Source organism: Paenibacillus sp. cl141a (assembly GCF_900109305.1).
GTDB lineage: Bacteria > Bacillota > Bacilli > Paenibacillales > Paenibacillaceae > Paenibacillus_AQ > Paenibacillus_AQ lautus_A.
In genome coordinates this window covers 1-57,671 of the sequence record NZ_FNZO01000011.1, presented here as the reverse complement: position 1 = coordinate 57,671, position 57,671 = coordinate 1, and the positions used below count along the sequence as shown (strand labels likewise).

The following is a 57,671-nucleotide window of genomic DNA, read 5'->3' as shown; positions in this document are numbered from 1 at the left end:
GATTGACGCAGGAAGAGGAGCCCGATTTTTCGCATCTCGCTGAGACCGGGTTCGGCATTCATGGTTACCGTTCCCATCACTACTACGAATACGGTTCGAAATCCAGGTTAACGGAATACGACAAGAAAAAGCTGGTCGCCGTGTATTACGGCATGATCAGCATGATGGATAAATATATTGGCAAAATACTCGATAGACTGGACGAACTGGGACTGTCGGAGGATACGATCGTTGTTTTCACCACCGATCACGGACATTTCTTCGGCCAGCACGGCCTTCAAGCCAAGGGCGGGTTCCATTACGAGGATTTGATCAAGCTTCCGTTCATTGTGCGTTATCCGGGACGGGTGCCCGCCGGGAAAAGGTCGAATGCGATGCAGTCTCTGGTCGATCTGGCCCCGACCTTCCTATCCTTCTGCGGCATACCGGTCCCGCACGCGATGACGGGCATCGACCAAAAGGACGTGTGGCTCGGGGCCGCCGATACCGCAAGGCAGCACGCCATCTGCGAATTCCGGCATGAGCCTTCAACGATTCATCAAAAAACGTACATCGAGCAGCGTTATAAAATCACCGTTTATTACAATCAAACCTATGGCGAACTGTTTGACCTTGAAGCAGATCCCGGAGAACTGCGCAATTTGTGGGACGAACCGGGATATGAGCAGCTGAAGGCGGAGCTGCTGCTTAAATACATCTGGGCCGAGCTTGGCAAGGAGCCGATGCCGATGCCGAGAATCCATCACGCCTAATGGAAAAGCTAAACGCGTACATGAGCCGGGCGAAGGAACGATTCATGCTGCTAGTCCGGCTATTCTGGACCTTCTTTCGCATCGGGCCTTCCACCTTCGGAGGCGGATACGCGATGCTGCCCATGATTGAGCGCGAAGTGGTGAGCAAGCAAAAATGGGTGAACGAGGAGGACATCGGCGAGCTGATCTCGCTTGCCGGTTCCGCTCCCGGCGGCGTCGGCGTGAATGCCGCCGCCATGATCGGCCACCGCCAAGCCGGCATAGCCGGGGCGGTTTCGGCCGTGCTGGGCGTGACATGTCCCACATTTATCATCGTGCTCCTGTTCAGCACGGCTGTGGTGTTTTTCCGGGATCAGCCCAAGGTTGAAGCGGCTTTAAAGGGGATGCACGGCGCCATCATCGCGCTGATCGCGGTGGCTGCTTACCGGATGGCCAAATATGCCGTCTTTGATGCCACCACAACGATCACCGCCCTTGCCACCGTATCCGTGATGCTGTTCACCGGCGTCCATCCCCTCTATCTGATTGCGCTCAGCCTGCTCGGCGGCATGGCCGTCATCCAGATCAAAATACGGCTGGGACTTCGAGCGGATACCGAGAAGAAGGCTGCGGCCGACAGCTGCCCGGAATTGGAATATTACATTTGAGCGAAACGAATCGGGGCGAAGGAAATGTATTGGGACTTGTTCATGATATTCATTGGTGTAGGCCTTGTGTCTTTTGGCGGCGGATATGCGGTGATCCCCGTCATTCAGAAGGAGATCACGGAAAAAGGGCTGCTGACCGCAGCGGAATTCCAGCAGACCGTGGCGCTGGCCGGCATGGCGCCCGGGTCGATCGCCACCAATGCCGCCACGCTGATCGGCTATCAGACCGCCGGCTATGCCGGGGCCGTCGTCTCGACCGCCGGCATCATCCTGCCGTCGCTGGTCGTCATCGTGATGCTCTCTGCCTTCTTCTACCGCATGCGGGGGAATCCATGGGTGAAATCTTCGTTATACGGGTTGCGTCCGGTTACGACCGGACTCATCGTCTATGCGGCCATTCATTTTGGTTATCCCGATGAGGGCGACAGGGTCTTAAGCGGACTCATTCCCACGCTGCTGATTTGCGGAGCTTGCTTATTTCTCCTGCTCAAATACAAACTCCACCCGTTGCTGATTCTCCTTGTAGCTGGGGCTGCCGGCATCGTTTTATTCTAACGCTTGACGGTGAGGCGGGAAGCTTCAGATGGCTCCAACAGCATCCCGGTATGGTTCTCTTGTACATTGTGCGCACGGGTCCCTCCCTGCGGGCCTGGTGCGTGCTGGGGCATGCTTGGATGGCTGGCTGCGGGTGTATGAGTGATTCGGCAGAGATGGCTTTCCCAAAGAAACGAATAACAAGCCGGAACCTTCATATGGTCCGGCTTGTTCTTTGTCCGGTACAGGCTAGAGTTCTCCCCGAGCCATGTTCTGCCGGTGCGATTCGGTCAGCCGAGCAAAGTACCGAATGGCAAAATCCCGGAACAGCACCGCCGTCTGCATGAGATATCGGTCCTTGGGCCAAGACAAGGAAATCGAGCGCTTGCACCAGCCTTCTTCGAGCTTCAGCTGGACGACATCAGGCCCGGTTGATCCGCCCCATGTCACGACCGGCAGGAAGGCGACGCCCTGACCCGCTCGAATGAGACCGCGAACGGTGGCGGGGTCGTCGCTCTCGAATCGGATGCGGGGGGTAAAGCCGGCAAGACGGCAGAACGCATCGGTCGTTTCACGCAGCGATTTGCCCGGAGGCAGCGTAATGAAGCTCTCCTCCTTAAGTTCCCGCAAGCTAACCCGATCTCGATCCGCAAGCGGATGGTCAGCGGGTACCGCAACCACGATCTCCTCTTCGAGCAAGCACACCGAGGTCGTTCCCTTCGGCGGCTCTGCGCCATCGGACAGGCATAAATCGAAGCTCGGCATCCCTACGGACGACAAAACATGCTGCTGCAATTGGAACTCGGCATTCGGGCATTCTTTGCGAAAATCAGCCAATAGATCCGGCAGCAAATGCGAGGAGACGCGCACATCGAGCGTGATGGCGGCGGAGGTGCCGCCGCTGGCATCCTGCAGCTGCAGCTTTCCGTCCTCCAGCGCCTGCAGCGCAATATCCACTTGATGGAGAAACAGCTTGCCATGCTCGTTCAGACGTATGGATTTGCGTTCCCGCTCGAACAGCTTGGTTCCCAGCTCGGTTTCTAGCGATGCGATCATTTTGCTTAATGCAGGCTGCGATATATGAAGGCTATGGGCTGCTTTCGTCATGTGCTGCATTCGGGCAGCAGTCTGAAAATATTTTAATTGCAACAGTTCCATCTCATTCCAACTTTCTTTGATACATAACTCATTAGTTATCATTTATATAAACTAATATATATTAGGGCTCATCATAGAAACAAGATATAATAATCTCATCTTGTAAGGATAGGAGACGGTCAACTTGATCGTACAGACATTATCAGGCACAGTGGAAGGCGACGATTCAAACGGCGTGAATGTATTCCGGGGCATCCCCTATGCTGCCCCGCCTGTGGGCAATCGCAGATTCAAGCCTCCGGCCTCTCCGCTCGCTTGGACGGGCGTAAGGCCGTGCAAGCAATTCGGCCCGATCGCGCCCCAGCAGCATCAGCCGAACGGGAACGTGCCCGGGCTTGCACAGTCCGAGGATTGCCTAAACTTAAATGTGTGGACAACGGGCGTCAGTGAGAAATTAAAACCGGTCATGGTTTATATCCATGGCGGCGGGTTCGTGTCGGGGAACGGAGCGGAGTGCGATGGATCCCGTTACGCAGCAGAGGATGGGATCGTCTACGTATCGATCAATTACCGGCTGGGCGCGTTAGGTTTTTTGTATTTGGGAGACCTGCTCGGCAACGGGTATGAAACCTCCGGAAACCATGGCATGCTTGATATCGCGGCCGCCCTCCGATGGGTTCGGTTGAATATCGCCGCTTTTGGCGGCGACCCGTCGCGGGTAACCGTCATCGGCAATTCTGCCGGGGCCAAATGTACCGCCACCCTCTACGTGATGGAAGCGGCACAGGGCTTATTTCACCGGGCCATTGCCCAAAGCGGCGCAACGCAGTCGATACGGGATTGGCAAACCGCCAATGTCACGACTCTAAGGCTGCTTGAAGAGTTGGGGTTACCGCAAGCACAGGCGCATCAACTGCTTGAACTTCCTGCGGAGAGAATCATCGAAGCGCAGTCGGCAATCGGTTCCGATACCTCGCGCAGCCTGCATATGTTCGGCCCGGTTGCCGACGGCCATGTCATTCCGTTGGATCCACTGGCGAGTTTAGCCGGGAACGCCGGCCTCCCGCCGCTGCTGATCGGCACAAATGAGAATGAAGCGGCTATTTTTATCCATAACGATCCGGCGCTTCAGTCCCCGGCTTTCGAGACGCTCGAACGATTCTTCGGAGAGACTGCCGCTGTGGCATGGAATGCTTATGCTTGTTATGAGCAATCGATGGCATCGGGTGAAGCGTGGAGCAAAGCATTAACCGAACACCTCTATATGATCGGAGCGATGCAGTTTGCAGAAGCCGTGGCATCGTCAGGAACTCCTGTATGGATGTATCGGCTCCAAGGCGGCGGCTCGCTCGGCGCGATACACGGTTATGAAGGCAGTCTCATCGGCGCAGCATTCAACCGAAATGTGATGCCCGCTGAGTGTCACTCCAATGAGGATCCCTATTCCGTAACCGCCGAGAGCTTTGCGCTGGCACGCGCCATGCGGGAAGCATGGGTCGCATTCGTACACAGCGGAGATCCGAATATTCGTGCATTGCCGGATTGGCCCGTCTATGGGAGCGGGCACCCCACCATGGTGCTGGACCAACACAGCTGCGTTCGAGAGGACCTGCCGGTTCCGGCCGGAATCGGCGTGCCCCATCAGGTTTGGAGGATGGCTTGATGTTGTTGATCGAGATCGCCCTCGTTATGGTGCTGCTCGGACTACTCCTCGGGTTCGTGGGCGCAGGCGGATCGGGTTTTATTATTTCCATCCTGACGGTCGTATTCGGTTATCCCATCCATACCGCGCTGGGTACCGCACTGGCAGCGATGTTCTTCTCGTCGCTTTCCGGTTCGGTCAGTCATTATCGTGAAGGGAATATGGTGCTGAGAACGGGTGTCGTCGTCGGCTTAGCCGGTGCGGCAGGGGCGTGGGTCAGCTCAGGCTGGTCCTCGCTGATTCCCGAGGATCAACTGGGCTATATGACATCCGGGATGCTCTTCGCCTCCGGACTGGCCTTATGGTTCAGGATGTTGTACGTCTCACGGCGGTCCAAGTCTTCCGAGGTCTCGGCTCCACCGGTTGTGCAGGGTTTCCGATACTGGCTGCAGGCGCTGCTCATCGGACTGATCACCGGTGCCTTATCGGGTTTGTTCGGAATCGGCTCCACCCCGTTCATCCAGATCGGGCTCATGCTTGTCCTCGGCATGTCGATGCGCTTTGCTGCCGGCACGACCATGCTGGTCATCATGCCGATTGCGCTAGCAGGAGGCGCCGGATACTTCTCGATCGGATACCTGGATGTTCAACTGCTCGCCGCCGTAGTGGTCGGGACGATGTCCGGCTCGTACGTCGGAGCAAAATTTACGAAGCGCGTACCCGTTGTCTGGCTGAAAACCTGCATGGTCCTTACCCCGATGATCGGCGCTGCCATATTGTTGCTGTAAGGGCTGTTCGAACAGCTTCTAGTTCTTTAATGAAATACAGAAACAACAAAAAACCTTCCAATGATCGTCATTCGATCATTGGAAGGTTTTCGCTTTTTGAAGGGTAGAATCGAGTCATAAATCGCAATGATGGCTTTATCTATTTACGAACAACGGTATAGCCTTTATCCTCAAGCAGTTTCACGATGCCATGCTCACCCAGATAGTGGGCTGCGCCAACCACGATGAAGTACTCTTCTTTTTTGCCGTTCTTCAGGTATCCGTCGATTTTCTCGGCCATTCCGATGTTTCGGTCAATCAGCATCGCTTTGTTGTATTCCTCATCAACGGCCATGCTGTTGGTGAACTCCAGCAGCGCCTCATCATTACCCGTCTTCCACATCTCAGCCAATTGCTCCACACCGTCATCCAGCACGTCGAAATTATCCAAGACGATGTTGAGATTCTTTTCTTGCAGCTCTTTGGAGAAGCCATTAAACATGCCGAGCTGCAGTTCATAGGATTCTAACTCGATTACCGGAATTTTGCGCTCGATCGCTTTCTGGACGAAATACAGATCAATTCCAGCAGCGGCTTCGTATCCAGCCTTTACTGCTTTCAAGCTGCTGATCGTGGTTTCCACTACCCAAGGCTTGAATGCATCCAAGGCATTCGGCTTCATGCCGCTCTCCGTCAGGATTTTGCCTATCTTGGCGTACGTCTCGGTGGACACATGATCCTTGAGCGTTGTTCCATCCTTATACATGCCCATATCCATGATCAGCTGCTGCTGCGCTTCATCAGCTGCTTTGCTGACATCAACCTCGACACCGAGATAATCTGCTTCGGCAAAGGCTTCCTCAAATTCCGGACGCAGCGGGTAGAAGCTGTCATCCGCGATATGCATGGAGCCCACCAGATACACAGTATTCCCATTGCTCTCTACTTCCCACATAAACCCGCGGCCGCCGGTCTGTGCGGTTTCCGTCGTCTTGGAAACCAGCAGAACGGTACGGGTTGCTGCATTCCATTTGACCTCATAGCCGGCTGCGTCCCCGACAACCCGAATGGGCGCATAGGTTACGCCATTAATTCGTTTCAGTTTGCCTGTTAAGGTAATGGTCTTACCGTCCACCACCGCAGTAATGGTGTCATCTGCAGCTCCCGTCAGCTTCACGTCCAAAGCCTGGAGCGTGCTTCTAAGCGGAACAAGCGTCGTGCCTTTTTCGATAACCGGTGTGCCAAGCGAATATTCGACAACTTGGTTATTCACCTTCACAGCCGGCTGCTGCGGCGCTGCCATGGCAGGCACTGACGTCGCGAGCAATCCCGCCGAAATCGTGAGAGACAAGAGCATGCGTTTCCAATTTTTCATGTATGTAAACTCCTTTATGTTGGTGTGGTCTTATGCGGCAAAGAATAACCGTGCTGTACTCTGCTTATTTTATGGGGTTATGTCCGCCATACCGATGTCGGTATGGCGCTCCCCTTAACTCTACTTTTTGTTCCAGCAGCCCAAACACTACTTCCACTGCTTTACATCTTATAAGCCTTCATTGCTTTTCTGAGCTCTTTGAACGTAGGGCGTTTACCGTACATCAGGACGCCGGTGCGATAGATTTTCGCAGCCAGCCAGCCGAAGACGAGAATGGCCGCGATCAGGATCGCCAGCGAGAGAAGAATCTCCCATACGGTAATGTCGCCTAGTCCGATCCGTACCAGAATCGTGGTCGGCGAGATGAACGGAATGTACGAGGACACCTTCATCAACATCGAGTTTGGAGCGCTCAGGCTAAAAATCGCGATATAGAACGCCACCAGCGACAGCATCGTAATCGGCATGACCGCCTGCCCTAAATCTTCGGTACGGCTGACGATCGAACCAATGGCCGCATAAAGCATCGCATACAAGAAATAGCCAAGGATGTAGAAGATTAAACCGAACACCAGCAGCATCGGGTCGATCGCGCTCAGGTCGAGATTCATGTCCTTCAATGTATCCAGGTTGTGCGGAAGCATCAGGTTCACGGCGGCCACGATGCCGAATGCGGCGATCTGCGACAAACCCAGCAGGAACATGCCGATGACCTTGCCAAACATTTGGCTCAGCGGAGATACGCTTGTAATCAAGATCTCCATAATGCGGGAGCTCTTCTCTGTCGTCACTTCGGAGGCAATCATGTTCCCCGTACCCATCAAGGTGAAGAAGAACAGGATAATCAGAGCGTACACCACAATGTAGTTAATAACCTCGGAAGCCCCTTCCTTCTCATCCGAAGCCCCGTCTGCATTGCCTGATGGATTCGTGCTAATGCTGCGGGCGTCAATCTGAACCGGCGTATTCAGTTCATTGATTTGGGCATCGGACAAATTGAGTCCTTCTACGATGCTTCGCGTCTTCGCCACCTGCAGCGCTGCTTGCAGATTGGATTGCAGTTCCGGGCTCATGGCCTCGTCTTCGGAGCTGTAGACCACGGTTGGGAATGTACTGCCTTCTTGCGCTTCAAATTTCAAATAGCCTTCGATTACGCCATCTTTGATGTCTTGATTCAGGGCAGCTTCATCTGCCGCTTCGTATTTGACGAATTCGTAGGAATTGGCCGGTAAGCTGCTCCAAGTGGTCTCCAATTGTTCGGCTAGCGTTTGTTCTTGTCCATATACCAGTCCGATGCGGGTGGTCTCGTCGGATCCAGCCTTATCCCCCGTAAACATTTGGATCAGAAAAGGAAGATTGATCCCGATCGTAATAATGAGTGCAAATATCAAGGTTGAAACGAGAAACGACTTCGTTCTTACTTTATTCATGAACGTAAATCGGATAACGGTCCACATATTATTCATTGGATTCACCTACCGCCTTTATGAAGATTTGATTGAGTGTCGGCTCCTTCACTTCAAACCGATGGATCGTGCTTTGCGACATGGCTGTATTCAAAATGTTCTGCGCTGCATCAACCTGACTGATCCGGATGGAGTAACCGTCCTCTGTCCGCTCCACCGCCGTTACGCCAGGAAGGGCTTCAAGCCCCCGAACTTCACCGGACGTACCGAGCACCACCTCTTCACGAGGATACTTGGATTTGATATCTTTCAAATTCCCTTTTACCACCGTATTGGAGCGATGGAGAATCGTAATGTTTTTGCACAGTTCCTCAACATGTTCCATCCGGTGGGTGGAGAACAGAATGCTCGTTCCCTTGTCTCGGAGTTCTTTTACCGTTGATTTCAGAAGTTCGACGTTAACCGGATCCAGTCCGCTGAAGGCTTCGTCGAGAATGAGAATTTGCGGGTCATGGACAACCGCTGCGATAAAGCCCATTTTTTGCTGATTGCCCTTGGACAGCTCTTCAATCTTCTTGTCGTAATAGTCGGGAACTTCAAACCGTTCCAGCCAGTATTTCAGACTCTTATCTGCGTCTTTCGCGGACATGCCCCGAAGCTGCGCCAAATAGGAAATTTGCTCACTGACCTTCACTTTCGGGTATAACCCGCGCTCTTCCGGCAAGTACCCCATAATGTGGCGAAGTTCCTTGTTGTACGGCTTTCCGTTGTACAGGATCGTTCCGTCGTCCGGGTAGATCAGCCCAAGCACCATCCGCATGGTGGTAGTTTTGCCGGCGCCGTTTGCCCCGAGCAGCCCGTAGATTTCACCTTCCTCAACCTGAAGCGAAATCCGGTTTACTGCCGTTTTGTCCGCATAAATTTTAACTACATTGTCTAATTGCAATCGTTGCATCTCCTAAAAACCCCTCTCTATCCTAGTTCTGCACATTGGCAGGCATGTTTCCGTCAATCCATAATCGAAGCACTTCATCCAGCTCCAAGGAACGGGTCTGAATAAACGAGATGCCTGCAGACTGCAGGATCTTCTCCACTTCCAAGCATTCCGTCGTTATAAAAGATATCGTGTTCGCTGTCTCTTGCTTGAAGCTCAGAATACCCGGAAGCTCCTTTACAATGGAGGCATCTCCCCGAATCCAGCATTCCCTCCAGTTGTCCAGCAGCGAATCCTTCTCCACCATGCCGAGCATCTTCCCGTGATGGATGAGAATGACATAGTCGGCCAGACGCCGGATTTCATCCACTACATGGGTGGAGAGCACGATGGTTGTATCCATGGATTTCATTACTTTGTGCAGCTGATCGATCATCAGCTTCCAAGCGAATGGATCCAGGCCCGAGGAAGGTTCATCCAGCAGCAGAAACCTGGGCCTTGGCGCCAGCGCAGCGGCAATCTCAAACTTGCGGCGTTCCCCCTTGGACATTTTGCGCAGTTTGACGCCACGCGGGACATCGAACTTGGATAGAAGCTCATCGAAAAAATAACCGTCCCAATCGTCATACCAGGATGCGCGAAAGCTGGCCGCTTCATCCACCGTCATATGCTGTTCTTCTATGCTTAGCTGTTCAGGAACGAAGCCCATTTGTTTACGGATCGAGATCGGAAGCTCTCCCCGGTAAGACTCGCCGAACCAGGTGATTTCGCCTTCGTCCGGAAACACGGTCTGCATCATCATGTTCAGCAGCGTGCTTTTTCCCGAGCCGTTAGGTCCCACCAGGGCAATGATATATCCTTGTGGAATCGATAATTGGATCGGGCCGATGGTTTTCGTTCTTCGCCGTTTAATAACATTACGAAATTCAATAACATGCGGTTCCATGGAATGTTAGCGACCTCCTTTGGCGTCATATTTTTCACGGACAACTTCCATGAACATCTCTTTCATCTCATCTTCATTGAATTGAACGGCAAGCCCTTTATCCACAGCATCCCTTAATGCCTCAATGACCGCATTGCGTTTATATTGTTCCCGGGCCTGGTCGCCGACGCCGGCAACAAAGGTTCCCGTGCCTTGCCTCGTTCGCAGCAGCCCTTCATTCTCAAGATCCTGATACACCCTGCGCACCGTAATAACGCTACACTTCAGATCTCCGGCAAATTCCCTAATGGATGGCAATAACGTTCCCTCCTCGATTTGACCGCTAATAATGAGCGAGCGCAGCTGTGTTTCAATCTGGTGATATAAAGGCTCTGCGCTATTTTCATTGATCTGTATCAGAAGTCGCACCTTTTACCACCTCGCTTTTCTTTTGTACATAAGCCCGTGCCATTGCACGCCATACGGATTCATCTTTAGGTCCTTCATGATAAATCCCTGGTCTGCTGCCGCGTGTAGGTTAACTTGCTCATTAGCAGCATGGACGCCAATCCCGCAATCAACGAACCCCACATCACCGGAGATAACAGCCCCCATTTCATGGCGGCGTTCGCTGAGAATTCGAATATGCTGTAACCCAACAGGCTCAGTACAGCGACCGATCCCGCAATGAACAGATTCAAAAGAACGGTATTCCTTAGATACACCTTGCCGCTGCTCATACTTTCCCAGTAAATATAAGGACCCGTTAATAAAAATCCAGCCCCGACCCATGTCAGCATAAAGGCGATATAACTTGAAATATCCATCACGCTTCTTAGATGATTCCCTATAGCGTAGATGATTCCGTAAAACACGATGCTGTTGATGGCAAAAGCGATCAGGGAATTAATGATCCGGCTAACAAAAATAGCGGAAGCCGGCACCGGTATGCTCCGGTAGAAGTACAGCATTCGGGTGTATGAATCCTCGTTCAAATATTTGAAAGACTTTCTGTTAAATAAAAATCCTACAAAAGGAGCAAAAAGCACCATGATAAAATCGACAAAAGGGTTATTGTATTCGTCTAGATGTTCGAACTGAACGTTTATGACGACGCTCGTGGCAAATCCCATGTACAGCATGAACAGTATCGTCCATATGATTTGGAGCTTATCACTTGCGAAGTCTTTCTTCACGATCTTCATCGCATTATGGAAAACCTGTTGCAATGCATCTCACCCTTTCATTCCTTCATATATTCATTTCGTTTTATCATCGCAGTCTGAGTTACACTGTGCTTAGTGTGATTACTGTGCTCACTGTGTATATCTTTATACACAGTATATAGTGTGTATATAAACAGTGTCAATAGAATTTGTAAAATTTTATGATGATCCTGGTTTCAACAGCGACCGGAACGGGGTCACTCCCCCACCCCGCCCTCACACTCTCTAATCAGCCGTCAGAAGTTTTCTATCGGGTGTCACCATCCCTTGCCGGCGGTTAATTCAAGAGCTTCCCTGCTCAAGGGGAGTGTAGCCGTGGAGGAGACCTGGCGTTCGCCTTTGAAACCGGGAAACCACCCTTTCATCTCATCCTAAGTTTCCTGGTTTCTACAGCGACCGGAACGGGGTCACTCCCCCACCCCCGCCCTCACACTCTCTAATCAGCCGTCAGAAGTTTTCTATCGGGTGTCACCATCCCTTGCCGGCGGTTAATTCAAGAGCTTCCCTGCTCAAGGGGAGTGTAGCCGTGGAGGAGACCTGGCGTTCGCCTTTGAAACCGGGAAACCACCCTTTCATCTCATCCTAAGTTTCCTGGTTTCAACAGCGACCGGAACGGATACACTCCCCATCTGCCCACAGCGCCAAAACAAAAAACACCCGCCAGATTCCTCTGACGGGTGTTCTCCCCACGCTTACATTCCAAATATGACTTTCCATACAGGCTGGGTATGCCCGCCCGGGTATAACAGGTACAACAAGGTATACACGGCTACGCCGGTGATGGCCGTAAAGAACCAGATGATCGACGTAACCTTGCCCCACTTGCGGTGCTTGGAGAACTTCTCCTTGAAGCCGAGGACCAGCGTCGTGATCCCGAACACAGCGGCTACGGTAGCCAGTATAATGTGGAAGATCAGGAATACCTGGTAATACGGCTTCAGGTCATCAGGTCCGCCCCATGACGTGTTGCCGATGAATACGGTGCGCGAGGAATAGATGATAAAGAAGATGACGGCTGCGATGGCCGCCCAAATCATCACTTTCTTGTGGGCCTCGCGCTTCCCTTTAATGATAAGTCCCCAGCCAATCGCCACCAGCACGGCGCTGATGACGATGAACGTTGTACTGACCGTGGGAAATATAAAAAACCAATCCATATGGATCCCCCTTCAATAATCCTGTTACGCCTGGTTGAGTTTGCCTGGAGGAATCTCGCCAGGCAAAGGATCGTCTTCCTGATTTTCTCGTTTGTACCAGTGAAAGAACACATAGGCCAGCATCGAAGCAAAAATGATTTCCTGGAAAAACTTCATGATGATCCCGCCCACTCGCTGGTCAATCGCGGGCTCCAGGTAGCCGAAGAACTCCGGCCCGCCGAACTGGCTGAGCAACGCGGTGGTATCGCCGGCAACGCAATAGCCCATCGCCTTCGCCCATACCACTGGATCGCTATAAGTTGCGTACATCGGTTCGCTTGAGAAAATAATGAGCCCGCATGCCGGTGTCAGCAAGACCATGTTGAGAAAGATGTATCCCATCTTCATAAGCCCTGACGAATTGTCCTTCTCCGGAATCGGTTTAATGATGGCCCACCACATCAGCAGCGAGGAGATAAACAGGATCAGGTAATACAGACGGTGCACCCAGAAGTTTAACATGACAAAGTCATGGATGACCGGGATGTGGTAAAACGAAAACAAGCCGTTAAACAGAACCGCGGCAACAATCGGACGCGCAAGGAAACCGAGCTTCTTAAACGGATTGGCCTTGTCGAAGGCGCGCCACATCCAAACAGGAATACCCAGAATCAAGAGCGGCACTGCCATTAGATAGGACATGGCCATACTGACCATATGAAACGAGAACATTGTATGCCCAAGCAGTTCAATAGGTCCACCTTGTGCGAGATAGAACGTTAGCATACCGCCTACAAACAGTGTTTTCCTTCCTGCGGAAACCGGAGCACTCCCTTCAAAACGACTGCTTAGCGGCCCGGTCAACAGGAAGTAGCCTGCCGTAACGAGCAGCATAAATGCCAGGAACAAGGGACTCCATTTATCTGCAAAACTAAAATATTCTAAGCCCAGCATGCAAAAACCTCCCCTAAACGGGTTAAATTCTGTCGAAATTGTGACACCTTCCTACGACTTAAAAAAAGAGGGGGCTGAAGTAGCCCACCTCTTTTTCATTTTACCACCAAACCCAGAACAGTGCCATGACAATACAGGTACTAGCTACGAAGAAGCCGCCAATCATGAACAGGATTGGCATCAGATGCCCTTTGTCCTTCAAGTGCATCCAGTAACCCATTTGCACGAACACCTGCAACACAGCCATAACCAGCAAAAGGATGATCGTAAATGCTGTGTTGATGCCACCGGCTGCGACAGCCGCAAAAGCAATCGCAGTCAGGACGATGGAGAAAATAAAGACGACAATGTGTTTCTCAGGACCTTCCACACGATGGCGGTGTTTCACTGTAGGCCCCTCATTGGATTGTTGATTCGCAGTCATTCCTTAGCCCACCTTTCCAAGAAGGTATACGACCGAGAAGATGAACACCCATACAACGTCGATAAAGTGCCAGTACATAGCAGACACATAAACCTTAGGTGCTGTAACCACGGTTAACCCTTTTCTGTACAGCTGAGCAATCAACAGGCTGATCCACACGACCCCGAAAGCAACGTGGGCGCCGTGGAAGCCAACCAGCGTATAGAATGCAGACGAGAATGCACTCGTCTTCATGTTAAACGATTCATGCACAACATATTCATAGAATTCATAAATCTCAAGGCCAAGGAATCCAAGACCCAGGACAACGGTCACGATCAGCCACAGCTTCAGCTTCTCGATATTATGACGGTGCAGCGCCTGAATGGCGAACACGCTGGTCAAGGAACTGACAAGCAATATCAGCGTTGCTGCTGCCGTGATCGGCAGTGAGAACAGCTCAGCAGCAGTTGGACCTTCGTTGTTCTGGCCGCGAAGCGCCAGGAACGTTGCAAACAACGTACCGAAGAGCACGGCCTCTCCACCGAGGAAGAGCCAGAAACCAAGAACCTTATTACGGCCTTCGAGTGTTGCCTTCTCGGGCTCGTGAGGAAGTTCGCCGTTTACATGTTCAGCGTGACTCATGCTTTACCCTCCCCTTCCAGTTCTTCAACTTCGATGTGATATCCATGATCATCGTACAGGGAACGAGCGATCATTGCCGCGAACGTAATCAGAAGACCAACAATCAGAACGATATATTTATTGAAGATTAAGCTCATGAACGAATTCGAGAAGTCTTCCGTGCTAAACATGAAACCAAGACCCGCGATAAACAGACCCAGTGACATCACAAACGGAAGGATGCTTGGCGAAGGCATATGAATCGGACCAACCGGCTCGGATGGTGTCATTTCTTTATTGCCTGCCATCTTCTCTTTCCAGAAAGCGTCAATGCCGCGAACGAGCGGAATTTGCTTAAAGTTGTACTCTGGCGGCGGAGAAGGAATGCTCCACTCGAGCGTGCGTCCATCTTCCCAAGGATCCGCTGCAACGCCAACCGGTTTTCTTGTAGTGACGACAATGTTAGCCAAGAAGAGCAATACGCCGATTCCCATCAAGATTGCACCGATGGTACTGATGAAGTTAAGCTCGTCGAAATTCTGGTTCGGCAAGTACGAGACAATCCGCCGCTGCATACCTAGCAATCCAAGGAAATGCTGTACGAAGAATGTCATGTGGAAGCCGATGGCAAACAACCAGAACGTCCATTTGCCCAACGTTTCGTTCAGCATACGGCCGAACATTTTTGGCCACCAGTAGTGAAGGCCGGCGAACAGACCGAATACCAGACCGCCAACGATAACGTAATGGAAGTGAGCTACAACGAAGTACGTGTCATGGAACTGGAAGTCTGCAGGAGCAGATGCCAGCATGACGCCGGTAACCCCACCCATGACGAACGTTGGTACGAAACCGATCGCAAACAGGTTCGCGCTGGTGAAGCGGATTTGGCCGCCCCACATCGTGAAGAGCCAGTTAAAGATTTTGATACCGGTAGGAACGGCGATCAGCATCGTTGCGATGGAGAAGAGCGCATTCGCTACAGGTCCAAGACCTGTCGTAAACATATGGTGAGCCCAAACCATGAAGCCCAAGAAGGCGATCAGGATGGTTGCAAATACCATGGAGCTGTATCCGAACAAACGTTTACGGGAGAATGTAGGGATAACTTCCGAGATAATACCGAACGCCGGCAAAATCAGAATGTAAACTTCAGGGTGACCGAAAATCCAGAAAATATGCTGCCACAATACAGGGCTTCCGCCTGCCGCAACATCAAAGAAATTGGCACCGAGCAAACGGTCAAAGCTGAGCAATACGAGACCTACCGTAATGGCAGGGAATGCGAACAGAATCATGGCCGAAGTGATGAACGCCGTCCATGTAAACATCGGCATTCTCATGAAGGACATGCCAGGCGCACGCATCGTAATGATGGTAGCCAGGAAGTTGATACCACCGATCAACGTACCGAGACCTGCAATCTGAAGTCCTATCGTGTAAAAGTCTACGCCGTGCGTGGACGAATAGTCGTTGGTGGAGAGCGGCGTATAGGACGTCCAGCCCGCATCAGGCGCGCCGCCCATAATCCAGCTCAGGTTAAGCAAAAGTCCACCGAACAAGAACGTCCAAAATCCGAGCGAGTTCAGAAACGGAAACGCGACGTCGCGTGCGCCGATCTGAAGCGGGATGACCGCGTTCATCAAGGCGAAGATAACTGGCATAACGCCAAGGAAGATCATCGTCGTTCCGTGCATTGTAATCAATTCGTTAAATACTTGAGCCGATACCAGATCGTTCATCGGCTTGATCAGCTGCAAGCGAATCAGAATCGCTTCGATACCGCCTATCCCGAAAAAGAAACCACCCGCGATCAGGTATAATATACCGATTTTCTTGTGGTCGACGGTTGTCAGCCAATCCATGATCCCCGTGTAGCGTTTAACGCTATGGCTAGAAGCATGAGCGTGAGCCAAGGTTTGTACCCCCTTTTAAAGTTCTTGCTGTATTAATAATCCAACTTATAATTGGCCAAGTAATCGGCAATCTGCTCGATTTCTTCGTCACTGAAGCCGAGATCCTTCGGATTAGGCATCGTGTTGCCAGGTTTTACAGCCTGAGGCTCCATCAGCCATTCCACCAGGTTGTCTTTCGTCGGCTTAGTGCCTGGTTTGCCGCTTATGTCGTTCAGCAAGATACTCGCAATCGTCTCACGGGATCCAATGCCGGTCAGGTTAGGACCCATCGCTCCGCCTTGGTCGCCCACTGCGTGGCAGGAAAGACAGTTGGTCTTGAATTTCTCGGCGAGTGCCGCATCCGCAGGAAGCACCGCTGGCTCTTTGAATGCCGCTACCCATTTGTCAAATGCCGCATCGTCAACCGCTTTCACCCGGAATTCCATGAAACCGTGAGAAGGACCGCACAACTCCGCGCATTTACCAATGTATGTATCCGCTTTGTCAGCAACCAGAGTCATGTAGTTAACGCTGCCTTCCGTGTTTGTATCCATCTTGCCGCCGAGCGATGGTACCCAGAAGGAGTGAAGCACATCATTCGTTTTTAATTGGAACGCAATTTTCTTGCCTACGGGAACAACCAGCTCTTGAGCCGTTCTTACGCCGTAGTCTGGATAATTGAACTCCCACCAGAACTGGTGAGAAGTAACTTCCACCTTAACTGCATCCGGATTGTTCCAGTCGTTCTCTCCGTAAGCAAATACCTTTTGAATAGTAGGAACTGCAAGCACGAGCACCAAGAGCAGCGGAATCGCCGTCCAAATGATCTCAAGCTTATGGTTACCTTCCACTTGCTCAGGAATTTCATCTTGTCCCTTTTTTCTACGGAATTTAACAAGCACGTATGCGGCAATTCCAAATACCACAACCATTACGACGATCATAATCGAAATGGAGAGCTTAATTAAATCCAGTTGACCTTGTGCTACCGGACCTTGTGGTCTTAAGACCGACAAATCCTCTCGGCCGCAGCCGGATAACACCAAAGCAAACATGGCCATCAAAGGAAGAAGACGCTTTACAGCCTGCCACCGTTTCATCATTGATCTACCCCACTTTTCCGATTTTCGTAGACTACCATCCGGCGCAAACAGCGGTAATCTACCTGCACAATCACGGATGAAGTAATCCTGTCAATTAAAGCAATCACTTATTAAATATAAGTTCATGGGTTGCTTTTGTCAATCATTCACAGGGAGTTCACAAATTGTTCGAAAAGTCGTCAAAGTCGCGCCATTACTGATTTTGCAATCGCTTTCAAAGCGAACCTTCCACCCCGCGACCCCTCATTCGACATTCTTCACATCCCGTCAACGACAGCCTTCATAGCTATATATACAGTCATTTACGCCTTTTTGAATCTGTATGCAGCCCTTCCCCCTTTCAACCCGGACAAACATGATGAAGGAGGTGTTCCTCGAAAGCCGCAACCGGCCCTGCAAAGAATGCCTCCTATTATTATGGTATATTTTTCGGCATCTTAATCCGTCAGAATAACAGCATCTCCACGCGTAATGGCAATCGTATGCTCATACTGGACGCCCACCGATCCATCCGCGCTGGAGATGGTCCAGCCGTCATCCCCCCAGAACACCGCGCCCGAAGGGCCCAGGGTAAATACCGGTTCGATGGTAATGACCATGCCTGCTTTGAGTTTGAGGCCCCTTCCGGGATTTCCATAGTTGGGTACATCGGGCGGCTCGTGGATGGCGCGGCCGATACCATGACCGACAAGCGGTTTGACGATCCCATAGCCTTCTCTCTCGGCGACCCGCTCGATCGCATGGCCGACGTCGCCCAAGGTTGCGCCATGCCGCGCGGCCTCGATTCCTTTAAACAGAGCTTCGTGCGTATGCTTCATAAGCTGCCTTACTTCCGGGGAAACCTGACCCACCGCATAAGTCCAGCCGGAGTCGGCCAGCCATCCGTTCTTATTGACCACCATATCAATGGTGACTACATCCCCGGCTTGCAGCGGCCGCTGGTCAGGAAATCCATGGCACACCACCTCGTTGACCGATGCACAAGTCGCGTAAGGAAAACCTTTGTAGCCTTTTTGCTCCGGGAAGGCCCCGTTCTTCTCCAGAAACTTCTCGACCCTGGCATCGATCTCGCTCGTCGTGATCCCCGGTTTGATGACTTTCGCTATTTCACGGTGACAGGCGGCCAATATGCGCCCGGCCTCGCGGATATGTCCGATCTCTTCCTTCCGTCTAAGCTGTATCCTCACATCTGCCCACTCCCTTATATCCTTATCGGATCGATTGCTAACAATATATGTAGGGACCGATGCAAAATGCCCCGAGAAGCAGACTTTCCGCGTAACACGAAGACACCATGATTGGAAAACGGCTAAACGCAAAAAAACCGTTTTCGGGACATTTGTCCCAAAAACGGTTTAACCATAGGCGCTAAAATGGTTCATGTCATTAGTCGTTAACAAGGTGAAGATGCGATGCGTGTCTGTGATATTTCTATAGACCAGGTGCTGTTACAGGTTACGAAACGGAGGAATTCAGCTTGCCAAGTTCATGCTCAACAACAAGAGTAAGCTCTTCTTCGTAGCCCCCCATAATATGGTACTTCCGGACATACTCCTTTACAAATTTTTTCGGATCTTTAGGCCGGAAAATTCGTGTCATTTCCCGCAGACTTTCCTTAACCTCATTGTGACCTTTCGTTGCCATGATGGATCCCTCCCAAAACGTGTGGAATAAATTACTCCGTTTAAAGAGAATGCCGAAAAGATCTACCTCATTAAGTTGAAGCCATATTGCAGTTCTTACGGTGACCATTAGGTTGATATTCAGCAACTTACCAATGCACCTGACACTATACATACCCTAACAGCATGCAACTGAATCATTAATATATTATATCATATTCCTCTGTTTGTTTCATCTTTCCCAAAAATTGTTTTTCTGTACTATGTTTTTCGTAACGTCATCGGTCGCGCACAGAATTGGTTAAGATACTTTTAAACGATCCTGCCGGCTGCAAGCGGAGAATGCCGTGACCGGAATCAAAGATTTGAGAAGATGAGATACAAGGAGGCCGTTATATCATGGTGAAGTCACAGACTATCCTGCATTCCCCCGTTGCCTCAAGCCCGCCCATTCCCGTCGCGGAGCCTGAAGACGTTGGCCTTCGGCGCGACGCGCTCGATCAGGTCGACCTGATCATACAGAAGCAATATCCGAAAATGCGGAGCTTTCTCCTCCTTCATGCCGGCAAACTTATCTACGAACGCTATTACGGCGGCCACGGCATATCCTCGCTGAATGATTTAAGGTCGGCCACCAAGAGCTTTACGTCTGCGCTTTGCGGCATCGCCCTCTCACGAGGCGAGCTGCCTGACCTGAAAGCCTCCGTGACCGATATCTTTCAGCGATATGTTCCCCAGCAAGCCCATCCGTTATTGCGTAGCGTCTCCTTTCATCATCTGCTGACGATGACCTCGGGCTTTGCGTGGCAAACCGGTAAAAAGCTTGGGGAACCGCTCATCCACCGTTTCCACCGCAACCGGAAATGGACGAGTTTCGCCCTATCCCTCCCTGTCATCGAACAGGAAATGGGCCGATTCCAATACCGGAGCACCGATTCCCACCTGCTCTCCGTTGCGATTAGCGAGGCCACGGGAATGGACGCCTATGCCTATGCCCGGAAATATCTATTCGAGCCGCTCGGCATTCGCCATGCCGCCTGGTCCCCGAGCCCCGAGGGCCACAGCATGGGTCATATAGGTCTGTATCTTACCTCCCGCGACATGGCCAAATTCGGTCAATGCTGCCTGGACGGGGGACTGTGGCAAGGCAAGCCCGTTATTCCTGAAACCTGGCTTAAGCAAGCGCTCACTCCGCAAGCGAAAGGCTATCCCGCATTCGGCGATTACGGGTTCCAATGGTGGACCGGCATTCAGAACGGATCGGTTTATGCGCTCGCCCACGGCCATGGAGGACAGCAAATCTACCTTTTTCCCCAGTTGGATGCGGTTGTCGTATTTACGGCCGACAGCAAGGTCAGCCGCTGGAAGAACCCGCGGGTACTGCTGGAACGCCATATCCTCGATACCCTGAAATCCGCCGCGGCTTCCGCCGAATAGCTGGCAATTCGCAAACCTCGTTCTCCCTCCGCAGGGAGCCTTTGTGCCTTTTCCAAGCCCATTCACTGGCTAACATGCAAATTTCGGCGGATAGTCCCCCCTCTTTCTGGTTACTTTATGCCATATGAATCATTTCTTAAAATCAAGCTGAGAGGAGCATGCAACATGTCCGGTAAAGACAAGGATCTTCACCCGATTTCGAGAGAAGGGGTAGACGTGGACGGAACGTACACGAATGAATGGGGACGGGAGGAATACCTGAAGCGAGGAGAGGAATTCCCGTTCGATCCGCAGATGGGCTCCACGGAGTGGCGGCTGGCGGAGTATGATTTCGACAACCATCATCAAGGCAGAACAGACGAGCGTCTGGTTCCGAAAGAAAAAGGTCCGGATAAACAGGTGAATGCCGAATCTCCGCTCCGCCATGACGTGGAAGTAGACTAGAGCCCTTGCATACGGCAGCGAAGAGATGATTCATCAGACCTGCTAATAAAAGGGTGATTTGATATGCGAAAATCGAAGCGGCTTCTGCTGTGGCTGATCCCGATCGCCGTCGCGGCAGCCTTATGGCTCATAGCTAATGTCGTGGAACCGGAGTATGCCTATGTACCGCCTGCGCATAAATTGGAAAATTCCAATTCCACGCAAATCCAAGCCCGGCAAACCGATGTCATTCGCCAGTATGACCTGTGGGGCAAGACGCTTACGGTCCCGGGAACCGCTTTGCAGGATCAGCACCCCCGTTTGACAGCCTCCAATGGCGCAGTTGAGGTAACGAAAGAGCTGCTTGCCCTGGGGCGCCGCACGTTGTATGAGGAATCCTTTGGCAATGAGGTGTTCTTGACCGATATTTTGGGGATCGTCGACGGTCCGATGAAGCTCAAAAACGTTGCTAAGGCCCTTGCCGAGCTGAAAGGACGGGGAACCACCAATTTGCGCGTCGAGCTTGATCAGGATGTGACCATCGGCGGCAAAACCTTCCGCAAGGGGGATAAAATCGATACCGGCTTTGACGTAGCCAAAGGAGCCTATTCCCCCATTGGCGTAACGTTCAAATATGCCGAAGGCAAAACCCGCATCGGCGTTAGCTGCATGGCCTGCCATGCCACCGTGAACCGTGATACGGGAATGGTCGTGGAGGGCGCGCCCAATTCCGATCTGAACCTCGGTTTAATGCTGGCGTTGGCCCCGAATAGCGCAGCGTATTTCACCCACACGGACGTTGCGAACCTCGTGGATTATGTCAAGAACGGGCAGCGTACCATCATAAATTCCAAAGGGCAAGCCGAAGCCCTCCCGGATCCCGCCCTGCTGGAAAAAGCCGTTGACGACAATCTGATCAAATGGGCGCCCGGCAATTTCGATACTACCGTCGATAAGGTCAGCGACGTGACCCAAATTCCCGATATGTTTACAAAGGGCGACCATCCGTACAGCTGGAGCGGCTTCGCTATCGCGGGTCCCTTCAAAGGACTCAGCACCTTCAGCAACAACGTTCACGCTCAAAATACGGATACATTAAGCCAAACCGAGGTCAGCGAGCCGCTAATGGGGATCGACAAAGAAATTTATATGGGCACCATCCTGCAAAATGCGGCCCATCGCAAGTTTCGCTATGATCCAAGCAGCGGGCTGAAGCCGACCGAATTCTTCGACCGCCTGGACCCGAATCCCGGAACCCCCGGCGTTAATGAGGTTATCAAGATTCCGAACTTCCCCAAGGTTTCGGCCATAGCGCCGAACGGGCTGTATATCAGCTCGCCGGGTTTTAAGGCCGGAGAGCAGGTCAATGCCATGTCCGCATATCAGAATACCGTCCGTCCGCCTGAAACCGATAAGGCTGAAACCTCCGATGCCAAGACCCTCAGCCTCGGAGCGGAAGTTTTCAAAAAAGCGCAGTGCATCACTTGCCACGCAGGCGACTATTTTACCAACAACCGCATTCTGCGTGCGGCAGAAATCGGCACCGAGCCTGCAAGGGCGAAGGCCTTCCATTTTACGCAGAACGCTTTTGGCGAGGCGGAGTTCTACCCGCCCGACACGGCTGTCCCGATTCCTCCGGACGCCAAGACGACTAAAGTGCCGCTGGATGATATAGACCCGGAACAGATCGAGCTGGGCTTCGGCCATAAATCGGGCGGCGGTTATAAGGTCAAAGGATTGATCGGCCTCCGCTGGTCTGCACCGTATCTGCACGACGGGGGCGTCGCGGTCGGGCCGGAGCTGTCGCAAGCCGGAGTGCCGGCAACGCTTATGAAGGGCATTCACCCGGATCCCTACAACAGCCTGAAAGCCCTGATCGACCGCAAGCTGAGGCTGCAGGTCATTGAGGCGAACCGCAAGGATTCTAGACTTAGAGATACCCACGTCACCGGTCAGGGGCATGAGTATTGGGTGGACGAAAGCAGCGGATTCACGCAGAAGCAGCAGGATGCGCTAGTCAAATATCTGCTCCAATTGAAAATGAAATAAGTCCGGGATATAACCATCATACTTTGTCCCATCGGCTCATAAGGTAAGGTATAAAGCTTGCCCTACCCCAGAACCGGTCTAAGACAAGGAGTTGATGAGTTGTCCCCTTTCAAATCGTCCACAGGACTTCCCGAGAATTTGGCCGCGACGCTGTGCTATCTTCTTCCCATGGTCGGAGGAATTCTGTTTCTTTCATTAGAAAAGAGAAGCCGATATGTCATATTCCATGCGCTGCAGTCCTTGCTGGCCTTCGGCCTCCTGGCCGTCGCCCACCTGCTGTCAAGCGCGGTGCCCATCATCGGCCTTCTGGCCTCCGCCCTACTGGCACTGGTCGGCGTGCTGATGTGGCTGGTGCTTATGTTTAACGCCATTCAGGGAAAATGGTTCAAGCTGCCATGGATCGGCAATTTTGCGGAGAAACAAATGCAGCGCATCTAAAGCTATGTGATGCAAAAAAACGGCTCCTCCCTTGATTGGGAAGAGCCGTTTTTTGGGCTTTAGCCCAAGACCGAACAGGATCAAAAAAAGCAGCCGGAACTGGACCGGCTGCTTTCGAAGATTATTTTAAGCTGCGTGCCCTTCTGCCGTCTCACCTTGCTCTGTTCGGGTCGGCTTTGTTTTGAAGCCGTTGAAGATCAGATTCAGCACAATCGCGGTCAAGCTGCCGGCCACGATGCCGTTATCGGCAAGAATGCGCAGGTTGTCGGGCAGGCTGGCGAACAGGCCCGGGACGGTTGTGACGCCAAGACCCATGCCGACGGAACACGCAATAATGAACAAGTTCTCATGACGGTTAAGGTCTACTTGATCCCCTAACATCCGAATGCCGGAAGAAACCACCATGCCGAACAGGGCAACCATCGCCCCGCCCAGAACCGATGTCGGCACAAGCTGCGTCATGGCGGCAATCTTCGGCACGAATCCGATCAATACAAGCAAACCGCCTGCCACTACGATGACGTCGCGCGTTTTCACACGGCTCATCTGAATCAAGCCAACGTTTTGGGAGTACGTGGTATACGGGAACGAGTTGAAAATACCGCCTACCACAATCGCAAGACCCTCCGCGCGGTAACCTCTGGACAAGTCCTTGGAGGTGATATCGCGATCCACGATTTTGCCAAGCGCCATAAATACGCCCGTCGATTCGGCAACGCTGACGATCGCTACCAGAATCATCGTCATGATCGGAACGATTTTAAACTCCGGCGTACCAAAAAAGAAAGGTTGCGGCGCGCGGAACCAGCCGGCTTCGCGCAATGGGGTGAGATCGACACCGCCGTATAACGCGGCAACCAGGGTGCCGAGAATGAGACCCATAAGAACGGAAATCGAACGCAAGAAGCCTTTGGCAAAACGATTCATGATGATAATGAAGGCAAGAACGCCGAAGCCAAGGGAAATGTTCAGCGCGCTGCCGAAATCCTCGCTGCCTTGGCCGCCCCCAAGGTCGTTCAAAGCTACGGGGATCAACGTCAGACCGATAATCGTAACAACAGAGCCTGTAACGACAGGCGGGAATACCTTAATCAGCTTACCGAATAAACCGGAGAACAGAATGACAAATAAACCGGAAGCGATAATCGCTCCATATATAGCCGACATGCCATGCTGCTGTCCGATAATGATCATCGGACCTACGGCCTGGAACGCGCAGCCGAGCATGACCGGAAGGCCGATACCGAAGTACTTGTTCCCGAATACCTGCAGCAAAGTAGCGACCCCGCATGCCAGCAGGTCGATGGCGATGAGATACGTCAGCTGCTCCGTCGTTAAACCGAGCTGCCCGCCAACGATAAGCGGTACGATGATTGCCCCTGCGTACATTGCCAATACATGCTGCAAACCCAGCGAAAAGGTTTTGCCCGGACTCCGATTTTTATCGAAAATCGGTTCTTGCACCGCTTGTTTCTGTTGTTCCATGGCTTCTTGATTCCCCCCATTAATTTGTTAGCTTTCGTTCTATGCGAATGTCACAACGCCGTCTTCAAGTGATGCAATCCGTACGAGGGATTCTACCCGGTAGCCCGCTTCGGCCAGCAGGCGTCCTCCCGGTTGAAACGCCTTTTCAATGACGATCCCGATGCCCACCACTTCGGCACCCGCCTGCTCGACGATTCGGGCAAGCCCGAATGCCGCCTCGCCGTTGGCAAGGAAGTCATCCACGATCAGCACCTTGTCGCCCGGCTTGATGAATTTCTTAGCGACCGTAATTTCGTTGGTCTCCTGCTTCGTGAAGGAGTACACCTTCTCAACGAATATATCCTCACGGAGCGTCAGCGATTTCTGCTTCCGTGCAAAGATGAGAGGCACTTCCATCTCAAGCGCGGTCATGATGCCCGGTGCGATGCCGGAGGATTCGATGGTCAATACGCGAGTCACGTTCGCTTCCTTGAACAATCGCGTAAATTCCTTTCCCACCTCTTTCATCAACACCGGATCCATCTGGTGATTCAGGAACGAATCCACCTTCAGTACCTGTCCGCTTAATACAATGCCTTCCTCTTTCACTTTGTTCTGCAGTAATTGCATGATGCTCCCCCTTAAATTTGTTGTCCGCATTCCAAGCAAAAAAGCCCACTTCCTCCCTTCACCGAATCGCCGGGAAAGAAACAAGTGGGCATAAGCAGCAAAAACGCACCGTTAGCCGTCCGATCAAACGGAATTGACCTGGCTTGTCCGCTGCTGCTATAACCCGTAGTCCAATCATTTCCGGTGATCGGGTAGAGACATGCAGGCCGATTCCTGCACCTATACGAGAAAATGTATGATATCCGAATTCCTTAGAATGCTTACGCATAAATGTTATATTTCCGAATGAATGAAGTATAACGCATTCCCTATGAAAAAATAAAGTGAAAATTTACGGAAATAATAAACTACTGGTCAATTAAAGAAAAAAAGGCTGCCTCATACGATTAATGGGACAGCCTTCCCTTGCATCAACTTGTAGGCATCACTTCAATTATCCATTCCAGGGGATCACCGATGGGCACCGACATATCACTGTTTATATCAACCAGCTGGATACGGAGCGTATAAGTCCCGACGTGAGATTGCTGCCAGCGGAACAGGATATCGCTCCCATTCCCTCCCAGATCCATATCCCCAGCCGTTAAACCTGCATTCACTCGGTATACCCCTTCACGATCCGGAGTTGCGATCTCATATCCCTCCGTCGGAACCGTTCCCGGCTTATGCGGCTTCAATCGGAATTCGAGTACGCCCAGACTTACCGGCTGACCATGGTCATCAAGTATCGTCAATTCATAGCCAACCCGGGTATCCTCGCTCAGTCCGTACGCTTTGGAATAAACCCCCCAATACATATCAAGGGCTGCCGAAAACGGCCCTTCGCCAATGAATTCGAACTGCGAGAAGGGGCACGAAAGGATCGGTCACAGGAGGCTCCGTCGTAGGAGGCTCAGTCACTGGGGGCCCGGTCACAGGCGGGCCGGTTACAGGCGGTGATACGCTGCCTCCATCAAAAAAGCCACCTCAACGGTAGCTTTCTCCGACAATTTCATCTATTGAAACGTAACATGGATCTGCACGATCTCGGAACGGGAGCCCAGCCGAATCGGCGGTCCCCAGAAGCCGTAGCCCGAGGACACGATGGAATGCATCCGGCCTTTTTGCAGATATCCCCAATCGTTCTCGAACAGGGCCCTCGTAATCAAATGCGCCGGGAATACCTGACCGCGGTGCGTATGCCCCGACACGATCAGGTCAATGCCCTGCTGCTGTGCTTCGTCCAGCGCATTCGGCTGATGATCGAGCAGAAAGACCGGCTTGGATAAATCGGCCCCTTCCATGATCGCGGACAAATCGGCGCGGTCCTGATCCTGTTTATCCCGCCTGCCTACCAGCGTCAAGCCCTCCACCGTCAGTTTCTCGTCATACAGCACGGTCATGCCGCTGTCCTCGAGAGCCGATATCAGCTCCGTGATCTCCCCTTCAAATCGGTCATGATTGCCAAGCGAAGCATATACGCCATAGGTTGCCTGGATACCGGTCAAAATCCGATCTATCCCCTGGCTTAAATAAGCATCCAGATCATCATCAATAATATCACCCGGAAACAGCACCAGATCCGGCTTCAAGCTGTTGATCTCCTTCACCATGCGCTCAGCGTGCGCCTTGCCCGACAGGACGCCGAAATGCATATCGGACGCCATGACGATATTCAGCTTCTCCATGGTACCCGCATCCTTGTCCACCTGAATATCGTAAGCACGCACGGCTGGACTATAAGCGTTAAAGGAGCCGAAACCGATCGCGATCACCATCAGCACCAGCACGACGGATACCGCCGCTTTCTCCAGCCCATCTCTTCGCAATGCCGTCATCCTCAGCAGCCATAACACGATGTGCATCAACGGGAGAAGGATAATCAGCACATAAAAAATAGCCATCCAATACGATCCTATGATATTCAGCACGGTTGGATTACCGAAAAACCGTCCTGATATAAACGATGTCGATACCACGGTCAGCACGACTATGTATACCCATTTGAGCGCCATGGACGGCCCCGGCCTCAACCAGCTCCATACGCTTCGGCCAATATAATAAACCAGTAAGCCGTAAATCAAAAGCGCCACGATTCCTGCAATAATAAACATCGCCATCCCCTTCCGTACATCCATTATAGCAAGCGGATTTTACAAATCCCAGCGGACATTGGCGGAAGGCGGAGGGCTTATGATCTTCGCATGGTTCTAAATAGCATCAAGAAGCCGTTACAAACCCGTGCGTTGTTTCGGCAGCAGCTCGTTCAGCAGCACCTTCAAATTACGGTCTTCCGTATATCGCTCCTGCCCCATATCCAATTCATTCACGCGTATATACGTATAACTTTCCGCGCCGTTCTCCGGTTTAAAGAGAAGTTCATCATGCGGGTCAGGCACCACCCGGTACTCCATTTCATGAAACATATCGAGCAGCTGCTCACCTGTAGGAGTTTCTCCCTTATCAACAAAAATCAATCCCCGCAGCTTCTTGGGGCCTTCTTTATGTCCGACTGTAAAATGAACGATGCATTCCATGCTCATCCATCTCCCTTCTTGGTTGTTATGTTATCGGTTCACATCCGTCTCATTCATGTTCTCCTGCCATCTCGGCCTTCATTCACGCCGGTTGCCGGTCTTAAGCAAATAAACGCCAAGATGAATCCCGGCGTTCCTAATCATTATGTCTATTCCATTCTACGATGAAACATGATGCTTAACTGTGACAAAAGTCACTTCCAGAAAGGCAATGATCTAAAACGTGCCCCTAGGCCGTATTACGATTGGAGTCCCCGTTCACTTCTTCTTCGGGATCGCCTTCATGTCCCGCCAGCGGGCGGGTTATCGATGACGCAGCCAGATCTTCCTGGTCTTCCTGGTCTTCCTGCGCTTCAGCCTCCGGCTCCGCATTAAGATACTCGCTTTGAATCAGGCCAAAATGTTCTCCGTAACGCGCTTCCAGCTGCTCGCCCATGTCCTGTTCCAACTGAAACAATACCATCTCCTGGGTAAAATGATGCAAGAGCAGCTCTGCCATGACCGGATGCTCCGTGATGACCGCCCCCGTATCATAGTCCCCGCCGCGCATCCCTAAGATGCACCATTGCCGATCGACGACAAACGAGAACTTCCGGCCGCCGGCCCTGCGCTCCGCAAGGTCGCTCCACCCGGGCCACGCCAAAGTTCTTGAAAGTCCCTGATCCGGACCGTCGCAAGCCCACAGCACCTTTACCCCTCTGGCCTCCGCTTCCGCCAGCGGCTCACGGAGCAGCGACGCTTCCTCGCGCCAGACGTCAACGACGATCTCCCGTTTCGCCCGCTTCAGTTCCCGTACAAGCACATCAAGCACCGCCTGATCCCCCTCCATGCTAAGGAAGGGAGCGGCCGTGCCGCTGCTCCGCGGCAGGCTCTTCTCCACAAAAGCGAGGGATGCCTCCACGCGCCCAGATATCATTCGCGTCAATTCCTCCGGCTTCAGCGAACGGTAACGGACAGGTTCCCCGTCCATTCGCTCAAGCGCTCCCTGCCGCTCCAGACGCTGCATGGCCGCATAGACGTTGGAACGCGAAGCGCCCAAACGTTTAGCTACCTCATACCCGCCTGCAGGCCCGTGCTCGGCAAGGTCCACCATAATCTTCGACTCAATTTCCGTAAATCCCAAATTGCGCAAATGATGCAGCAATTGTTCCATAATATTAGTCCTCCCATAGATGCTCGAACGCTTGCTCTATCATTCACACTGTTCATTGTTTACCGCGCAAGGGCATGATCGTCCGAATCCCTATCTCTTAAATCTGTTCAGCTCCGCAGCGCGGACACCATTTCGAGCCTTTCGGCAGGTCGACGCTGCAAATTTGGCACTTCACCATATCGCGGGTCGCTTCATCGTCTCCGACGTAGTCCTGACTTTGATTATTTTCCTGCCAGAAACGAATGCGGCGGTCCAGCTCCAGCTGTCTCTCCCGCTCGCGCTCGAGCTCTTCCCAATGACGGCGCTCCCTCTCCTGTTCTTCCTGCTCGAGGCGCAGCCGTTCAGGATCAACCTCCGGTTCGGACGACCGCTCGATGATCTCCTCGCGCTGGCGTTCCGGTTCAGGATCGTACAGGTCGGGCTCGTACGGATCCGGATTCGGACGATAATCATAGGTCTGGATATCGTCCTGTTCCTCCTGGACTTCTTCAGCCGCCGCATATTCGCGTTTATCGAACATGCTCTTGCGCTCGGGCTCCCGCTGCTCTTCCGGCGCTGACTCCTCAGGGTCCATCAAATTGGCAAGCTTATTTCCGCAGTACGGGCAGAAATTCGCATCCAGCGCGACCACGCGGCCGCATTCGCAGACCCGTTCATTCTTGAGCACCGCGATGCGGTTCCGTATCGCTTCGATTTGCTCCTGCAATCCATCGCAGGTTTGCGCGAGCTCGACCATTTCCTTTTCCGCAATCGTCATATCCTGCTGGCGGTAGCCCTCATAGAAAACTTTACCCATCTGCAAGTAGTACGAGTTCTTCTGCTGTTCGATTTCGGAAATTTGGCTGTTGAGCTTATTCACTTCGACCACGTGCTGCGCCTTTTCCGTTGCGCGGTTAGCTCCATCCTTGAGCTTTTGTAAAATCTTCATTTATGAATCCTCCTCTGTCTCTTATCCCGATTCACCGGCGGTCTGCCGGCACATTGTCATATCTCTTCATCAAGGTTATAAACGATTTATAGCCAGCCATAAACCGGCTGCCCCATGTTTCTTTGCAGTTCGCAGATTTGCTCATGTGTCATGATAGGATCCTCATCATCCAGTATACTGCCGTCATGGTGATTCTATCATACCAAATTCCTTGCCCCATGTGAAAAAGGAAGCCCCTTCCAACTTCGCTTCTGATTCATCCGGGCCCCGAACGTGTATATGATTAGAAAAATGCACAGTAAGGGGAGGCGGCCGGCTTAAACCCCGTGTCTATTCCGAGCAGCCTTGAGCTGCCGAAGTCTGGAGGGATTTATCATGACAAACGATAAAAAGACGTATTATGTTTCAGTCAATCACAACCTGATCCAGGATGTACCGAACGATACGAACGAATATGTCGTATATATGGATGATGAAGAGGTCTCGAAGCTGAGGGGGCTGCTCCATGAGGTCAGCAGCAGCGATCGCTATGCGTTTAAACGGACATTCGTCCCATATAAATCGGCAGATCATGACGATGCCGTCGAGGAATACGATGAACGGACAATTAACCTCTACACCTTTCTCCATGAACATGGGGATGAACGCACCCGCAAAACCATCGAGGATATGAACATCATCGGCAAGCTGAACGATACCGGCTACGATGATCCCGGTTATGAAGACTCGCCACTGAATAAGTAATCCGAATGCTTCAGTCCATATACAAAGGAATCCCGGAGCGGCTCGCTCCGGGATTCCTTTGTATAACTAGAACATCGCCCGGTCTTGCGCAGGTCCTGTTCTACTTTATAGATTCGCAAGCCGCGGTACAAGGATAAAAAGTCCCGTTTATCCTACGACTATTAGCACAGCTTACAGTTTAATGTTCGCTTCGTCGAAATACTCCTCCATCGTCAGGCCGCTGTCAGCGATATCCGGCGCCAAATCCTTTCCTACGTAACGAATATGCCAAGGCTCGTATACATAGCCGGTAATATCCTCGGCCCCTTCCGGATAACGAATGATAAAGCCGAATTCCGGCGCGCGGCTCGCCAGCCACTGCCCCTCCTCCGTATGGCCGAACGTTTCCTCCAGCGCATTGCCTGCGCTTGGGCTGGATACGTCGATGGTCAGGCCGGTTTGATGCTCGCTCGTACCCGGCACAGCGCTTACGCGGTTAGCCTCGGCTTCCCCCTTGGTACGAACATTGTTCTCATATATGGTTTTTTGACGGGCATAAGAACGGTATCCCGATACGGCCCGGAGCTCGATGCCGTCCGCTTTGGCCGCATCGAACAATTCCTCGAGCGCATTCGCCGCTTCTTGTCTCAGGTGCCGTTTCTCGTGCGGCTCGTCAAAAGAAAACGGAACATCCGGCTCCACAAGATCACTCGGCTCATAACCGTCCGGCAAGCTGCGCTGCTTGTTCACGACGACCGTCACGGCCTCCGCATTGGTCACGACCTGCTTGCCGCCGCTCTCCTGGATGGTGGCCTGTAGCGCATTCTCGCTGCGCTTTGCCATGACCGGATCCGCCGGCTGATTCTCAGCACCCGTCTCCCCATTCTCCGAGCCGCCTTCAGGAAGCGTGCTGCCTTCCTGGCCCTCGGCCGGCGACTGCAATTCCTGCCCCTGTTCCTTGCCGGAGCCGGCATCGTCGGATTGGCATCCCGCCAGAATGGCCCCTGCTAACAGCAGGGATGACAGCATTACGCTTGTAAACCGGATTCCTCTTCCCGAAAATGCATTCATCTCTGCTACTTCCTTTCCTACAGCTTGTCCTGCCCCCATTGTACCTTATTCGGAATAAGCAGGACAAACCAGCCGCTGACGAATCATGACGGATTTACTCCGGTTATGTCAGGTATTCGGCAGCTTGCCTCGATTTACGGCGCCGCTCTTACCGAATTCCATACCATTCTGCAATGGACTTCCAAGCTATGGCGAAGGCGGCTCCAAGCTGCGGCGCTTCTGGTCCGCTTGCTTGGCCGCCCCGCGAGCGATCAGGGCAAGCGCTTTGGACGCGCCGCGAACGCCCGGCAGCAAGCCTGTCCAGTCGCCGGCCGGGCCGAGCTGATCGGCCGGAGGCGGCGGTGACAGCTGCACCGCCAGCTCGCTAAGCTGCGGACCGGGCCGGTGCAAGCGGCCCTCGGCCGCCGCTTCGGCCACCCATTCGCCCGGAGAAGGACCGGACGGTCCCTTCTCCTTTGCGCGGGCGGCCGACTCCGCGGCAGAGCCGCCTGCCGGCGGCGGGGCTGCTTTGGCCCAGGCGTCGAAGACGCCGGCCAGCAGCGCTTCCCGCGGCAGCCCCAGCAGCGTCAGCTGCTGGAGCGGCTCTGCCGCCAGGCGCCGGGCTGCGGCAGCCAGCAAGGCTGCGGCATGTGCGCAAGCCGCTCGGCCGCAGGTGCAGCGCGCTTCGGCGGCAAGCTCGCCCCGCAGGGGGGATGGCGCCAGTTCATCCAGCCAAGGGGCGCCCTCACCTGCAAGCAGGCGGTACAACGCCTGCGGGTCTTCCTCCAGATACGCCAGAACTGCCTCGCGGGCGGCAGGATCCAGTTTCTCCACCTGAACGCTGACCTCATAAGTCTCCGGCGATTCGATGTCTCCATCCGCTTTTCCCTTCAACCATCCCGGTTCGATCTCGAGCCTGAGCCCTTCGGCTAATCCCGCAGTTTCCATAGCCCGCACCTCCTTACATTCCATTCGCGTACCAGTACGCCCGATAGGCATGATGCCATCCGTCGACCGGCATTTTCGGTTACATCCAATCCTGCTCCTGAAGTTCGATCAACTGGCGGAGCTCGCCGTCCGACATCTCCGTCAGCCAGGTTTCGCCCGACCCGACCACCTGCTCGGACAACGCCTTCTTCTGTTCGATCAGCTCGTCGATTCTCTCCTCCAGCGTTCCCTGGGAAATCAGTTTGTGGACCTGAACGTTGCGGTTCTGCCCGATCCGGAATACGCGGTCCGTCGCCTGATTCTCGACCGCCGGGTTCCACCATCGGTCATAATGGAGCACATGGTTCGCACGGGTCAAATTCAGGCCTACGCCCCCGGCTTTCAACGACAGGACAAAGAACTCCGTCCCCTCGCCTGCCTGGAACGCCCGTACCATCTCATCCCGTTCGCGTTTTTGCACCCCTCCATGAAGGAAATACGGCTGTTTTCCGTATTTGCGTCCAAGCATGCTTACCAACAGCTCGCCCATGCCCACATACTGGGTAAAGATCAGCGCCGATTCCCCCACATCCGCGATGCTGTCCAGAATTTCGAGCATGCGCTCCATCTTGCCGGAGGACTCGGGACGCACAGCGCGTCCATCGTCGCGTCGAAGCAGCTGCGGATGATCGCATATTTGCTTCAGCTTGGTGAGGGATGAAAGGACAAGCCCCTTCCGGGCCATGCCCGTCCGGCTCTCGATCTGTCCCATCATCTCGTCGACGACGGCTTGATACATCGCGCCTTGAACCTCGGTCAGCGGACAATACGATTTCAGTTCCAGCTTCTCCGGCAGATCCTTGCGGATGTCCGGATCGCTCTTGAGTCTGCGCAGCATGAATGGAGAAACCAGCTTGTGCAGCTCCCGGAATCTCTCCTGTTGCCCTTCCCCCGGCGCATAGCGCTGACGGAAGCTGTTAAACGATCCGAGATATCCCGGATTGAGAAAATGGAAGATCGACCACAGCTCCGCCAGACGGTTCTCCACTGGCGTCCCCGTCATCGCAATGCGGTGCGGCGCGGATAATTTCATGACGCTCTGCGCCTGCTTCGTACGATAATTTTTAATATACTGGGCTTCGTCGAGCACCACGCTCGACCACTGGATCGCGGATAAGTCCCCCCCGTCTCTTCCCGCCAAGTGATACGTCGTCAGCACGATATCATGATCGGCCGCCTCCTGCAGGAAATCGTCTCCGCGCAGACGGCGGACGCCATGGTGCACATGCAAGGTCAGATCCGGCGCAAATCGCTGGATCTCCCGCTGCCAGTTGCCCAGAAGCGAGGTCGGGCAAATGATCAGCACCGGGCCTCCCGCAGCTTCGGTATTGAGGCGCTCCAGCAGGCAAGTGATGACCTGCACCGTTTTTCCAAGCCCCATATCGTCGGCAAGGCAAACGCCAAAGCCCAAATCGCACATCACGCTTAGCCACTGATATCCCCGTTCCTGATACGGCCTCAACTCTCCGTGAAGCGAGGACGGGATCGGGCGGGACGGCAGCTTGCGCACCGTTTCCCCGTCCAGCAGGGAGGACAGCAGGCCCGTTGTCTCCACTTCTTCGATGAAGAGCCCCTTCCACAGGCGCTCTCCATCCATTTCGGCGCTTAGGTGCATCCATTCAGCCAGCTTCATCTCGCCCTTCTCGTGGCGTTTCATGAAGCGCAGCACCTGATTGATCTCCTTCAAATCCACCTCAACCCATTCCCCGCGGAACTGGACGTAAGGTAGATTCTGTTCAGCCAAAAATTTCAATTCCTCGCGCGTCAGGGTATGGCCGCCCATCGCTGCGGATATTTGGAAGCTGACCAGATGCTCCATTCCGAGCACCGGCGTCGACTGTGCTTCGCCTGACGATCTTGCATCCGGCATCATTTTGAGCGATAAGCCGACGCGGCGGCGTCCTTCCCTGCTCCAACGGGACGGCATTTGAACCGTAACGCCGCTCGCCGTTAATCTCGGAACCGATTCCTTCATGAACGTCGACAACCGCTCCAGCGGCAGGGTGACGCTCTCTGGAGCGCGCCCGTACAAGCCTTCCGCCAGCTCGGGCGCCAGCGCCGCGGCTTCTCCCAGCCTCATGAGCAGCTGCAGCTGGATCCCAGCATACATCCGTCCGCGCAGCAGCTGATCGGATTCCGGACTTCCCCATACGCTCCGGACCGGCATTAATAAGCCTTCATCCTCCTGGCTTCGCGCCCAGAAGGTTACCTTCCAGTCCTTCCGGCTCTCTTCCAGCGGCGGTTCGAGCCGCAGCCCAAGGGCAAGGGTTCCGTTCTCAGGAGGCTGATCCTCCCCGCCGGCGTAAGGGAACATGGTCCCCCCGACCCGTTCTACGGCTTCCTCCAGCTCGCCCACTTCCTCCGCCGTTCCTTGAATGGGAATATCCCGACTGACCGTCAACAGACTGTTCCACCACAGCTCGGTAAGCGGGGATTGTCCCCGCCGGTAGTTCGCCAGATAGGCCCTCAGCTTGTCCTCCGATTCGCGGACGGCAGCCCTGGCTTGACTGTCGATCACGCCGCACAGGAAAGAATACAGCACGATCGCCCCCGCTTCCTCCCGCGTGGAAGGATCGGTTCCGGCAAGCGCTGCAGGGGTCCCGATGGCAATAGGAGGCATATTCGCGGCCAGCTGCAGAAAACGCGCCGTATCCTCGGTATTCAACTGCGGTTTCCATACCGCTTTTATCGTGTGCATCGACGTTTTGCGCCTTCCGGCTGAAGGCACCTCCGCCGTCCCTGGTGCAAACTTCCCCTGCAATAACAGCTCCAATGCGAATCTGCTCGCTTGCACCCAATATTCCATTTCCTCGCCGACGGCCAAACCCTGAGCTTGGGTATGCTCGGGATCCAGCGAGACCAGCATGGAGAATGCGTCTCCCGGTGTCAGCGCAAGCCCTTCCATCGTCCGTCCGCCAAGCGTCTTCCGTTCCGGACGCCGCGCGCTTTTCGATCCGAGGACTTTGGCCGGATATCGGAGCTCGGCAAGCCGGAGGGAAGCGTTAGCGAAGGGACGGGTTCCATCCGGTTTGCGAAAGGTTCGGACCACTCTGCTCCATGCATCTACTCGTGGCTCCGAAACCTCACCGGAAAAACAAAAGAATACGTCACCTAACCATACGCCATAGAGCGGTTGATTCATCGTTGTCTCCCGTCTTTTCCTGCTTTATAGATATTATTACCATCTTATACGATAGCAACCTAATTTCAAAACGATACGGATTATGGCCATCGCCAAAATAACGTCAACCTTTATCATACCATGTATTTACTATTTCGTTATGATCTATGTATTGCATAGCGAATTCTTCTATATATAGAGTAATGAAAAATCCCTGTTCTTATGCAGTCTCCCGTTCATTCTTGCCGCCCAAAATTTCGAAGCCTGCATTTTTATGCGACCCTTCCGCTGATCCGGCGTATGTAGATCATACATTAAGAGTTCGGGAGGGTCTTGCATTTATGAGTTTTGTAGGCTTTGGTATTTTCGGGATTGCGGCTTTATTGCTGGTATTGTTCTTCTTCCTTCTTCACATTGCCGTCTGCGTATGGGGTTATAACGATGCCCGGCGGAAAGGGCGCAGTCCCGAGTTCGCGATTCTTGTTGTGCTGGGTTTATTGTTCTTCCCTGTAGTGGGTCTTATTATTTACCTGCTGATCCGCAATAATTATTAGCCTCCACAACAAAAAGACGGCGCAGGTTCATCCTGCACCGTCTTTTTTTGACGTCCATAATCATTTGGTTTGCACTCGTGAAGACCTCGCGATTACTTCGCCTTTAAGCTGTCCCATGATTTCTGAATGCCTTCGAACAATTGGGTTTTGTCCACGTTGCCAGCTACATACCCTTGCATCTGGCTGCCGAATTCATTCATGCCGCCATCAGGGAATTTGTTGAATTCCCAGCTGAGCGCTTTGTTCTCTTGGCTGTATTTCATGACATCGTTCCCCAGATCGCCAAGCGTCTCGCTGTTCGCCTCGATGCTGGTCAGCGCCGGGATGAATTTGAACTCTTCCGTAATGTAGCGTTTACCGGTCTCGGAAGTGACGAGCCAGTTCAGGAATTCCTTGGCTTCGTCCTTCACCTTCGATTTGTTGTTCACGACCCAGTTGTTCGGCACGCCGACCGGAAGCTTGTCGTTCTCTTCAGCGTTGTCATTGATCGGCATCGGCAGTAGGCCGATGTTCAGATCCGGGTTGATGCCGTCGATCTGCACCTGCGTCCAGTTTCCGTTCTGGGTCATGGCCGCTTCACCGCTGGCAAAGGTCGTGATTTCCGTGTTGTAATCGGTCGTCAGCGGGTTCTTCTGGCCGTATTGGACGGTGAGGTCGAACAGTCGCATCCATTCATCGAACTTCGCGTTGCCTACCAGCTTCTCCGTGCCTTCATTCATTCCTTTGACGAATGCAGCGGGATCTTCCTGATGGGCGAACGGAATGTTCAGCAAGTGGTTGGCCAAAATCCAGGTTTCCTGGTATCCGTTCACGAATGACGTAATCCCAGCCGCTTGCAGTTTTTTGGCAGCTTCTTCGAGCTCTGTGAGCGTCTTAGGAAGTTCGGTGATTCCCGCTTGCTCAAACAAGTCTTTGTTATAGATGAATCCGTAACCCTCGATGGTCATCGGTTGTCCGTACAGTTTACCGTCTTTTGTCATCGGTTCTTTGGCAACGTCAACAACGTCCTTCACCCATGGCTGGTCCGAGAGATCCTCGACATTCTCAAACCACGTCTCGAGATCGCGGTATCCGCCGACGTTGAAAATGTCGGGCTCATCGCCGGAAGCGAACTTCGCCTTCAGCGCCGCACCGTAATCGGAGCCGCCGCCAACCGTTTGAATATCCAGCTTGATGCCGGGATGCTCTTTTTCGTACTCGGCCTTCAGTTTGTTCAAAGCCTCGGCGATTTCGACTTTAAATTGAAAAATCTTAATCGTTTTCGTGCCGCCCTCGGCACCGCCTTCAGCGCCTTGGCCCTCCTCATTGTTGCCGCCGCAAGCTGCAAGCAGCGTGGAGAAAGCCAATACCATGACCAGGAGCAGCTTACCGTATTTCTTCATTGTAAAACCTCCCTTTTCTTCTATAACATCGTGTCCAGCATTCGTTGATAGCGTTTACTTTTTCAGTATAATCAACCTATTTTCGTTAAATCAGGCATTATATTGATCTTTGAGGGGGAAGGAATTGACCGTTTGCGGATTAACCCTTCACCGCTCCTTGCGTAATGCCCTCAATGATGTACTTCTGCATGGCCAGGAAGAACAGAATGACCGGCATGATCCCCAGCACCAGCGCCGGGAGGGCCAAGTCCCACTGCTTGGTATACTGCCCAAAAAAGGCAAAAGTAGCAATTGGAATCGTCCGAAGCTCGGCAGACTGCAGAATCAGGGATGGCAGCAGGTAGTCATTCCATATCCACAAGGTGTTCAGGATGATCACCGTCACGAACATCGGCTTCATCAGCGGGAAAACCACCCGGAAGAATACGCCGTACCCGCTGGAACCATCCACGGTTGCGGCTTCCTCGATCTCCATCGGGATCGATTTCACGAAGCCATGGAACAGGAATACGCTCAGCGGAACCCCGAAGCCCAGGTAACAGATAATCAGTCCGTACAAGCTGTTGTTAATGCCGAGCGTTGCCGTCACTTTCACGAGCGGAATCATGATCGATTGGAACGGAATGACCATCGCTGCCACAAACAGCGCAAACATGATCTGGTTAAAACGTGTGTTGCGGCGAACCATCTGGTAAGCGGTCATGGCGCTTAACATCGCCAGCAGCAGGTTGCTCGCCACCGTAACGACCAGCGAATTCCAGAACGCCTGCGGGAAGTTGGTAATGTCCCACGCCCGTGAATAATTGCTCCATTCGAACGTGGTCGGAAGCCCCGCCGAATCGGTTAACAGCTCGCCGAAGGTTTTGACGGAGTTCACGAACAGGAAGTAGAACGGGACCAGGAAGAGCAATGCCACGATGACCATGATGATCTCGGTGGCCATGGTGTTCAGCCGGTATTTTCTTGTGGTCTCCATTAGGCTTCAACCTCCTTGCTCTTCGTGAATCGGACTTGCAAGCTTGTGATGATGGCAACCACGATGAAGAATATGACCGCCTTCGCCGTTCCGAGTCCGAGGCGGTTATTCGTATAGGCCTCGTTGTAAATATTCATGGCTACCGACTCGGTCGAGCCGAACGGGCCGCCTTTGGTCAGGGATAGGTTCAGGTCGAACATTTTGAATGACCAGGAGATCGCCAGGAACAAACATACCGTAACCGCCGGCATGACAAGCGGGATGATGATGGACCGCAGTACCTGCCCTCTGCTCGCCCCGTCGATTTCGGCAGCTTCCAGAATATCCTTTGGCACATTGTTAAGCGAGGAGATATAGATGACCATCAGGTATCCGGCCGTCTGCCATACGAAAACGATTACAATTGCCCAAAAGGCAGTTCCCTTTGTGCCGAGCCAAGGCAGGTTAAAGAATCCGAGGTTCGTGGCATTGCCGATCGCCGCAAACCCTTTGACAAAGATAAACTGCCAGATGAAACCGAGCAGCAGGCCGCCGATGACGTTTGGCATGAAGAAGATCGTCCGCAGCACGTTTCGTGTCTTCAGCGGCTTCGTCAGAAAGTACGCCAGAATAAATCCTAGAAGATTCGTAAGGATGACGCCAAGCACCGTAAACCGGGTCGTAAACCAGAAAGCATCCCGGAATTTATCATCGTTGGTAAAGATGGTAACAAAATTATCAAAGCCGACAAAGTCGATTTTGCTTGACACGCCATTCCAGTTCGTGAAGGAATAATAAAGACCCAGGAGGAACGGAATGATCATGATGAGGATGAAAAATATGGTGGAGGGTCCCACGAAAAGAAACTGCTGCAGCAGTGCCGAAGATTTTTTTCGATTCATCCCTTGATCTCTCCTTTTCGTTAAGTTGTTGTATGATGTACAGCTATTATGCGGTAACCTGTAAACAATAAACACGGAGAATCATGAACCGTTAGGTGTAAAATATTGACCATGCGCGCTTATGCCCATTCGATAATTCCGAGGTGATCCTTCATGAAATATCGCAGCATCCAGACCCGGCTGATCACGTTCATGCTCGCCGTCACGACCATTCCGCTCCTGCTCTCGTTAATCATCACGTTTACGCATACGCGCGAGTCCGTGAAGGAGCAGACGGTGAACGAAAATGTGCGGCTGATCTATCAAGGAGCGACCAATCTGATGAACTATCTGCGCGGCATCGACCGCGCGTCGCTGTCCGTTTATTCGGATCCCCATTTTTTGCGCAACCTTGCCCTGGATCCCGATAACCACCGGGTCGTAGCCGAGCTGTATGCCACCTTACAGGCCATCCAAACGGGCACGCAGGACGTTCACCAGATTTATCTGCACAATCAATTGACGGGACAATCCACCCAGATATCCAGCAATCTGCCAAGAAGGGAATTCCGGCAGGCTCCGTACCGCAAAATAGAAGAGTTCGGCAAAGGCAATACAGCCATCGAGCCCGTTCATCAGGTGCATAGTTACGGGTTCCCTCCGCGGCCAGCGGACATCCTGGATTTTGAAGTGATCACCTTCTACCGATCCATCACCAACGTGCCTGCGCCGGACCAATATGCCCTCATGGCCATTGACGTGAAACTCGACAGTATCTTGGCCATATGCGATCAGCTGTATGCTAAAGGGGAAGAGGCGCTATACTTGATTGATAGCAGCGGCAGCATCATATACGGTCCGGATCCGCAGCAGAGAGGCCAGGCACTGGACGATCCTGAGCTAATGGGCGCAATCGCTCAAACGAATAACGGTTATTATGACGGCGAGGATGCGATGATTGTCTATGAGAAGCTCGATTTGCCTTACGCACCCTGGACGCTCGTCAAGCAAATTCCGCACCAAACGCTGTACAAACATTCGACGGAATTAACGAGCATTAACGCGATTATTGCGATATTAGCGCTATTCATTGTTATATTCGGCACATTATGGATATCGATTCGAATCACAAAACCCATTAAACAGCTCACAACCTATATGAATCAGGTGAAAACCGGGCGGCTCGACGTGAATATTGACGTGACAAGCCCGGATGAGATCGGGATTCTGTCCCGACGCTTCCGAACGATGATGGATACCATCAACAACCTGATCCTGCGCGAGTACCGGCTGGAAATCGCTAATAAAACCAACCAGCTGAAGGCGCTCCAAGCCCAGATCGATCCGCATTTTCTGTACAATACGCTCCAGTCCATCGGCACGTTGGCTCTGCAGCACAAGGTGCCGCGGATCTATTCCCTGCTCTCCTCGCTGGCGAATATGATGCGCTACAATATGCGCAACAGCGAGGGCAAAGTGACGCTTCAGGATGAGATCAACCATGTGCGGCTGTACCTTGAGCTGCAGAAACAGCGGTTCCGCGATCAGCTGGAAATCATCTGGGATGTGGATCCGGAGAGCCTCACGACCCCGGTTCCGAAGATGATCCTGCAGCCGGTCGTTGAGAATTATTTCAAGCATGGCATGAACACGCACGCCGGCGTCGGCCGCATCTCCATATCCACCCGCATCGCGGAGGATGGCCGCTTAATCGTTGTCATTGAGAATAACGGGGCTTCCATCGAGGCGGCGGAGCTTGCCTCGATCCGCGGCAAACTTGAGACGGCCTTTCATCACCCTGACCGAAACGATGCCGGCGAAGATTCTATCGGGCTGTTGAATGTATACATGCGTTTGAACCTGTACTCCAACAATCATGCTGAATTAACCATAGAGAATGCAGAGCCCCACGGCGTCAAGGTTACGCTCGATATCCAACCACGGGAGAGTGAACAGTAGAATGAGAGTATTGATCGTAGATGACGAACAGCACGTTCGGGAAGCTATAGGGCTTCTGGCAGACTGGGAACGGCATGGCATAACGGAGATCGACCAAGCCGCCGACGGCGAGGAAGCGGTACGGCTTATCGAGGAGAAGAAGCCGCAGATTGTCGTGACCGACATGCGGATGCCCCGCAAAAACGGACTTGAGCTGCTGACCTGGCTGCATGCCACGAAACCGGATATTAAAGTGCTTGTCATCAGCGGATACGATGATTTTGAATATGTGCGCCATACCATCCGTTCGGGAGGCATCGATTATATTCTCAAGCCCGTGGATCCGGACAGCTTGAACGAGGCGCTGGCCAAAGCGGTTGAAACCTGGCGGCTTGAGGAAGAGAAACGGCGGCATATGACCAATCAGACTATTGAAATGAATCAGATGACCCCATACTACATGGACCGCCTGCTCTCGGATCTTGTGAACGGCTACGGAAGCCGGGAAAGCGTCGTCTCTCAATTGCGGAACCGGATGACGCTGCCCGAAACCGGCATGGCTTGCAACGTTGCCGTGCTCCGCGACGATCAATTCGACGAAGCTTTGCTGTCCAAATTCCGCAATAGGCGGCATCTGCTGTCCTTCACCCTCATCAACATTTGCAATGAGCTGTTGAAGGATCGCGGAGTAGCCTTCCGGCATATCGACAAGCCCGGAGAAATCATCCTGCTCTGTTGGAATCCACGTCTTCCCTTTAACGACCTGCTGGATCGAATCAATGACGGGTTCTTCTCCACCCTTCGCAGGCGGAGCCATTTCGGCGCCGCCGAAGCGGGCGCTTTTCCCCAAGATCTGCCCAAGGCTTATTCGACTGCAGTCCAAGCGCTGTGCAGCCGTAATCTATTGACCGGCAAGTGCCACATCCATCGGGAGCGCGCCGTCGAAAGCGAGGGCTCGCGCACCCTGCGGCTCTCCTCCTACGAGGAGGAATTCAAGCTGGCCGCGCTCAGCGGGAGCAAGGAGCGCATCGAGGCGGCCACGGAAGAGTGGCTGCAGGAGGTTCGCGAGAGGGATCTTGTGTCTCCCGAGCATCTGATGAGGTGGAATTCGGAATGGGACTGGATCCAGTATCATTGGACGGAAAATGAAGTGAAAAGCACACAGGAGCCCGTCGAGGACGCTGAAATTTCACAGGACCTTCCCTCCGCGCTCCCTTACAGCGAGGATGGCATGATTTGCTGGGACCGCTGGCGCGAACAGATCAGCGGAAGGCTCTATGCGGCATCCCGGGTCCTTACCCAGATCCATTCGAAGGACAGTCACATTATTCATGACATAGCCCATTACTTGGAGCAGCACTATCATGATGAGATTTCGCTGCAGCAGATCGCAGGCAAGTTCTTTCTTAGCAGGGAATACATTTCCCGTAAATTCAAGCAGGAATTCGGCGTGACGTTATCGGATTTTCTCGGGCGGATTCGAATCGAGAAAGCCAAAACGCTGCTGCTCAATCCCCAAATTCGGATCGCCCAGATCGCAGAGATGGTCGGTTACCAGGACGAGAAATATTTTAGCAAAGTGTTCAAGAAGATGGAGGGTTTCACGCCGAACGAATACCGCAAGAAGCATATGAATTAAGGAGGCTATGAACCCCCTTCTTTTAGCTGCTGGCTCGATATCCATACTTTTGGGTATATTCTGTATAGTCCAGACTATTTAGGAGGAGATTGTATGTACCGCACGAACCCGTACCGCTGGTGGAATCTGCTGTTCTTCCTCGGGGTTATCACCGTGAACGTGTTATCGGGCATGCTGCCGCTGGGCGGCAGAACGACCGGGGAGATATCGGATATGTATTATACGGCGATCACTCCCGCAGGATATGCCTTTACCATATGGTCCGTTATCTATGTGCTGCTGCTCTTTTTTGCCATCTACCAGCTGCGCCGCGACTCCGGAAACCGGGATTCCGTCAAATCCATCGGTCCATGGTTTATTCTCAGCTGCGTATTCAATATGGCCTGGCTTGTACTATGGCACTATTTGTTTATTGAATGGTCTGTCGTTGTGATGTTATTACTGCTGCTGACCCTATGGGTTCTATATGTGCGCACGCATGCGATAGACTATCCGTCGCCCGGCGAGAGATTCTGCCTGAAGCTACCGTTCAGCCTATATATCGGCTGGGTGTGCCCTGCCTTTATCGTCAATGTCGGGATCGTGTTCCAGAAGAATGGCTGGAGCCTCTTCGGGCTACGCGAGTCCGCTTTGGGTATCGCCCTGCTCTGCGTAGGCGCTTTACTCGCCATCCTGATCGGACTGCGATACCGGGACGGCATCGTACCGCTGGTCTTCACCTGGGCTTACATCGCCATCGCCGCCGAGCATCGGGAGACCGATAGTATCTTAATGACCGGCTTCGTGCTATCGATCGTCTTGTTTGTATTTGCCATATGGCTCTTCTTCACGCGCAATCGGAGACGATCCCGGTATTAATGCGTGGATTCATCGGCTCGTTCTTCAGAATCTTCATCAAAAGGAATTTGAACAAGCAAAAGGAGCTTTGCCGACGCAGGCAAAGCTCCTTTACGTTCATATTGTTTATTTCTTAACGGCTATAACCTCGATTTCTACCAATCCGTCCTTCGGCAGACGAGCAACCTCCACGGCACTGCGCGCAGGATACGGCTCGGAGAAGAAACTGCCGTACACTTCGTTCACTGCCGCGAAATCGTTCATATCCTTCAGGAATACCGTGGTTTTAACCACTTGTTCCAGGCTTGTCCCGGCAGCTTCAAGGATTGCCTTGACATTGCTGAGCGAAAGCTTCGCCTGTTCCTGGACCCCTTCACCGAATTCTCCTGTTGCCGGATTCAATCCCAGCTGGCCTGAAGTATATACGAATCCGTTGATTTCTACAGCTTGGCTGTATGGTCCGATGGCTCCCGGGGCTTTGTCGGTCGATATGATATGTTTACTCATGATATATCACCCTTTCTATGTATTCCTATCTGTGTACATTGTAATCCGCCGCGGGTTCTCTGGCAAATTTAATCAGCGGCCTCGCCTAGAACATGCATCACTTCATTGGTGTATATATGATGGCCTTTCATATCCGTTAGACCGATGTTTACCATGGACCTCGCGACCTTCTGCGCCGGAATGGCCCGGTATGGGGCAAGCTTCGGACCCCTGAATGCAAAGTCGAGGGAAGTCATCAGAATCGAAGCCGCCCGCTCCCCAAACCGCCGTTCGGGCCTCTCCCCCAGCAATAACGACGGTCTGAACAGATGCAGTCCCCGGAAACCGATTCCGGCCAATCGTTCTTCCACTTCTCCCTTGGTGCGAAGATAGAAATTACGAACCTTCGGATTGGCGCCTACGGAGCTGACCGCCATAAATTGCCTCACTCCGTACTGCTTGGCCAGCTCTGCGGTCTTAATGACATAGTCCACATCCACCTTACGGAACTGCTGCTGGGACCCCGCTTTCCTAATCGTGGTCCCCAGACAGCAATACACGCTATGGACGCCGGAAAAAGCGTCCCCGTATCGATCCAGCCGATCCCACTCCACCAAGATGGGCAGCAGCTTGGGATGCGTGACCTCCGGGAGTCTTCGCACCAGCACGCGCACTTCATCAAGCTCCCCACGGCTCAGCAGCTCATCGGTTACCGAATGCCCTACAAGCCCCGTGGCCCCGACTACGAGTGCAACCTTTCCCAACGAAACCCCTCCTTTTCGTTCATCATATGAAATATCCATGACATGAAAGACATCAGCTGCCGGCCGTTCTTCTAAGCGGAACGAAGCACTCTCCGCCCCACCGTTAAAGCAATCAGCACCATCAACACGCCCACCGCGGTTTGAAAGCCATATCGGGATACCCAGTCGGGCGCTTGTGCAATCCCTTTGAATATGAGACCGCCCAGCATGGGACCGAGAAAAGAGGCAAACCCCGTAATGGAGGAGTATACGGCAATGAACATCGGCCGTTCGCTTTTCGGCGTATCTCCGATCATGAAGTTAAAGGCAAGCTGGTTAAAGCCGCCCACGCCGGCACCAAGCAGCATATGCGATAACAGCAGCACCGGAATCACGGGCAGGACGGACAGCAAGCCCCATGCCAAGCACGACCCCGCAATCAGCGGCAATGTCCAATAGAGCAAGGTTCTGTTGCTGAAACGCGCATTCAAATTCCCCCATACGTAGAAACCGATCATCATGATCACGGTCTGCGCAACGGTCATGATGGATACGATCGAATACGAAATATGCAGAACGTCCAGCATGGCGTACGAGTAGAGCGGAACAATCAAGGTCTGCAGAAAGAGCCAGCCGGCCAGAAACAGCGTGGATTTGATGAATGTGGTATCCGACAGCGGCTTGCGGATCATCGCCCTAAACTGACGCTCGCTCGAATGCTCGAAGGGAGGATCAGGATACAAAAAGAACATGGATAAGTTCGCAGCGATGGCAATCCAAGAAATCATAAACAGAATCAGGAAGCCCTCGCCGCCGGGGTAACGGTCCAGGATGATCCCGCCAACAAACAGGGTTAGGGCTCCGAGCGCATTCAGGATGGTATTGCGTATGCCGAAATATCGTCCCCGCACTTTGGCCGGCACCATGTCGCTAATCAGCGAGGTCCATAGCATGCCGGATACGGTATTGGCAATAAAGGCACCCATATAAAGGATCATAAACACCGGAACCCACCATCGTTCCGGGAAAATAAACGGGATCAAGCCCGTAGCCCCCCACAACATGCGGTGCATAAAGGTAAACACAATCATTGCTTTCTTGCGGTACTGCAAGCGCTGGATCAGGTACGCAACCAGAATCTGAAGCACGTTGAACAGCGTGGTGACGGCCAGAACAAAACCAACCTCACTGGATTCCGCACCTAAGTACAATAAGTACCCTGTCAAAAAGGGACCGCCCAGCAGCGTCTGCAAAATGATCGCCGGAACCCCTTCCCATGTGGCCGTCATCAAATGTTTGCGTTGATGCGAAACCTGTTTGCGCGGCTTGTGAATAACCTGGACAGCCTTGATGTTGATACACTCCTTCGATGTCTTCAAATGGGCTGATCAAACTTCCTTTTGACCTCATTCTACACCGCATCGGACCCAAGTCAATATGACTTTTGAAATATAAAACTCACATGAATTTCTCATTGCATAATAGCTGGACAGCCAGGCTTAAAAAGCCAAAAAAAGAGCGCAAATCAGGCTCGATTTGCGCTCTTTCTCCATGCGGTTATGAAACCGGCCAGCGGTTTCCATTCCCTGCCGAGCCAGCCGGAGGACTCGGAAGATTCCTCCGCCATGAGGCCCGGAGCAGGTTCTGCCGCCTGCTGACTGTCCGTGACAGGGAGAATCTCCTCGTTCGTCATCTCATAGTATCCCAAATGATAGTATCCCAAATGATAGGTGCTGACCATGTCTCCGTGTAAGGTAAACACCTTGCCGTCACGAATATCGATCACCTTGCCGGTCACAACACGGGATTCCAACATGATTCGTACTGCCTCCCTTATCGTCTTGTGGACTAGTCGCGGTATCTTGCACTCCAATCCGTATATTCGCGCTCTGCCGCATCCTTCGTATGTCCGTAGCGTTCCTGCAGCTTGCCAACCAATTTATCTTTTTCGCCGTCGATCACATTAAGATCGTCATCCGTCAATTTGCCCCATTGCTTCTTCGCTTCACCCTTCATCTGCTTCCATTTCCCTTTAAATACGTTGCTATCCATAGATATCAGCTCCTCTTAGCGTAATGGATGATGAATTGTATCATTGCCTGTACTTGTGTATACCCGTCAGGAGTTTCTCTGAATCCTGCTAAACGATGACAACGGGGCGTTCCGCTCTCGAACCATACCTCAAGTGCGGCATGCAAAAAGCTGCCGCCATGGACTTCAATCATCCGTGGCAGCAGCTTGGTTTGTACAGAAATATCCACTTTCATAGCCTAATAAGAGAGATTAAACTTCCCGATCATCCTTTCAGTTTGATGACGGCTCCCTCCCTTTCCCTCTCCTTATCCTTCTCCTCCTCTTTATCCTCGCCAACCAGCTCTCTGGCGGAGGCTTTGAATTCGGACAATGTGCGGCCCACCGCCCGGCCGAGCTCGGGCAGCTTGGAAGGGCCGAACAGAATGAGCACGACAATCAAGATCATCATCAATCCGACGAAACCGACATTTTGGAACATAGAACCCAACTCCTTTAATATGTGATGGTAACGGTTCATGTCGAAAGCCAGCGGCTATTCGATCCGCCGCTTCGCGAAACGAGGACAACTTACTTTTTCTTATCCTTATTCGGGTATACGGCTACGGCCTCAATCTCAATCAACCAATCGGCATTCACAAGACCGGCTACCCCCACGGTGGAACGCGCAGGCTTAACCGGATTCTCCTTCGTATTAAAGAATTGGGCGTATGCGTCAAACCAGCCGGTATAATCAAAGGTCCCGTTCTTCGCTGCATCCGGGGTCAGGTACACTCTCAAATAGACGACATCCTTCATCGTCAATCCCTGCTCCTTCAGCTGCTTCTCGATTTCCTTCAGGATGCCGATCCCCTGGGTTTTCGTATCGCCGTAACGTTCATAAACCGTTTTGCCGTCTTTGTTCAACAATGGCGGAACCGTCCCGCTCGTATAGAGATAGGAGGAACCCTCCGGCACGACTACCCCGCTGGAGATCGAGGATGTAGGACTGCCGTAAAATTTGGGGGCCGGCAAAGCTTTGGCCGGCTTCTTATGGGCAGAAGCACCGTCGGCATATGCGGTTACGCTTACGGCACTGAACAGCATGGCGAGTGCCAGGAACGTCTTCAGTTTATTTTTCATGGGTTATGGACTCCCTTCTCCATTATGCTTTCATGACGCGTTGATGGATATCGGTTACGACCTCGCGCGCGGACTCGATGGCGCCTGCCTGCCAGGCCGTAATGTAGCTGATATGCTCCCCTGCCAGGTAAATGCGGTTATCCGGCTTGCAGAGGGTCGGATAGTAGGTTTTCCTATCATTGGCGGAATAGGATACCCAGCCTCCCTCCTGGTATTGGGTCTTCTTCCAGTCGATCGAGAAGGAGGCCTCGAACTCCTTCGGATACTGGGGATGGATTTTGGCCCCCTGCGTCAATGCCAGTTTCTCGCGCTCGGCATACGACATGCCGCCGAGTTTATCGGCGATGCCCCCGTACGCATAATAGCCGAGCAGGATCCCCTTCTTTCCGAAATAGTCTGTCGGCGGATAGTAGATTTGCGTAATGTCCATATTCGTCAAGCTGCTGCCGCCGTACAGATACTCGTCTTCTTCCCAGAAACGGCGCTTGAACTGCAAACCGATTTTACCTGCGGAGGCGTAGCCCACGCTGCCGATGGCTTTGGACATCTCCGGCGAGAAGTCGGCCGGGATCTTCTTCAATACCGTCAGCGGTATGGTGCAGATGCAGTAATCGCCGCGGACTTCCTGGTCTCTGCCGGAATGGCCGTCCGCATACACAATCCGCACGCCGGAGGAGGACTGGCGAATTTCCTTCACCTCGGCTCGGTACTTGATCCGGCTGCCTACCCGTTTCTCGAATGCCTTGACGATGGCGTCCATGCCGCCTACGGGATGAAACATCATCATCTGCTGGTCATAACCGTATTCGTTGCTAAAATATTTTCCGAAGCCGGAATTGATGATGGCCTTCAAATCGAACGGATCGCGGAGCACGCCGGCATCCAGGCGGCTTCCCGGTTCATCCTTATACCCGCCGCGCTCCGATCCCTTGTAGAACAGGTCCGGATTCAGATCTCCTTCGGCCTTCAGATAATCCACCAGCTTCAGCTTCTCTTCCGCCGTCAGCGGCAGATCCAGCGCATTTTGATTAACGGCTTTGGCCAGCATCTCGGCCACGTAACCGCGTACGTCGGCTTTGGCTGCACGCTTGGGGACGCGCTGTCCGGACAAAGCCCCCACGTTCTCGTTGTAGTAATAGCCGCTCTCGTTCACGTTGTTGAAGGGCTCGATGGCTACGCCAAACTTCTTGCAATAATCCAGCGTGACGTGAAACTGGGGAATCCGCATCGGGCCTGCATTGAAATACAGTCCGTTATCAAAACGGGAAGTCTGACGGCCGGATCCGATCTCCGACACGGAGGTTCCTTTGCGGATCGTCCAATTACGCCCGCCGGCAAAGCTTTTTGCCTCCAATATCGTGCAGTCGTAACCTGCCAGACCAAGCTCATACGCTGCCGTCAGGCCCGCGATCCCTGCGCCGAGAATAACGATCTTCTTGCCGCCCCGGCCGCTGAGATGCAGGTCATTTTTTCCGGGTGGAGTATATTCCGCAGCTTTCAACGTTTCCGGCGTAAGGAGCCCCATCGTACCCATCAAGCTGAAGACGGCGACAGATCCGCCTACCTTGCCAACGGTCGTCAGAAATTGTCTTCGGGTCATCTCTTTTGGTTGTTCTTTAGTAGCCACCTTCGTTCACTCCTTCGCTAGTTTGGGATTGGATTGGATTCATGAGCCGATCTTAGCAGAGAAAACAAGGTTTGACTTAAAATATGCAAGGATTTCTAACACTGTTTTTTTATTTTTGAAAAACGATTGCTTTTTCACCTTCTTTTTCATAAAATCATGTCATAAATCCTTCCAAAAGGAATGGATTCACCCAAATTATTACCGTTTTATCTTCTTTGGTTTTAATCCCAAGCCATTAACAAAAGCTCAGGGTTAACAATACTTACATAGGAGGTAAAGAGCATGGAGAGTAAGGTGATGAGTATTGGGGTTGTTTGCGAACTGACCGGATTGACGGAAAGGCAAATCCGGTATTACGAGGAACGCAAGCTCATATTTCCGGAGCGTACGAAGGGAGGGAACCGAAGATATTCTTTTGAGGATGTGAAGAGCATTCAGGAAATCCATCAAAAAATGCAGGAGGGATTTAATACGTTTGAACTGAAGGAATTGAATAAATCGAAAAAGCAGCGCTGCACGCCCATCTTCCGATGATGACCAAAGGAGTGACGAAGTCTATGGAGTTCAAAAATACCATGACGCTGCTTGAGCACATCGCCGAACTTAGAAAGCGAATCCTTCTGGTAGCCGCCGTCTTTCTCCTAAGCATGGCGGCAGGCCTGATCGCCGCACCCCATGTGTTATCCATGTTAAAGCATCATTCGCCGGCCTTTCAGGTAACCTGGAACGTATTCTCGCCCTGGGACGGACTCCGCATCTATATGAGCATCAGCATCGTATTATCTCTGCTTCCTACCTTGCCGTTCGCCCTGCATCAAATCTGGCTGTTTGTCAATCAGGGACTGAACGGCCGCGAGCAGAAAGCGGCCCTTCGGTTTATCCCCTTCTCTGCGTTATGTTTTCTCATAGGGGTCGCGTTTGCGTACTTTGTCGTTTTTCCGATGAGCCTCGCTTTTACGACGGGAATCAACAGTCAGATGGACCTCGTCGAGACGTACGGCGTCGCCCAGTACTTCGGTTTCATGTTCAATATCATCATCCCGCTGTCTCTTGCCTTCGAGCTGCCTGTCATCGTCCTGTTTCTGACGCGAATAGGAATATTAAGCCCGGCTATCCTGCATACCATGAGGCGCTACGCCTACGTCGTTTTGGTTATCGTTGCGGCGCTCATCTCGCCGCCTGACCTCGTGTCTCACCTAATGGTTGCCGTCCCGCTCATCGGCCTATATGAAATCAGCACATGGCTGGCAGGCTGGATGCATCGCAAGGGGAAGCTTGCAGAGCATGAAGAAGGTACGGAAATCGATACGGCTCAACAGATGACCTGATATCCTTGCTTTTCCTATCGGCTCCTGTAAGGAATCAGCATGATGATCGTTACACTTGCTGGGACTGCAGCATTTGGGCCCGGCCGTGAGTGACGACATATACACAAAAAAGAGGCCGTATACCTGCACAGGTACGGCCTCTTACTTATTCATCATAGAATCCGAGCCGTTGCGTTCCTTGGCTGGTCCCCCGTTAACGGATCGTAATGATCTTCTTCTCCGCTTTCATGTATTTCACGAACATGCCCGCATAATCGGGATCCCACTGGGTTCCCCTACCGGCTTCCAAAATGCTCAACGCATCCGCGGATTTCATGCCGCTTCGGTACGGCCGATCCGACGTCATGGCATCATAGGCATCGGCCACCGCAATAATCCTGCCGAACAGCGGTATTTCCTTTCCCTTCAGCCCGTCAGGGTACCCGCCTCCGTCATAGCGCTCATGGTGGGAGCGCACCCCCTCCAGGTAAGGAGCCATCGCATCGGCAGGCTCGATTTGCAGCAGAATGTTCTCCCCTTGCGCCGGATGGGCCTTTACCTGATCGAACTCCTCTGCCGTCAGTTTCCCTTCCTTCAGCAAAATGTTGTCCCTGACCCCAATCTTGCCGATATCATGCAGCAATGCCGTCTTATGCAAAAGATCAACCTGTTCTTCGCTTAGTCCGGCCAGACGGCCGATCAAAACCGAATATTCCGCCACCCGAAGCGAATGGCCGGCCGTGTAAGGATCTCTGGCATCCAGCGCCGCTGCCAAAGCGGCAAAATAACTGTCCAGCAGCTTGCGGTTCCGTTCCTCGCGCACCTGCAGCCCGCGGACCATCATATTAAAACCCGCGATCAAATTGGAAAATTCATCGGAGTAGAGATTGGAGGTCTGAATCAGACGCCCCTCCTTGATCTCATTCATCGCCCGGTACAGCTGACGGATGGGACGCTGCAAATCCTGGGTCAAGAGCCAGGCGCCGATATAAGCAAATCCGACCCCGAGCAGCAATATAAATCCGGCCCAGCCCCAATACTGCTGGGCTACAATCTGACTAAGCCCCTCCAACCGGATCTGCACGGCCAAACTGAACAGAAATAGCGGGAAGGTGCCAATCAGCATCGTGCTCAGCAGAAACTTCGTCCGAATCGCCATGAACACATGGCCCTCAAGCGAGAAATCCACGCCATAACGCGACAGCGCCTGCCGCCGAACTTCCTTGATCAAAGGGCGAATGGCGGCTATGGTCAGGAAAAATTCGATCATGGCATGACAGCTGGCCAGCAGGACCGCTCCCAGGGAAGCCAGCCATATGTAGAACGGCGGGAAATTCAGCTTCCCCTGCTCCATCATCCAAACGGTAAGCAGAATGGCCGGAAGCGACAAACCGAGCAGATGCGGTCCGAATATGCGATATACCGCCAAACGCGGCATACGGTGAATGCTCAAATACGCTTTTTCCAACGTTTCCAAATCCGTATGGCCTTCAAATCCCGCGTGGATCGGCCGTAAATGGCGAAGAAAGACCGTCAGCTCCGATGCGACCATTACCATGAACGAAATGGCCAATATGAGCATTAGACGCACGCCTTCCCGGGTGGGAATCTCGAGGGTCGTTACCATTAATACGCCACCCACAACAAGCACAGCTGCAATGGACCCGATCATATAGTTCCGGATTAGCTGTTTAAGAAAAGACTTATACAGTTGCATGGAACGCCTACTTTCATTAACGGATAATAAACATCGGCAAGGCATATGCGATCCGAACGTATTCGACATGATGCTACAAGTTCAAGAGCTCGGCAGCAGAATTTGCAAGAAAAAACTGTTAATATGAATATCGTAGGATTTCAGGAAAAAATCAAGCGTTTTTGCATGTCATTCTAATATTCGTTTGAATATCTTTGCTTATTACATGCAGCTGTGCTATAATAAATAATTGTTACACGAAGTTTAACCCCGTAAGTTCCTCGAAACATGGTTATTTACATCTCTGTTGAAGTGCAAATTCCTATTTTATGACCCTAAAAGTATGAGTTTTATGGAACGGTTTTCTGATTCACACTGGAGCGGTCATCGGAGCCGCAAGGACGAAAGAGAGGCAGGGCTTTTGTCGTTTTAGAAGCAAAGATTCTTGAAGAAACTTCAAATACGGAACCGACTGTGCAGCCGTAATGGCGCCAGGGGTTAAATTTTATAAGCGCTCTTAAGCGCACAATGAAGGACTCGGCCTCTGCCGGGTCCTTTTTCCATGGATGCGCCGCCATTTCGATTCTTCGAATCCCAAAAGACCAGTGACAGCCGCCTAAACGGCTGCATATGATACCGGAGACGATCAGTATTCGGAAGGAGCGTGCAGTTTTGAAGAAAAAGAAAAAAAACTCGTCAACATCTTCTAACCAACCCTTCAGAGTTGACCCTGGTACCAGGGAACTCGACCTGTTGGGGCGGGGTAATGGGCGCAGTCCTGAAAAAGAAAAAGAAACAGAAACAGAACAAGATAAAGAAGCCCGCATTCTTTCAACATTACCCCTCGCGGATCCGGAAGAGGATCTCATCGGCATTTTCGAATTAAGGCAGCAAGAAAGAGAAGCAGTCATCAAACCCGTAATATCAGACGAAGCTATTTCTTTATCAACAGAGGTTACTGCATTTACTGATGCCGTGACAGTAAATTCCGACTCCGCCGCGTCAGCAACTGACTCCACAACATTATCTTCTACAGAAGCCGTGACACTGTCTTCTGCAGATTCTTCCATGACACTGTCTTCTGACCATTTGACGCTTTCTTCCGATCCTCTGCCGAACACGGAAATCGAGCCGGAGCAGTTGATTCTTGAAAAGGAAATGCCAGAAATTAAGGGAGCCTTTATATTTACAGAGGACATAGGGGAGTATGCCATAACCGAGAACCGGATCGCCTCCAAATCGGTTACGGCTTCCAAGCTTGCTCGTGGAGCGGTCGGTCCCGAAGCGCTGCAAGACTATAGCGTTTCCAGCCTTCATCTTGCAGACGAAGCCGTGACCTCAAGCAAAATTGCTCCATTGTCAATCACGGGCGAACATCTCATGGATGGAATCTTATCGACGCGCAAATTCAGGGACGGCTCGGTCAACGCAAGCAAAATCAAGGATGGCAGCATAACCACCCAAAAGCTGGCGGACCATGCCGTTGAAGGGAAGAAAATAGCCGACGGAGCTATTACAGCAAGGCATCTCGAGCAGCTGCTCGTATCGACGGAGCTGCTGGACGACCAATCTGTCATTGGGGAAAAAATCGCATCAAGCGCCGTAGAAACCCGGCATATATCCAATGAGGCGATTCACACTTCCAAGCTTGCCGACAATGCCGTCACGTCATCCAAAATTCGCGATGGCGCCATCACCGGAAACAAAATAGCGGATAGCGCCGTAGACGGCTCCCATATACAGCAGAAATCCATTAACAGCGACCATCTCGTCAGCAGGGCCGTGACATCGGAGCATATTGCCAAGGGAAGCATCGGCCCCGACCAAATTGCTGTTAGAGGCATTGGCGCCGACCATATTCAGAATGGATCGCTGGGCGCCCGCCATCTGGAAGACGGCGCAATTGGGCCTGATCAGATTCAGCCTGGTTCCATCGGTCCCGAGCAGATCGACGTCAGCGCCGTGTCCACCCGTCACTTGAGCGATTCCAGTATAACGAGCTCCAAACTTGCCGATCAGTCAGTCCATACAGCCAAACTGGTCGAGCAGGCTGTTACGGCCTCAAAAATTGCCGATCAGAGTGTTCTCCCGAGTAAGATTGCCAATGAAGCTGTACAAACCCGTCATTTGGCTAAAGGGGCGGTAGAATCATCCCAAATCGCTTCGGAGGCTGTTCAAGCCCGGCATCTCTCTCAAGATGCGGTCAAAGCAAAACATATCGCAATCGGCAGCATCTTGCCACAGCACTTTGCTCCTGAAAGCGTGCTGGGTGCGGCAATCCACTCCAGAACGATTGGAGAGCAGCACATGGCGGACCGTTCCATCGCGAGACAGCATCTCCAGCGAGAATCGGTTGGGGAGGAACAGCTTGCACCTGAAAGTGTAACGGGCAGCAAGTTGGCTTTGGGCTCGGTTGGCGGCAGCATTATTAGGCAGAGCGGCGTGACTTCCAGCAATATCGCAAGCCAATCCATTCTGCAGCAGCATCTGGCTGCGGACAGTGTCGGAGCACATGCCATACAAGACGGGGCGATCCAATCATCGCATTTGACCAACGGCTCGGTTGCCAGCTGCCATTTACAGACCGAGAGCGTAGGAACAGAAGCGCTTGGACGCGGAGCGGTAACGAGCGACAAAATTGCCGAAGGCAGCGTAATCGAATCCTCTATCGGCGAAGGGGTTATTGCACCTCGGCATCTGGCAGACCATGCTGTAACATCCCTGAAACTGTCACCGGAAAGCGTGTCGACCGACAAGCTGGTGGATCTTTCCGTTACGTCGTCCAAACTTGCCGAAGGCAGCATCACTGGTGACAAAATAGCATCCCAAGCCATCCGTTCCACCCACCTGTCAACCCATTCCGTCGCCAAGGAAGCCATTCAGAATGGAGCCGTTACCTCAGACAAAATTGCCCAGCAGGCGGTTGAGGGAGTGCATCTTGGACTGGAATCCATTTTGGGCAAACATATCACCCAGGAAGCCATCCATGGCTACCACTTGAAAAAGAAGTCCATTACGTTAAACCATTTGGCTGACGAGAGCCGATCGCCCGATATGCTGTTTGCCGACGGAAGCATTCCAGGAACGAAGCTTGAATCGCAATCGATTACGGAAGACCACCTCACCCCTTCATCTGTGTCGGGGACCGCATTGAAAACAAACGCCGTTAGCGGAGAAAAAATCAAACCGCTCTCCATCTCGGCAGTGCATCTGCAAGAAGCGAGCGTCCTTTCGGACCATCTTGGTTTGGAAGCGGTCAAATCACAGCATATTGAGGATATCGCTGTAACCGATCGGCATATTGCGTCAGGCTCGATCAGCGCAAAGCATATCCAGAACGAAAGCATTGAATCGTCGCACATCGAGAACGGTGCCGTTCTTTCCGAGCATATTGCCGGAGAATCGATCCATGGAAACCATCTCAGTGAAGGGGCTGTGGCATCCAGACATATAGAGTTATTCTCTATTCAAAGCCACCATCTCGCCCCTTACTCCGTCAACATGGCCCATCTGGCGGATCAGTCTGTCGGCCATGTCCACTTGCAACCGGATAGTGTGGGAGTCGATCAATTGCAGCCAGGGTCCGTCAAATCAAGACAATTGGCAGAAGGTGCCGTGCTTCCCCATCATTTGCAGACGCACAGCATCAGCACGAAGCATATTGAAGCCGGCGCAATTACAACGGAGCTTATTCAGGATCATGGGGTTACGGGAGCAAAAATTGCCCATGGAACGATCACCGGCTCAAACATTGCGGCAGGTTCTCTGAACGGCTCCAAAATAGCCGAGGGCTCTATTGAAAGCCGGCATCTCGGACCGGACGCCTTTGATAACTTCAACCTGGCTAACGGCTCCGTTACGGGGAGCCAAATCGCCAAGGAAACCATTACGGGCGCGAATATTGCAGCCGATGCTTTGAACGGTTCCAAGATTGCCAAGGGCTCTATCGAAAGCAAGCACCTTGCACCGGACGCTTTTGAAAACTTCACTTTAGCCGAAAGCTCTGTAACAGGAAGTCAAATTGCTGAGGGAACCATCACGGGGGCGAACGTCGCCGATGGGTCCTTGAACGGTTCCAAGATTGCCGAAGGCTCCATTGAGAGCAAACACCTTGCACCAAATGCTTTTGACGACTTCACCCTGGCTGACGGCTCTGTTACCGGAAACCAAATCGCTGAAGGGACCATCACCGGCGCGAACGTCGCCGATGGGTCCCTGAAAGGTTCGAAGATCGCCGAAGGCTCCATCGAGAGCCGGCACCTTGCACCGGATGCCTTTGATAACTTCACCCTGGCCGGCGGATCTGTATCCGGAAGGCAAATCGCTAAGGGGACCATCACGGGGGCGAACGTAGCCGACGGCTCCTTGAACGGGGCGCAGATTGCCGAGGGCTCCATCGAAAGCAAGCACCTTGCACCGAATGCTTTTGACAACTTCACCTTAGACGAGGGCTCTGTTACGGGAAATCAAATCGCTGAGGGAACCATCACCGGCGCGAACATCGCCGACGG

At 52.6% G+C, this 57,671-nt stretch carries 55 protein-coding genes and 1 riboswitch (1 of these 56 running past the window's edge); of the genes, 17 read left to right on the top strand and 38 right to left on the bottom strand.

Going from position 1 to position 57,671, the window contains the following annotated elements:
• The 3 genes in view from BMX45_RS24355 to BMX45_RS24345 are tightly spaced (at most 24 nt apart) and all read left to right on the top strand, a layout consistent with a single transcriptional unit that may run on beyond the window.
• Window positions 1-752 carry the 3' portion of a sulfatase family protein gene (locus BMX45_RS24355; protein WP_090912604.1) on the top strand. The gene continues 787 nt to the left of window position 1, outside the view, so the window shows 752 of its 1,539 coding nt (coding positions 788-1,539); its start codon lies off the left edge, out of view; it ends in the stop codon at window positions 750-752.
• On the top strand, window positions 752-1,399 hold the full coding sequence (locus tag BMX45_RS24350) for a chromate transporter (RefSeq protein ID WP_090912602.1): 648 nt from the start codon (window positions 752-754) through the stop codon (window positions 1,397-1,399). Before BMX45_RS24355 ends, BMX45_RS24350 begins: the two co-directional genes overlap by 1 nt.
• A 24-nt stretch (window positions 1,400-1,423) precedes the next feature.
• Window positions 1,424-1,954 carry a chromate transporter gene (locus BMX45_RS24345; protein ID WP_090912600.1) on the top strand — a complete coding sequence of 177 codons (531 nt, stop codon included), beginning with the start codon at window positions 1,424-1,426 and terminating at the stop codon, window positions 1,952-1,954.
• 228 nt (window positions 1,955-2,182) lie between these two features.
• Here the strand turns inward: BMX45_RS24345 and BMX45_RS24340 are convergent, their stop codons facing one another.
• Window positions 2,183-3,091 (bottom strand): LysR family transcriptional regulator, encoded by a 909-nt coding sequence (locus BMX45_RS24340; RefSeq protein WP_090912598.1) that lies wholly within the window; start codon window positions 3,089-3,091, stop codon window positions 2,183-2,185.
• A gap of 124 nt (window positions 3,092-3,215) precedes the next feature.
• On the opposite strand from BMX45_RS24340, the gene BMX45_RS24335 reads away from it, so the two are divergent.
• The gene (locus BMX45_RS24335) at window positions 3,216-4,694 is read left to right on the top strand and encodes a carboxylesterase/lipase family protein (RefSeq protein WP_090912596.1); all 1,479 of its coding nucleotides are present in this window, start codon (window positions 3,216-3,218) and stop codon (window positions 4,692-4,694) included.
• Entirely contained in the window at window positions 4,694-5,461 is a 768-nt protein-coding gene (locus BMX45_RS24330) for a sulfite exporter TauE/SafE family protein (RefSeq protein WP_090912594.1), read from the top strand. The genes BMX45_RS24335 and BMX45_RS24330 overlap by 1 nt, the downstream gene beginning before the upstream one ends.
• A gap of 139 nt (window positions 5,462-5,600) precedes the next feature.
• Here the strand turns inward: BMX45_RS24330 and BMX45_RS24325 are convergent, their stop codons facing one another.
• The 14 genes from BMX45_RS24325 to BMX45_RS24260 all read right to left on the bottom strand — a co-directional run bounded on the left by BMX45_RS24325 (window position 5,601) and on the right by BMX45_RS24260 (window position 19,065).
• Window positions 5,601-6,815, bottom strand: a complete 1,215-nt coding sequence (locus tag BMX45_RS24325) for a TraB/GumN family protein (RefSeq protein ID WP_090912592.1) — start codon at window positions 6,813-6,815, stop codon at window positions 5,601-5,603.
• A gap of 161 nt (window positions 6,816-6,976) precedes the next feature.
• Complete coding sequence (locus BMX45_RS24320) at window positions 6,977-8,281, bottom strand: ABC transporter permease (protein WP_090912590.1); 1,305 nt, start codon at window positions 8,279-8,281, stop codon at window positions 6,977-6,979.
• Window positions 8,274-9,176, bottom strand: a complete 903-nt coding sequence (locus tag BMX45_RS24315; RefSeq protein WP_041621923.1) for an ABC transporter ATP-binding protein — start codon at window positions 9,174-9,176, stop codon at window positions 8,274-8,276. Before BMX45_RS24315 ends, BMX45_RS24320 begins: the two co-directional genes overlap by 8 nt.
• 22 nt (window positions 9,177-9,198) lie before the next feature.
• Window positions 9,199-10,101 (bottom strand): ABC transporter ATP-binding protein, encoded by a 903-nt coding sequence (locus BMX45_RS24310; protein ID WP_090912588.1) that lies wholly within the window; start codon window positions 10,099-10,101, stop codon window positions 9,199-9,201.
• Between the two features lie 6 nt (window positions 10,102-10,107).
• The gene (locus BMX45_RS24305; protein ID WP_090912586.1) at window positions 10,108-10,509 is read right to left on the bottom strand and encodes a GntR family transcriptional regulator; all 402 of its coding nucleotides are present in this window, start codon (window positions 10,507-10,509) and stop codon (window positions 10,108-10,110) included.
• 74 nt (window positions 10,510-10,583) lie between these two features.
• Window positions 10,584-11,285, bottom strand: a complete 702-nt coding sequence (locus tag BMX45_RS24300) for a hypothetical protein (protein ID WP_254778241.1) — start codon at window positions 11,283-11,285, stop codon at window positions 10,584-10,586.
• A 713-nt stretch (window positions 11,286-11,998) separates the two neighbouring features.
• Window positions 11,999-12,463: a DUF420 domain-containing protein gene (locus BMX45_RS24295; RefSeq protein WP_090912582.1), complete on the bottom strand. Its 465-nt coding sequence runs from the start codon at window positions 12,461-12,463 to the stop codon at window positions 11,999-12,001.
• A gap of 24 nt (window positions 12,464-12,487) precedes the next feature.
• On the bottom strand, window positions 12,488-13,396 hold the full coding sequence (gene ctaG, locus BMX45_RS24290) for a cytochrome c oxidase assembly factor CtaG (RefSeq protein WP_090912579.1): 909 nt from the start codon (window positions 13,394-13,396) through the stop codon (window positions 12,488-12,490).
• A 100-nt stretch (window positions 13,397-13,496) separates the two neighbouring features.
• Window positions 13,497-13,820: a cytochrome C oxidase subunit IV family protein gene (locus BMX45_RS24285; protein ID WP_012818913.1), complete on the bottom strand. Its 324-nt coding sequence runs from the start codon at window positions 13,818-13,820 to the stop codon at window positions 13,497-13,499.
• A gap of 3 nt (window positions 13,821-13,823) precedes the next feature.
• Window positions 13,824-14,444, bottom strand: coding sequence for a cytochrome (ubi)quinol oxidase subunit III (locus BMX45_RS24280; protein ID WP_009590523.1), 621 nt, complete (start codon window positions 14,442-14,444; stop codon window positions 13,824-13,826).
• Entirely contained in the window at window positions 14,441-16,339 is a 1,899-nt protein-coding gene (gene ctaD / locus BMX45_RS24275) for a cytochrome c oxidase subunit I (protein ID WP_090912577.1), read from the bottom strand. The genes BMX45_RS24280 and ctaD overlap by 4 nt, the downstream gene beginning before the upstream one ends.
• Window positions 16,340-16,371: 32 nt before the next feature.
• Window positions 16,372-17,421, bottom strand: coding sequence for a cytochrome c oxidase subunit II (gene coxB / locus BMX45_RS24270; protein ID WP_009590534.1), 1,050 nt, complete (start codon window positions 17,419-17,421; stop codon window positions 16,372-16,374).
• A 437-nt stretch (window positions 17,422-17,858) separates the two neighbouring features.
• The gene (map, locus tag BMX45_RS24265) at window positions 17,859-18,608 is read right to left on the bottom strand and encodes a type I methionyl aminopeptidase (protein ID WP_090912575.1); all 750 of its coding nucleotides are present in this window, start codon (window positions 18,606-18,608) and stop codon (window positions 17,859-17,861) included.
• 268 nt (window positions 18,609-18,876) lie between these two features.
• The gene (locus BMX45_RS24260; RefSeq protein ID WP_006208082.1) at window positions 18,877-19,065 is read right to left on the bottom strand and encodes a hypothetical protein; all 189 of its coding nucleotides are present in this window, start codon (window positions 19,063-19,065) and stop codon (window positions 18,877-18,879) included.
• A 377-nt stretch (window positions 19,066-19,442) separates the two neighbouring features.
• Here BMX45_RS24260 and BMX45_RS24255 point away from each other — a divergent pair, with 377 nt between their 5' ends.
• The 4 genes from BMX45_RS24255 to BMX45_RS24240 all read left to right on the top strand — a co-directional run bounded on the left by BMX45_RS24255 (window position 19,443) and on the right by BMX45_RS24240 (window position 23,390).
• Complete coding sequence (locus tag BMX45_RS24255) at window positions 19,443-20,480, top strand: serine hydrolase domain-containing protein (RefSeq protein ID WP_090912573.1); 1,038 nt, start codon at window positions 19,443-19,445, stop codon at window positions 20,478-20,480.
• A gap of 165 nt (window positions 20,481-20,645) precedes the next feature.
• Window positions 20,646-20,924, top strand: a complete 279-nt coding sequence (locus tag BMX45_RS24250; protein ID WP_090912571.1) for a transposase — start codon at window positions 20,646-20,648, stop codon at window positions 20,922-20,924.
• Between the two features lie 63 nt (window positions 20,925-20,987).
• A complete protein-coding gene (locus BMX45_RS24245; protein WP_090912569.1) occupies window positions 20,988-22,952 on the top strand; it encodes an electron transport protein in 1,965 nt (654 codons plus the stop codon).
• Between the two features lie 99 nt (window positions 22,953-23,051).
• Window positions 23,052-23,390, top strand: coding sequence for a DUF4870 domain-containing protein (locus tag BMX45_RS24240; RefSeq protein ID WP_009593435.1), 339 nt, complete (start codon window positions 23,052-23,054; stop codon window positions 23,388-23,390).
• A gap of 126 nt (window positions 23,391-23,516) precedes the next feature.
• On the opposite strand, the gene BMX45_RS24235 is transcribed toward BMX45_RS24240, so the two are convergent.
• From BMX45_RS24235 to BMX45_RS24205, 7 genes are all read right to left on the bottom strand, one after another.
• A complete protein-coding gene (locus BMX45_RS24235) occupies window positions 23,517-24,875 on the bottom strand; it encodes a nucleobase:cation symporter-2 family protein (RefSeq protein WP_090912567.1) in 1,359 nt (452 codons plus the stop codon).
• Window positions 24,876-24,914: 39 nt separating this feature from the next.
• Window positions 24,915-25,484: a xanthine phosphoribosyltransferase gene (locus BMX45_RS24230; protein WP_009593434.1), complete on the bottom strand. Its 570-nt coding sequence runs from the start codon at window positions 25,482-25,484 to the stop codon at window positions 24,915-24,917.
• Window positions 25,485-25,630: 146 nt separating this feature from the next.
• Window positions 25,631-25,731, bottom strand: a riboswitch (purine riboswitch).
• 163 nt (window positions 25,732-25,894) lie between these two features.
• Entirely contained in the window at window positions 25,895-26,281 is a 387-nt protein-coding gene (locus BMX45_RS24225; protein WP_139212494.1) for a hypothetical protein, read from the bottom strand.
• Between the two features lie 198 nt (window positions 26,282-26,479).
• Complete coding sequence (locus tag BMX45_RS24220; protein ID WP_175495200.1) at window positions 26,480-27,577, bottom strand: metallophosphoesterase; 1,098 nt, start codon at window positions 27,575-27,577, stop codon at window positions 26,480-26,482.
• Between the two features lie 117 nt (window positions 27,578-27,694).
• Window positions 27,695-28,006, bottom strand: coding sequence for a hypothetical protein (locus BMX45_RS24215; protein WP_090912564.1), 312 nt, complete (start codon window positions 28,004-28,006; stop codon window positions 27,695-27,697).
• Window positions 28,007-28,229: 223 nt separating this feature from the next.
• Window positions 28,230-29,153: a TrmB family transcriptional regulator gene (locus BMX45_RS24210; RefSeq protein WP_090912562.1), complete on the bottom strand. Its 924-nt coding sequence runs from the start codon at window positions 29,151-29,153 to the stop codon at window positions 28,230-28,232.
• 97 nt (window positions 29,154-29,250) lie between these two features.
• Window positions 29,251-30,081, bottom strand: a complete 831-nt coding sequence (locus tag BMX45_RS24205) for a zinc ribbon domain-containing protein (protein ID WP_090912560.1) — start codon at window positions 30,079-30,081, stop codon at window positions 29,251-29,253.
• A gap of 375 nt (window positions 30,082-30,456) precedes the next feature.
• Here BMX45_RS24205 and BMX45_RS24200 point away from each other — a divergent pair, with 375 nt between their 5' ends.
• The gene (locus BMX45_RS24200) at window positions 30,457-30,825 is read left to right on the top strand and encodes a hypothetical protein (protein WP_090912558.1); all 369 of its coding nucleotides are present in this window, start codon (window positions 30,457-30,459) and stop codon (window positions 30,823-30,825) included.
• 171 nt (window positions 30,826-30,996) lie between these two features.
• On the opposite strand, the gene BMX45_RS24195 is transcribed toward BMX45_RS24200, so the two are convergent.
• The 3 genes from BMX45_RS24195 to BMX45_RS24185 all read right to left on the bottom strand — a co-directional run bounded on the left by BMX45_RS24195 (window position 30,997) and on the right by BMX45_RS24185 (window position 35,983).
• The gene (locus BMX45_RS24195) at window positions 30,997-31,875 is read right to left on the bottom strand and encodes a M15 family metallopeptidase (protein WP_090912556.1); all 879 of its coding nucleotides are present in this window, start codon (window positions 31,873-31,875) and stop codon (window positions 30,997-30,999) included.
• A gap of 186 nt (window positions 31,876-32,061) precedes the next feature.
• Window positions 32,062-32,853, bottom strand: a complete 792-nt coding sequence (locus BMX45_RS24190) for a hypothetical protein (protein WP_254778240.1) — start codon at window positions 32,851-32,853, stop codon at window positions 32,062-32,064.
• A gap of 28 nt (window positions 32,854-32,881) precedes the next feature.
• Window positions 32,882-35,983: a DEAD/DEAH box helicase gene (locus BMX45_RS24185; RefSeq protein WP_090912553.1), complete on the bottom strand. Its 3,102-nt coding sequence runs from the start codon at window positions 35,981-35,983 to the stop codon at window positions 32,882-32,884.
• Window positions 35,984-36,303: 320 nt separating this feature from the next.
• On the opposite strand from BMX45_RS24185, the gene BMX45_RS24180 reads away from it, so the two are divergent.
• The gene (locus BMX45_RS24180; protein ID WP_090912551.1) at window positions 36,304-36,516 is read left to right on the top strand and encodes a hypothetical protein; all 213 of its coding nucleotides are present in this window, start codon (window positions 36,304-36,306) and stop codon (window positions 36,514-36,516) included.
• A gap of 92 nt (window positions 36,517-36,608) precedes the next feature.
• Here the strand turns inward: BMX45_RS24180 and BMX45_RS24175 are convergent, their stop codons facing one another.
• The 3 genes from BMX45_RS24175 to BMX45_RS24165 all read right to left on the bottom strand — a co-directional run bounded on the left by BMX45_RS24175 (window position 36,609) and on the right by BMX45_RS24165 (window position 39,755).
• Complete coding sequence (locus tag BMX45_RS24175; RefSeq protein WP_090912549.1) at window positions 36,609-37,898, bottom strand: ABC transporter substrate-binding protein; 1,290 nt, start codon at window positions 37,896-37,898, stop codon at window positions 36,609-36,611.
• A 139-nt stretch (window positions 37,899-38,037) separates the two neighbouring features.
• A complete protein-coding gene (locus BMX45_RS24170) occupies window positions 38,038-38,874 on the bottom strand; it encodes a carbohydrate ABC transporter permease (protein WP_012818896.1) in 837 nt (278 codons plus the stop codon).
• Window positions 38,874-39,755 carry a carbohydrate ABC transporter permease gene (locus BMX45_RS24165; RefSeq protein WP_009593034.1) on the bottom strand — a complete coding sequence of 294 codons (882 nt, stop codon included), beginning with the start codon at window positions 39,753-39,755 and terminating at the stop codon, window positions 38,874-38,876. Before BMX45_RS24165 ends, BMX45_RS24170 begins: the two co-directional genes overlap by 1 nt.
• Window positions 39,756-39,908: 153 nt before the next feature.
• On the opposite strand from BMX45_RS24165, the gene BMX45_RS24160 reads away from it, so the two are divergent.
• The 3 genes from BMX45_RS24160 (at window position 39,909) to BMX45_RS24150 (ending at window position 44,169) form a co-directional block, all read left to right on the top strand.
• Window positions 39,909-41,693, top strand: a complete 1,785-nt coding sequence (locus BMX45_RS24160) for a sensor histidine kinase (RefSeq protein ID WP_090912548.1) — start codon at window positions 39,909-39,911, stop codon at window positions 41,691-41,693.
• Window position 41,694: 1 nt separating this feature from the next.
• Window positions 41,695-43,311, top strand: a complete 1,617-nt coding sequence (locus BMX45_RS24155) for a response regulator (RefSeq protein ID WP_090912546.1) — start codon at window positions 41,695-41,697, stop codon at window positions 43,309-43,311.
• Between the two features lie 93 nt (window positions 43,312-43,404).
• On the top strand, window positions 43,405-44,169 hold the full coding sequence (locus tag BMX45_RS24150) for a tryptophan-rich sensory protein (RefSeq protein ID WP_090912544.1): 765 nt from the start codon (window positions 43,405-43,407) through the stop codon (window positions 44,167-44,169).
• Between the two features lie 105 nt (window positions 44,170-44,274).
• On the opposite strand, the gene BMX45_RS24145 is transcribed toward BMX45_RS24150, so the two are convergent.
• The 8 genes from BMX45_RS24145 to BMX45_RS24110 all read right to left on the bottom strand — a co-directional run bounded on the left by BMX45_RS24145 (window position 44,275) and on the right by BMX45_RS24110 (window position 50,157).
• Entirely contained in the window at window positions 44,275-44,655 is a 381-nt protein-coding gene (locus BMX45_RS24145; protein ID WP_090912542.1) for a RidA family protein, read from the bottom strand.
• A gap of 68 nt (window positions 44,656-44,723) precedes the next feature.
• On the bottom strand, window positions 44,724-45,398 hold the full coding sequence (locus BMX45_RS24140; RefSeq protein ID WP_090912540.1) for an NAD(P)H-binding protein: 675 nt from the start codon (window positions 45,396-45,398) through the stop codon (window positions 44,724-44,726).
• 71 nt (window positions 45,399-45,469) lie between these two features.
• Window positions 45,470-46,756 carry an MFS transporter gene (locus tag BMX45_RS24135; RefSeq protein WP_090912538.1) on the bottom strand — a complete coding sequence of 429 codons (1,287 nt, stop codon included), beginning with the start codon at window positions 46,754-46,756 and terminating at the stop codon, window positions 45,470-45,472.
• Window positions 46,757-46,902: 146 nt separating this feature from the next.
• Window positions 46,903-47,193: a hypothetical protein gene (locus tag BMX45_RS24130; RefSeq protein ID WP_090912536.1), complete on the bottom strand. Its 291-nt coding sequence runs from the start codon at window positions 47,191-47,193 to the stop codon at window positions 46,903-46,905.
• A gap of 32 nt (window positions 47,194-47,225) precedes the next feature.
• Complete coding sequence (locus BMX45_RS24125; RefSeq protein WP_090912534.1) at window positions 47,226-47,429, bottom strand: CsbD family protein; 204 nt, start codon at window positions 47,427-47,429, stop codon at window positions 47,226-47,228.
• A 244-nt stretch (window positions 47,430-47,673) separates the two neighbouring features.
• The gene (locus tag BMX45_RS24120) at window positions 47,674-47,889 is read right to left on the bottom strand and encodes a twin-arginine translocase TatA/TatE family subunit (RefSeq protein ID WP_012818889.1); all 216 of its coding nucleotides are present in this window, start codon (window positions 47,887-47,889) and stop codon (window positions 47,674-47,676) included.
• Between the two features lie 89 nt (window positions 47,890-47,978).
• Window positions 47,979-48,530, bottom strand: coding sequence for a RidA family protein (locus BMX45_RS24115; protein ID WP_090912532.1), 552 nt, complete (start codon window positions 48,528-48,530; stop codon window positions 47,979-47,981).
• A gap of 22 nt (window positions 48,531-48,552) precedes the next feature.
• Window positions 48,553-50,157 (bottom strand): flavin monoamine oxidase family protein, encoded by a 1,605-nt coding sequence (locus BMX45_RS24110; RefSeq protein ID WP_090912530.1) that lies wholly within the window; start codon window positions 50,155-50,157, stop codon window positions 48,553-48,555.
• Window positions 50,158-50,439: 282 nt separating this feature from the next.
• On the opposite strand from BMX45_RS24110, the gene BMX45_RS24105 reads away from it, so the two are divergent.
• The gene (locus BMX45_RS24105) at window positions 50,440-50,691 is read left to right on the top strand and encodes a MerR family transcriptional regulator (protein ID WP_012818886.1); all 252 of its coding nucleotides are present in this window, start codon (window positions 50,440-50,442) and stop codon (window positions 50,689-50,691) included.
• A 23-nt stretch (window positions 50,692-50,714) separates the two neighbouring features.
• A complete protein-coding gene (tatC, locus tag BMX45_RS24100; protein ID WP_090912528.1) occupies window positions 50,715-51,485 on the top strand; it encodes a twin-arginine translocase subunit TatC in 771 nt (256 codons plus the stop codon).
• Between the two features lie 193 nt (window positions 51,486-51,678).
• Here the strand turns inward: tatC and BMX45_RS24095 are convergent, their stop codons facing one another.
• Together BMX45_RS24095 and BMX45_RS31085 are read right to left on the bottom strand one after the other, a co-directional pair.
• Entirely contained in the window at window positions 51,679-53,181 is a 1,503-nt protein-coding gene (locus BMX45_RS24095; protein ID WP_090912526.1) for an HD-GYP domain-containing protein, read from the bottom strand.
• A gap of 329 nt (window positions 53,182-53,510) precedes the next feature.
• Entirely contained in the window at window positions 53,511-54,230 is a 720-nt protein-coding gene (locus BMX45_RS31085) for a hypothetical protein (RefSeq protein ID WP_139212492.1), read from the bottom strand.
• Here BMX45_RS31085 and BMX45_RS24090 point away from each other — a divergent pair.
• The coding region (locus BMX45_RS24090; protein ID WP_090912524.1) for a hypothetical protein at window positions 54,229-57,671 on the top strand (3,443 nt) is incomplete at its 3' end. The genes BMX45_RS31085 and BMX45_RS24090 overlap by 2 nt on opposite strands.

Bases quoted from the DNA above. Each gene is read 5' to 3' on its own strand.
- BMX45_RS24350 (WP_090912602.1), top strand. From the start codon at position 752: ATGGAAAAGCTAAACGCGTACATGAGCCGGGCGAAGGAACGATTCATG.
- BMX45_RS24345 (WP_090912600.1), top strand. From the start codon at position 1,424: ATGTATTGGGACTTGTTCATGATATTCATTGGTGTAGGCCTTGTGTCT.
- BMX45_RS24340 (WP_090912598.1), bottom strand. From the start codon at position 3,091: ATGGAACTGTTGCAATTAAAATATTTTCAGACTGCTGCCCGAATGCAG.
- BMX45_RS24330 (WP_090912594.1), top strand. From the start codon at position 4,694: ATGTTGTTGATCGAGATCGCCCTCGTTATGGTGCTGCTCGGACTACTC.
- BMX45_RS24325 (WP_090912592.1), bottom strand. From the start codon at position 6,815: ATGAAAAATTGGAAACGCATGCTCTTGTCTCTCACGATTTCGGCGGGA.
- BMX45_RS24320 (WP_090912590.1), bottom strand. From the start codon at position 8,281: ATGAATAATATGTGGACCGTTATCCGATTTACGTTCATGAATAAAGTA.
- BMX45_RS24315 (WP_041621923.1), bottom strand. From the start codon at position 9,176: ATGCAACGATTGCAATTAGACAATGTAGTTAAAATTTATGCGGACAAA.
- BMX45_RS24310 (WP_090912588.1), bottom strand. From the start codon at position 10,101: ATGGAACCGCATGTTATTGAATTTCGTAATGTTATTAAACGGCGAAGA.
- BMX45_RS24300 (WP_254778241.1), bottom strand. From the start codon at position 11,285: ATGAAGATCGTGAAGAAAGACTTCGCAAGTGATAAGCTCCAAATCATA.
- BMX45_RS24295 (WP_090912582.1), bottom strand. From the start codon at position 12,463: ATGGATTGGTTTTTTATATTTCCCACGGTCAGTACAACGTTCATCGTC.
- ctaG (WP_090912579.1), bottom strand. From the start codon at position 13,396: ATGCTGGGCTTAGAATATTTTAGTTTTGCAGATAAATGGAGTCCCTTG.
- BMX45_RS24285 (WP_012818913.1), bottom strand. From the start codon at position 13,820: ATGACTGCGAATCAACAATCCAATGAGGGGCCTACAGTGAAACACCGC.
- BMX45_RS24280 (WP_009590523.1), bottom strand. From the start codon at position 14,444: ATGAGTCACGCTGAACATGTAAACGGCGAACTTCCTCACGAGCCCGAG.
- coxB (WP_009590534.1), bottom strand. From the start codon at position 17,421: ATGATGAAACGGTGGCAGGCTGTAAAGCGTCTTCTTCCTTTGATGGCC.
- BMX45_RS24260 (WP_006208082.1), bottom strand. From the start codon at position 19,065: ATGGCAACGAAAGGTCACAATGAGGTTAAGGAAAGTCTGCGGGAAATG.
- BMX45_RS24255 (WP_090912573.1), top strand. From the start codon at position 19,443: ATGGTGAAGTCACAGACTATCCTGCATTCCCCCGTTGCCTCAAGCCCG.
- BMX45_RS24250 (WP_090912571.1), top strand. From the start codon at position 20,646: ATGTCCGGTAAAGACAAGGATCTTCACCCGATTTCGAGAGAAGGGGTA.
- BMX45_RS24245 (WP_090912569.1), top strand. From the start codon at position 20,988: ATGCGAAAATCGAAGCGGCTTCTGCTGTGGCTGATCCCGATCGCCGTC.
- BMX45_RS24235 (WP_090912567.1), bottom strand. From the start codon at position 24,875: ATGGAACAACAGAAACAAGCGGTGCAAGAACCGATTTTCGATAAAAAT.
- BMX45_RS24230 (WP_009593434.1), bottom strand. From the start codon at position 25,484: ATGCAATTACTGCAGAACAAAGTGAAAGAGGAAGGCATTGTATTAAGC.
- BMX45_RS24225 (WP_139212494.1), bottom strand. From the start codon at position 26,281: ATGTATTGGGGGGTTTATTCCAAAGCGTACGGACTGAGCGAGGATACC.
- BMX45_RS24220 (WP_175495200.1), bottom strand. From the start codon at position 27,577: ATGTTTATTATTGCAGGAATCGTGGCGCTTTTGATTTACGGCTTACTG.
- BMX45_RS24215 (WP_090912564.1), bottom strand. From the start codon at position 28,006: ATGAGCATGGAATGCATCGTTCATTTTACAGTCGGACATAAAGAAGGC.
- BMX45_RS24210 (WP_090912562.1), bottom strand. From the start codon at position 29,153: ATGGAACAATTGCTGCATCATTTGCGCAATTTGGGATTTACGGAAATT.
- BMX45_RS24205 (WP_090912560.1), bottom strand. From the start codon at position 30,081: ATGAAGATTTTACAAAAGCTCAAGGATGGAGCTAACCGCGCAACGGAA.
- BMX45_RS24200 (WP_090912558.1), top strand. From the start codon at position 30,457: ATGACAAACGATAAAAAGACGTATTATGTTTCAGTCAATCACAACCTG.
- BMX45_RS24195 (WP_090912556.1), bottom strand. From the start codon at position 31,875: ATGAATGCATTTTCGGGAAGAGGAATCCGGTTTACAAGCGTAATGCTG.
- BMX45_RS24190 (WP_254778240.1), bottom strand. From the start codon at position 32,853: ATGCCTATCGGGCGTACTGGTACGCGAATGGAATGTAAGGAGGTGCGG.
- BMX45_RS24185 (WP_090912553.1), bottom strand. From the start codon at position 35,983: ATGAATCAACCGCTCTATGGCGTATGGTTAGGTGACGTATTCTTTTGT.
- BMX45_RS24180 (WP_090912551.1), top strand. From the start codon at position 36,304: ATGAGTTTTGTAGGCTTTGGTATTTTCGGGATTGCGGCTTTATTGCTG.
- BMX45_RS24175 (WP_090912549.1), bottom strand. From the start codon at position 37,898: ATGAAGAAATACGGTAAGCTGCTCCTGGTCATGGTATTGGCTTTCTCC.
- BMX45_RS24170 (WP_012818896.1), bottom strand. From the start codon at position 38,874: ATGGAGACCACAAGAAAATACCGGCTGAACACCATGGCCACCGAGATC.
- BMX45_RS24165 (WP_009593034.1), bottom strand. From the start codon at position 39,755: ATGAATCGAAAAAAATCTTCGGCACTGCTGCAGCAGTTTCTTTTCGTG.
- BMX45_RS24160 (WP_090912548.1), top strand. From the start codon at position 39,909: ATGAAATATCGCAGCATCCAGACCCGGCTGATCACGTTCATGCTCGCC.
- BMX45_RS24155 (WP_090912546.1), top strand. From the start codon at position 41,695: ATGAGAGTATTGATCGTAGATGACGAACAGCACGTTCGGGAAGCTATA.
- BMX45_RS24150 (WP_090912544.1), top strand. From the start codon at position 43,405: ATGTACCGCACGAACCCGTACCGCTGGTGGAATCTGCTGTTCTTCCTC.
- BMX45_RS24145 (WP_090912542.1), bottom strand. From the start codon at position 44,655: ATGAGTAAACATATCATATCGACCGACAAAGCCCCGGGAGCCATCGGA.
- BMX45_RS24130 (WP_090912536.1), bottom strand. From the start codon at position 47,193: ATGTTGGAATCCCGTGTTGTGACCGGCAAGGTGATCGATATTCGTGAC.
- BMX45_RS24125 (WP_090912534.1), bottom strand. From the start codon at position 47,429: ATGGATAGCAACGTATTTAAAGGGAAATGGAAGCAGATGAAGGGTGAA.
- BMX45_RS24120 (WP_012818889.1), bottom strand. From the start codon at position 47,889: ATGTTCCAAAATGTCGGTTTCGTCGGATTGATGATGATCTTGATTGTC.
- BMX45_RS24115 (WP_090912532.1), bottom strand. From the start codon at position 48,530: ATGAAAAATAAACTGAAGACGTTCCTGGCACTCGCCATGCTGTTCAGT.
- BMX45_RS24105 (WP_012818886.1), top strand. From the start codon at position 50,440: ATGGAGAGTAAGGTGATGAGTATTGGGGTTGTTTGCGAACTGACCGGA.
- tatC (WP_090912528.1), top strand. From the start codon at position 50,715: ATGGAGTTCAAAAATACCATGACGCTGCTTGAGCACATCGCCGAACTT.
- BMX45_RS24095 (WP_090912526.1), bottom strand. From the start codon at position 53,181: ATGCAACTGTATAAGTCTTTTCTTAAACAGCTAATCCGGAACTATATG.
- BMX45_RS31085 (WP_139212492.1), bottom strand. From the start codon at position 54,230: ATGGAAGAATCTGCAGAAGACAGTGTCACGGCTTCTGTAGAAGATAAT.